Below are 46,749 nucleotides of genomic sequence, written 5' to 3' on the forward strand. Positions count from 1 at the left end.
TCGCGGCTAAAGCCGCTCCCACGTGAGGGCGGTCTGCATCAACATTTAACCGGTACAGAGCCTTTTTGTAGGGGCGGATTTATCCGCGAACAGGGTGGTTTGTCAGCCCAAGACCCTCGGCGATAAATCCGCTTAGAGGTTTATTCAAGTGTCACCCTGGCGAAGTTGTTCGAGCCCATGGGGCTGAGGGTGAAACCCTCGATGCCCTTGCGCAGGGCGCTGAATTGCTTGGGGTGGGCCAGGGGAATCCACGGCGCCTGCTCGTGGAAAATCGCCAGGGCCTGGCGGTATAAGGCCGCGCGCTGGCTCTGCTCGACCCGCTGGCGGGCTTCTCGAATCAGCCCGTCGAATGCCTGGTTGCACCAGCCGGCCTGGTTTTCCCCGCTCTGTGCCGCGGCGCAGGACAGGTTGGGGGTGAGGAAGTTGTCCGGGTCGCCGTTGTCGCCGGCCCAGCCCATGAACACCAGGTCGTGCTCGCCATTCTTCGCCCGCTTGATCAGCTCGCCCCACTCGAACATGCGGATATCCGCCTGAATGCCGATGGCGGCCAGGTCGGCTTGCAGCAGTTGCGTGCCGATACCCGGATTGGGGTTGGTCGGGCCGCCGCCGGGGCGGGTCCAGATCGACAGGCGCAAGCCCTGCGCGTAGCCGGCTTCGGCCAGTAGGCGCTTGGCGCGTGGCACGTCATGTGGCCAGCCGCGCAGGCGTTCGTCATGCCCCCACAGGGTATTCGGGTAAGGCGCCACCGCCGGGCTGGCGCCGCCGTCGCCGTATTGCGCGCGCAGGTAAGTGGCCTTGTCGAAGGCCAGGTTGAGCGCCTGGCGCACACGCACATCGTCGAGCGGCGGATGGCGGGTATTGATGCCGATGTAGGCGGTCAGCAGCGAGTCCAGCTCCAGTACCTGCAACTCGGGATCGGCTTTCAGCGCGGGGATATCCACCGGCCGTGGGTACAGGGCGATCTGGCAGTCGTCGGCCTTGAGCCGCTGCTGACGCACGTTCGGTTCGGGGGTGATGGCGAAGATCAGGCGCTTGAGCGCTGGCGCGCCGTTCCAGTATTCCGGGTTGCCGCGAAAGCGCACCTGCGCATCCTTGGCGTAGCGCTCGAAGACGAACGGCCCGGTGCCCACCGGCAGGCTGTTGAGCTGTTCGGGTTTGCCTTGGGCGAGCAGCTGTTCGGCGTACTCGGCGGAATAGATCGAGGCGAAGCCCATGGCCAGGTTGGCCAGGAAGGGCGCCTCGGGGTGTTTCAGGACGAAGCGTACGCGTTGCTCGTCGAGCTTCTCGATGCGCTCGATCAGCGCTGCCATGGCCATCGCTTCGGCGTAGGGAAAGCCGCGCACGGACAGCGCATGCCAGGGGTGCTGCGGATCGAGCTGGCGCTGGAAGCTCCACAGCACGTCGTCGGCATTCAGCGGGCGGCTGGGTTGGAACCAGGCGGTGCGGTGGAAGGCCACGTTCTGGCGTAATTGAAAGGTGTAGCTCAGGCCATCGGCGGATACCTCCCAGCGCTCGGCCAGGCCGGGAACCAGTGCGCTGCTGCCTGGGGCGAAATGGATCAGGCGCTCGAACACGGTTTCCGCGGACGCGTCGGCGGTAGTCGCCGCGGTGTACTGGACGATATCGAAACCTTCCGGGCTGGCCTCGGTGCACACCACCAGGCTGTCGCTGGCGGCCTGTACCTGGGCGGCGCAAACAAGGGTGCCTGCCAGCAGCAGGCGCAGGAACGGCAGTAGCAGGGGTGCGGGCATCGGTTAATCCCTCATGCGGTTCGGTACGTGCAGGCGGCGGCCGGGTAGGCCGCCGTCGCCCGGCTACCCAGGCGGTGGATAACCGCCCAGGCAACAGTCTGAGGGTTACTGCTCGACGCTGACACCGTAGAAGGAGTTAAGCCCGAATGGGCTGATCTTGAAGTCCTGCACGTTCTTGCGCATCGGTTGATACACGGTCGAGTGGGCGATCGGGGTGATCGGCACTTCGCGCTTGAGGATCACCTGAGCCTGCTTGTACAGCTCGCTGCGTTCAGCGGTGTCGGTCACCCGCTTGGCAGCTTTGACCAGCTTGTCGTAATCGGCGTTGCACCATTTGGAGAAGTTGTTGCCGTCCACCGCGTCGCAGCCGTACAGGGTGCCGAGCCAGTTATCCGGGTCACCGTTGTCGCCGCTCCAGCCAATCAGCATGGCGTCATGCTCGCCGGCCTTGGCGCGCTTGAGGTATTCGCCCCATTCGTAAGTGACGATCTTGGCCTTGATGCCGACCTTGGCCCAGTCGCTTTGCAGTATTTCGGCCATCAGCTTGGCGTTGGGGTTGTACGGGCGCTGCACCGGCATGGCCCACAGGGTGATCTCGGTGCCTTCGGCAACGCCGGCGGCCTTGAGCAATTCCTTGGCTTTCTCCGGGTTGTAGGCGGCGTCCTTGATGTTCTCGTCATACGACCACTGGGTCGGCGGCAGACCGTTGCTGGCCAGTTGGCCGGCGCTTTGGTAGACCGCGTCGATGATCGCCTGCTTGTTCACCGCCATGTCCAGGGCCTGGCGCACTTCCAGCTTATCGAACGGCGGGTGGGTGACGTTGTAGGCGATATAGCCGACGTTGAACCCGGCTTGCTCGGGCATTTGCAGATTTGCATCTTGCTTCAACGACTCGAGATCGGCTGGCCGCGGGAACAGGGTGACCTGGCATTCGCCGGCCTTGAGCTTCTGCATGCGCACCGAGGCGTCGGTGTTGATGGCGAAGATCAGGTTGTCGATCTTCACCTCATCCGGTTGCCAGTATTGCGGGTTGCCCTTGAAGCGGATCACCGCGTCCTTCTGGTAGCGGCTGAACACGAACGGGCCGGTGCCGATGGGCTTCTGGTTGATGTCGGCGGCTTTGCCGGCCTTGAGCAGGCTATCGGCGTATTCGGCGGACTGGATCGAGGCAAAGCTCATCGCCAGGTTCTGGATAAAGGCGGCGTCGACCTCGTTGAGGCTGAACTTGACGGTCAGGTCGTCGAGTTTTTCGATCTTGGCGATATTGGCGTCCATGCCCATATCGGTGAAGTAGGGGAATTCGGAGGGGTAGGCTTTGCGGAACGGATGCTCTTTATCGAGCATGCGCTGGAAGGTGAACAACACGTCGTCGGCGTTGAAGTCGCGGCTCGGGGTGAAGTACTCGGTGGTATGGAACTTCACGTTCGGGCGCAGGTGAAAGGTGTAGCTGAGGCCGTCGTCGGCAATCTCCCACTTCTGCGCCAAGCCTGGAATCACGGCGGTGCCGCCACGCTCGAACTGGCTCAGACGGTTGAACACGGTTTCTGCGGCGGCGTCGAAGTCGGTACCGGTGGTGTACAGGCCCGGGTCGAAACCGGCGGGGCTACCTTCGGAGCAGAACACCAGGTTGCTGGCGGCCTGGGCAAACGGCGCGCTGGCGATCAGCCCAGCAACGGCCATGGCCTGGATGACGGCGTTTTTACGCATAGTGACCTCATGTTTATTGTGGTTGTCATCGTGAGGGGTCTCTTGTGAAGACCTTGGGAGAAACTATGCAGGGCGTATGCCGGAGGCAAGGGGCATGAAGGCTTGAGCGTAGCAACTGTGGGGGAGTTGTAAGTTGCTGTCGCATTTAGGCAATTTTCTGCGAAAAAGCTGGCAAAGCGCCGCTATCGGTCGACAACGGCGCTGCGCGCTTGCGGCGCATGCTTCAGGGCATTTGCACTTCGATCACGCCATCGGCGTTAACCGTCACTTGGCTGGTGCCGGCTTCGATCTCCGGTGTGGCGGCATCCATCATCGCCGCGCCTTTCATCGCCTCCATACGCATCGGCATCGGTGGCTGGAAGCCGCCGCTGTTCAGGCTCAGGCTGACCAGTTTGTAACTACTGCCGCCGAGCGCTGCGCTGACCAACTGTGCGCGCGCCTTGAACGCGGCCACGGCATCCTTGAGCAGGGCGTCTTCGTGGATTTTACGGGTTGGCGATGCGATGCTGAAATCCATGCCGCCCATTTTCAGGTCCTTGAGCATGTTGCCGGTCAGCTTCGACAGCGCGGCGAAGTCGGCGCTTTCCAGACGCAGTTCGCCACGTTCGCGCCATGCGGTGATCTGCTGGCCTTTTTCGTCGTACACCGGGTAGCTGTTGCGGCTGCCGAGGGCGACCGTGACGCCTTTGGTGCCGCGTGCCTGGGCGAGGGCGCTGTTCAGCGTGCGGGTGATGTCAGCAGCCAAGGCCGCTGGGTCGCTGTGCTGCGCTTCGCTGTAGAGGGTGACGTGCATCAGGTCGTGGGCGATTTCCTGGCTGACCTCGGCCCGCAGGCTGATCTGGTTGTACCGCGCCTCTTCGGCCTGCGCCGAGAGGCTGAACAGGGCAACGGCGCTGAGGATGAAGGCGTTGGCAAGACGGGGCAGTGGCAGCATGACGGTTCCTTGCGGGTCAGTGAGCGCGCAGTGGCGCGCAGGTCCTTAACGTAGACGTAGCGATTCGACTGTTCGGGTTAAATCCAGTTCAGCGGCGTTGCCGGCTAAGCGTAGCGGTTCACCTGCGCAGCCGCTCCTAATGGTGTACGGCGTATTGGACCACTGGCCCATTGGCGCGATGGCAGCGCGGCGCAACGCTCCGCGTGCACATCGCGTGGGAGGGGCTTTAGCCGCGAGCCGTGTACGTGCACAGGCATCGCGGTTGCAGCGGCTTGCGTGGCGCTCGCTGGCCTGCGGCGTGTTGCCGCAGCGGGTGCGTCAACGGCTTGGTTATACTCGCCTGGCTCGGCCACCGAGCCTTTCTGGAGAGCCCATGCTCGCACCCGTGCAGTTGTTGTCGGCCAGCCGACAAAACCTCTGGCGTCTGACCTTGATCCGTATTCTGGTGCTGGCCGCGCAGGCCGGTTCGGTGGGGCTTGCCTACAAGTCGGGGTCGTTGCCGCTGCCATGGCTGGAGCTGAGCGTCACCCTCGCGATCTCGTTGGTGCTGTGCCTGCTCACCGCCTTGCGCTTGCGCGGCCCCTGGCCAGTCACCGAGCAGGAATACGCGGTGCAGCTCGGCTGCGACCTGATCATCCACAGCCTGCTGCTGTATTACTCGGGCGGTTCGACCAACCCCTTCGTCTCCTATTACCTGGTGCCACTGACCATTGCCGCGGCGACCTTGCCCTGGCTGTACACCATCACCCTCTCGGGCCTGGCATTGGCCGGCTACACCCTGCTGCTGGTGTGGTCGCACCCGCTGGAGTTGCCACCCGGGCCTCGCGAAAGCTTGTTGGTGTATGGCATGTGGCTGAGCTTTGCCCTGGCCGCGGCGCTGATCACCTTCTTCGTCGCCAAGATGGCCGAGGAGCTGCGCCATCAGGAAGAGCTGCGCGCCGAGCGCCGCGAGGAAGGCCTGCGCGATCAGCAGTTGCTCGCCGTCGCTACTCAGGCTGCCGGCGCCGCCCATGAGTTGGGTACGCCACTGGCGACCATGAGCGTGCTGATCAAGGAATTGCGCCGTGAGCACCAGGACCCGCTGCTGCAAGAAGACCTGGCGGTGCTGCAAGAACAGGTCAAATTGTGCAAGGACACCCTGCAACAGCTGGTGCGCGCGGCCGAGGCGGACCGCCGTCAGGCGGTGATCGAACAGTCCTCGGTGGAGTGGCTGGAAACCACCCTCAACCGCTGGCACCTGATGCGCCCCGAGGCCAGCTATCGCTACCAATGCCTGGGACTTGGCGCGCCGCCGCGGCTGATGCCGCCGGCCGACCTCACGCAGGCGCTACTCAATTTGCTGAACAATGCCGCCGATGCCTGCCCGGACAAGCTGGATATCCGCCTCGACTGGGATCACCAGTGGTTGCGCCTGAGTATCCGCGACTTTGGTGCCGGCGTACCGCTGGCCATTGCCGAGCAATTGGGCCGGCCGTTTTTCACCACCAAAGGCAAAGGGTTCGGTCTGGGGTTGTTCCTCAGCCAGGCCAGCGTCACCCGTGTCGGCGGCACGGTAAAGCTGTATAACCACGAAGAAGGCGGCACGCTCACCGAGCTGAAATTGCCGCGTGCTTATGGCCGGGCTTGAGATCAAAGCCATGGCGCGCAGCGACGGATAAGGGCGCTATGCCCGTTAGGAGAAATTGCAGATGACTGACGAAACGGAAGTCTTATTCGACGGCGAAGAGCAGCCGCACCTGCTGCTGGTCGATGACGACCCAACCTTTACTCGTGTGATGGCGCGGGCCATGAGCCGTCGTGGCTTGCGCGTGTCTACCGCCGGCTCGGCCGAAGAAGGCTTGGCCCTGGCCGAGCAGGATCTGCCGGATTATGCGGTGCTCGATTTAAAGATGGAGGGCGATTCCGGCCTGGTGCTGTTGCCCAAGCTGCTGGAGTTGGACGCGGAGATGCGTGTGGTGATCCTCACTGGCTACTCGAGCATCGCCACGGCCGTGGAGGCGATCAAGCGCGGCGCCTGCAACTACCTGTGCAAGCCGGCGGATGCCGACGATGTGCTGGCCGCCTTGCTCACCCAGCATGCCGACCTGGATACCCTGGTGCCGGAAAACCCGATGTCGGTGGATCGCCTGCAATGGGAGCACATTCAGCGCGTATTGGCTGAACACGAAGGCAATATCTCCGCCACCGCGCGCGCCTTGGGTATGCACCGGCGCACCTTGCAGCGCAAATTGCAGAAGCGCCCGGTACGCCGCTGATCTCACGCGCAGCCCGGAGGCCGGTACAACTGACCCCGGATTGCATCCGGACTACGGTAGCAGGGCACTGGTTAGCCGGCTAACATAGGTTGTCAGACAACTCATCCGGTGCCTTCATGCTCGCCGTCTTCCAGCAAACGCTTGCCATCACCGCGCCGGTGTTCTCCATGTTGTTTCTCGGCGTAGCGCTGAAGCGACTGGGCTGGATCGACACCGCCTTTATCAACACCGCCTCGTCCCTGGTCTTTCGCGGCACCATGCCGACCCTGCTGTTTCTCGGCATCGTCAAAGCGGATTTGAGTACGGCCTTGCAGCCGACCCTGCTGCTGTTCTTCGTCGTCGCCACCCTGGTCTGCTTCGCCCTGGCCTGGGGCTGGGCGAGCTGGCGCATCCCCCGCGAGGATCGCGGTATCTACACCCAAGGCGCCTTTCGCGGTAACAACGGCATCATCGGTCTGGCGCTGGCCACCAGCCTGTACGGCGACTACGGCCTGTCGTTGGGCGCGGTGCTCGGCGGGGTGGTGATCCTCTGCTACAACGTGCTTTCGGCCATCGTCCTGGCCATCTACAGCCCCGGCGCCAAGACCGGAGCGCTGGCCATCGTCAAGAGCATCCTGATCAATCCGCTGATCATCGGCGTGCTGCTGGCGATTCCCTTCGCCTACTGGCGGATCGCGCTGCCGGACTGGCTGCTGACCTCGGCCGAGTACTTCGCGCAGATGACCCTGCCGCTGGCGCTGATCTGCATCGGCGGCACCCTCAGCCTGGCCTCGCTGCGCCGCAGCAGCGGCACGGCGCTCAGCGCGAGCCTGATGAAGATGGTCTGGCTGCCGCTGCTGGCCACCGTTGGTGCTTGGCTGTACGGCTTTCGCGAGGCGGATCTGGCGATCCTCTTCCTTTATTTTGCCAGCCCCACGGCGGCGGCCAGTTTCGTCATGGCCCGCGCCGTGGGTGGCAACCACGAACTGGCGGCGGCGATCATCGTGATCACCACCCTGGCAGCGGTGGTCACCACCAATGTCGGCTTGTTGCTGTTGCAGTGGGGCGGCTGGATCTAGTCGCGCTGGCATCCGCCCGCCCTGTTGGGCTTCGCTGCGCTCGGCGCCAACCTACGCGCTGCCCGCGGGCCGCGGCAAGCCGGTTCCTCGGGGTGTTCAGCCGTTGCGCTGATGCTCGTCGATCACTTCCTGCGCCGCACGGAAGGCGTCGATGGCGGCCGGTACGCCGGCATACACCGCACAGTGCAACAGGGCTTCGCGGATTTCCTCGACCGTGCAGCCGTTGTTCAAGGCGCCGCGCACGTGGCCTTTCAGTTCCTGCGGGCATTTCAGCGCCGTCAGCGCCGCCAGGGTAATCAGGCTGCGGGTCTTGCGGTCCAGGCCTTCGCGCGTCCAGACACTGCCCCAGGCGTGTTCGTTGACGAAGTCCTGTAGCGGCTGGGAGAAGTCACTGGCATTGCCCAGCGCGCGGTCGACGTAGGCATCGCCCATCACCGCGCGGCGCACGTGCAGGCCGTTATCGTGTTTATCGCTCATCAGTTCGCTCCATCAGGCGCCATGCCGCGTTGTTTGTGCCAGGCGCGAGCGGCGATCACCACCAGGGTGACCACGGTCAGCGGCAGGACATAGCCGAGCATGGCTTCGCCGAACGTTTGAGCGAACGGGCGGCCGGTGGCGAACAGCACCAGGTACAGGGTGTAGGCCGCGTAGTAGGCGAGGAACAGCAGGCCTTCCCAGCGGTTGATGCGGTAACCGGCAAAGAAGATCGGCAGGCAGGCGACGGCCACCGCGATCATCACCGGGAAATCGAAGGCCAGGGCATTCGGCGATACCGAGACCGGCAGTGGCGATACCAGCGATGCCAGGCCGAGCACGCAGAGCAGGTTGAAAATGTTGCTGCCGACGATATTGCCCACGGCAATATCACGCTCGCCCCTGAGCGCGGCGAGGATCGAGGTGGCCAGTTCCGGCAGCGAGGTGCCCACCGCGACCACGGTCAGGCCGATCACCAGTTCCGACAGGCCGAGAGCACGGGCCAGGCTGACGGCACCTTCGACCAGGAAGTTGGAGCCGACTACCAGCAACACCAGGCCGACCACGATCAGGATCAGGTTGATCAGCCAGGCATAGGGTTTCGGCGCTTCGTGCAGGCCGAACTCCTTGGTGAATTCATCGTCGTCGCTGGCGCTTTTGTCTTTGCGGCTGCTGATGATCAGGAAGGCGGTGTAGGCGAGGATGCCGGCGAACAGGATGGCGCCGTCGAGCTTGCTCAAGCTGCCGTCCCAGGCCAGGGCATACACCACCAGGCTGGCGCCGATCATGATTGGTACGTCCAGGCGAATCAGTTGGCGCGAGACGATCAGCGGGGCGATCAGTGCGGTCAGGCCAAGAATCAGCAGCACGTTGGCGATGTTGCTGCCGACCACGTTACCGATGGCCAGGTCGCCGCTGCCGTCCAGTGCGGCTTGCACGCTGACGGCGGTTTCCGGCGCGCTGGTGCCGAAAGCCACCACGGTGAGGCCGATGATCAGCGGTGGAATGCCGAATTGCGCGGCCAGCTTGGCGGCGCCGCGTACCAGCACTTCGGCGCCGGCGACCAGCAGCACCAGGCCGGCAATCAGGTAAACGAAGGTCATCAGCGTCATAACAAGGGCTCCATAAAAGTGGCGCTAGTTTAATCATCGGCTTGCGCGGCGCCAGAGGCTGAACAGGGCTGTCTACAGCTTCTTTGTAAACAGCTGTGTTCAGTCGGCCAGTTGTTCCACGCGCACCGGCACTACGCCGTCGCGCAGCATGTCCAGCTGTTCGGCAGCCTTGTGCGAGAGGTCGATAATGCGCTTCTTGGCATAGGGGCCGCGGTCGTTGATGCGTACCACCACGCGCTTGTCGTTACGCAGGTTGGTCACCTGTACCCGACTGCCAAAGGGCAGGCTGCGGTGCGCGGCGGTCAGCGCGTGCTGGTTGAAGCGCTCGCCGCTGGCGGTCTTGTTGCCATGGTGGCGCGCGCCGTAATAGGACGCCTGGCCCTCGGCGCGATAGCCGCGTGGATCGACCTGGCCCTGGCTGGCGCAGGCGCTGAGCAAGAGGACAGTGGCAAGCAGGAAAAGCAGACGCATAGGTGGCTCCGCTGCGTGGGCATATTGATGGGTGTCGCGGCGCTCGACCCATCCTACGAATAACACAACGCCGGGCTGACCCGGCGTTGATAGAGCAAGCCATCCATGGCCGGTCGTTCGCTGGGCCAACGCGTGCGTTGGCATGCTCTTAGAAAAGAAGGGGGCTCACCCTTCGAGCTTTTTCTTTAGCAATTCGTTCACTTGGCCGGGGTTGGCCTTGCCTTTCGAGGCTTTCATGGCCTGGCCGACGAAGAACCCGAACATCTTGCCGCGCTTGGCCTCATCACTGGCGCGGTACTGCTCGACCTGCTCGGCGTTAGCCGCCAGCACCTCGTCGAGCATCGACTCGATGGCGCCGGAGTCGGTGACCTGCTTAAGCCCTTTGGCTTCGATGATGGCGTCAGCAGATTCGCCTTCGCCAGCCGCCAGGGCCTCGAAGACCATCTTGGCGATCTTGCCGCTGATGGTGTTGTCCTTTATGCGCAGGATCATCCCGCCCAGTTGCGCGGCGGAAACCGGTGACTGCTCGATGTCCAGGTTGCCACTGTTGAGCAGGCTGGACAGCTCGCCCATCACCCAGTTGGCGGCCAGTTTGGCATCGCCACACACGGCGTTGACCGCCTCGAAGTAGTCGGCCAGTTCACGGCTGGCGGCCAGTACGTCGGCGTCATAGGCGGACAGGCCGAACTCGCGCTCGAAGCGCTCGCGCTTCTGCACCGGCAGTTCCGGCAGGCTGGCGCGCACTTCGTCGAGGAAACTCTGCTCGATCACCACCGGCAGCAGGTCCGGGCAGGGGAAGTAACGGTAGTCGTTGGCTTCTTCCTTGCTGCGCATGGAGCGCGTCTGATCCTTGTTCGGGTCGTACAGGCGGGTTTCCTGCACCACCTTGCCGCCGTCTTCGATCAGCTCGATCTGCCGTTGCACTTCGTGGTTGATGGCTTTTTCGATAAAGCGGAACGAGTTGACGTTCTTGATCTCGGCGCGGGTGCCGAACTCGGCCTGGCCTTTCGGCCGTACCGAGACGTTGCAGTCGCAGCGCAGCGAGCCTTCGGCCATGTTGCCGTCGCAGATACCCAGGTAGCGCACCAGGGCGTGGATCGCCTTGACGTAGGCCACCGCTTCCTTGGCCGAACGGATATCCGGCTCGGAAACGATCTCCAGCAGCGGCGTGCCGGCACGGTTGAGGTCGATGCCGCTCATGCCGTGGAAGTCTTCGTGCAGGCTCTTGCCGGCGTCTTCTTCCAGGTGCGCGCGGGTAATGCCGATGCGCTTGCTGGTACCGTCTTCCAGGGTGATGTCGAGGAGGCCCTTGCCGACGATGGGGTCATCCATCTGGCTGGTCTGGTAGCCCTTGGGCAGGTCCGGGTAGAAGTAGTTCTTGCGCGCGAAGATGTTGCTTGGCGCGATGTGCGCGTCGATCGCCAGGCCGAACTTGCAGGCCATGCGCACGGCTTCGGCGTTGAGCACCGGCAGGGTGCCGGGCATGCCGAGGTCAACCAGGCTGGCCTGGGTGTTGGGCTCGGCACCGAAGGTGGTGGCGCTGGCCGAGAAGATCTTCGACTTAGTGCTGAGTTGGGCGTGGATTTCCAGGCCGATTACGGTTTCCCATTGCATGTCAGTCGTCCTCAGAATCCAGCCGGAGCTTGTGTGTGCCAGTCAGTGACCTGTTGGTACTGGTGGGCGACGTTGAGCAGGCGGCCTTCCTGGAAGTAAGGGGCGAGCAGTTGCACACCGACCGGCAGGCCATCGACGAAGCCGGCGGGCATCGACAGGCCGGGGATGCCGGCGAGGTTGGCGGTGATGGTGTAGATGTCTTCCAGGTAGGCGGCGACCGGGTCGTTGTTCTTCTCGCCGAGCTTCCAGGCCAGGTTTGGCGTGGTTGGGCCGAGGATCACGTCGACGTCATTGAAGGCAGCGACGAAGTCGTTCTTGATCAGCCGGCGGATCTTCTGCGCCTTCAGGTAGTAGGCGTCGTAGTAGCCGGCGGACAGCGCGTAGGTGCCGACCATGATGCGGCGCTTCACTTCCGCGCCGAAGCCTTCGCCGCGCGAGCGCTTGTACAGGTCTTCGAGGTTGACCGGGTTCTCGCAGCGATAGCCGAAGCGCACGCCGTCGAAGCGCGACAGGTTGGAGCTGGCTTCGGCCGGGGCGATTACGTAGTAGGCGGGAATCGCGTGCTGCATATTCGGCAGGCTGATTTCCTTGACGGTTGCGCCGAGCTTTTTCAGCTCGTCCACCACGGCCATGACCTTCTCACCGATGCGGGCGTCCAGGCCTGCGCCGAAGTATTCCTTCGGCAGGCCGATACGCAGGCCGTTCAACGGTTGGCTCAGGGCCACCAGGTAATCATCGACCGGTTGATCAACGCTGGTGCTGTCCTTGGTGTCGAAACCGGCCATGGCTTGCAGCATCAGGGCGCAGTCTTCGGCGGTGCGTGCCAGCGGGCCACCTTGGTCGAGGCTGGAGGCGTAGGCGATCATGCCCCAGCGCGAGACGCGGCCGTAGGTCGGCTTGATCCCGGTAAGGTTGGTCAGCGCCGCCGGCTGGCGGATCGAGCCGCCGGTGTCGGTGCCGGTGGCGGCCGGCAGTAGGCGTGCGGCCACCGCCGCAGCGGAGCCGCCGGAGGAGCCGCCCGGTACGCAGGTCAGGTCCCAGGGGTTCTTCACCGCGCCGTAGTGGCTGGATTCGTTGGCCGAGCCCATGGCGAATTCATCCATGTTCAGCTTGCCCAGGGTCACGCTGCCGGCGTTGGCGAGTTTCTCGACCACGGTGGCGTTATACGGGGCCTTGAAGCCGCTGAGGATCTTCGAACCGCAGCTGGTCAGCACGTCTTGGGTGCAGAACAGGTCCTTGTGGCCAATCGGTGCGCCGAGCAGGGCGCCGCTCTCGCCACCCGCGCGGCGGGCGTCGGCGGCTTGGGCCTGACTCAGGGCCAGGTCGGCGGTGACGGTAATGAAACTGTTGAGTTGCGGGTCGAGTTGCTGAATGCGCGCCAGCAGGCTGCGCGTCAGTTCTTCGGCGGAAAACTGTTTGGCGGCGAGTCCGCGGGCGATCTCGGCCAGGGTCAATTGATGCATGGCTAGGCTCTTTCCCTTACTCGATGACTTTCGGAACCAGGTACAGGCCGTTTTCCACGGCCGGGGCGATGGCTTGGTAGGCGTCGCGGCGATTTGTTTCGCTGACCAGGTCGGCGCGCAGGCGCTGAGTCGCTTCCAGCGGGTGAGCCAGCGGCTCGATGCCGGTGGTGTCGACGGCCTGCATCTGGTCGATCAGGCCGAGAATGTTGTTGAGGGTCGCAGTGGTTTGCGGAAGATCGTCTTCATTCAGGCCCAGTCGGGCTAGATGTGCGATCTTTTCCACGTCGGAGCGTTCAAGCGCCATCGGAGTCTCCCTATAAAAGGCAGCCAACAGCGGGCGGCCAGTGGAAATGTGAACGAGTCACCGTGCAGAGAAGTGCAGGGAACGGATGTTATGAGCAGGCGGTCAAAGGCCGCGATGATGGGCCGAGGAGCCCGGAAAAACCGGCAATCTAACATATTGGCGCCTTGCTCAAAATCCCTGTCGTTGTTAGAGTTTGCCGCACTTTTTTACCCACGCGTTGCCTAGGGTCCCTATCCCATGTTCAAAAAACTGCGTGGCATGTTTTCCAGCGATCTGTCGATTGACCTGGGCACTGCCAATACCCTGATTTATGTTCGCGAGCGCGGCATTGTGCTGAACGAGCCGTCCGTGGTCGCTATCCGCACCCATGGCAACCAGAAGAGCGTCGTGGCTGTCGGCACCGAAGCCAAGCGCATGCTCGGTCGTACCCCTGGCAATATCGCGGCCATCCGCCCGATGAAGGACGGCGTGATCGCCGATTTCAGCGTCTGCGAAAAAATGCTGCAGTACTTCATCAACAAAGTGCACGAAAACAGCTTTTTGCAGCCATCGCCGCGCGTATTGATCTGCGTACCGTGCAAATCCACTCAGGTCGAGCGCCGCGCCATTCGTGAGTCGGCCCTCGGCGCCGGTGCTCGCGAAGTGTTCCTGATTGAAGAGCCGATGGCCGCTGCCATCGGTGCCGGCCTGCCGGTGGAAGAAGCCCGCGGTTCGATGGTGGTGGATATCGGTGGTGGCACCACGGAAATCGCCCTGATCTCGCTGAACGGTGTGGTTTATGCCGAATCCGTCCGCGTCGGTGGCGACCGTTTCGACGAAGCCATCATCACCTACGTGCGCCGTAACTACGGCAGCCTGATCGGCGAATCCACCGCCGAGCGGATTAAGCAGGAAATCGGCACGGCCTACCCAGGCGGCGAAGTGCGGGAAGTCGACGTACGTGGCCGTAACCTGGCCGAAGGCGTACCGCGCAGCTTCACCCTCAACTCCAATGAAGTGCTTGAAGCGCTGCAAGAGTCCCTGGCGACCATCGTTCAGGCGGTCAAGAGCGCGCTGGAGCAATCGCCGCCGGAGTTGGCCTCGGACATCGCCGAGCGCGGTCTGGTGCTGACCGGTGGTGGCGCGCTGCTGCGCGACCTGGACAAGCTGCTGGCCCAGGAAACCGGCCTGCCGGTGATCGTCGCCGAAGACCCGCTGACCTGCGTCGCCCGCGGTGGCGGCAAGGCCCTGGAAATGATGGATCGCCACACCATGGACCTGCTGTCCTCGGAATAAGCGCGACCGCTCCAAGTCTTGAGCTGCAAGCCGGGTTCTACCCGCTTGCAGCTTTTGTTTTGCTGCCTGACGCTGTGAGGAGCTGCCGATCAAACCGCTATTTGCCAAAGGTCCTTCGCTGGGTGTGCGCCTGTTGGTGTTCGCCGTGCTATCGGCTGCGCTGATGGTGGTGGATGCGCGGTTAACCGTGCTGCAATCGGTACGCAGTCAGCTGGGGCTGATCGTTGAGCCGGTGTATTGGCTCGGGCGCCTGCCCGTCACTCTGTGGGAAGGTGCCACCGAAGAGCTCAGCTCGCGCACCGAACTGGTTGCCGAGAACGAAAAGCTCAAGGCCGAACAGTTGATGATGCAGCGCCGCGTGCAAAAACTGGCGGCCCTGACTGAACAGAACGTGCGCTTGCGCGAGTTGCTCAACTCCGCGGCGCTGGTCGACGACGATGTACTGGCTACCGAGCTGATCGGCATCGACCCCAACCCCTTTACCCACCGCATTCTGATCGACAAGGGCACGAAGGATGGCGTGGTACTGGGCCAGCCGGTGCTGGATGCGCGCGGCCTGATGGGCCAGGTGGTCGAGGTCATGCCCTACACCTCGCGCGTGTTGCTGCTCACCGATACCACCCACAGCATTCCCGTGCAGGTCAATCGCAACGGCTTGCGTGCCATCGCCAGCGGCACCGGCAACCCGGAGCGCCTGGAGCTGCGCCACGTGGCCGATACCGCGGATATCAAGGAAGGCGATCTGTTGGTCAGCTCCGGGCTTGGCCAGCGCTTCCCTTCCGGATATCCGGTGGCCACGGTGACCGAAGTGGTGCACGACTCCGGCCAGCCGTTTGCGATTGTTCGCGCCATGCCGACGGCCAATTTGAACCGCAGCCGCTACATGCTGCTGGTGTTTACCGACCCGCGTTCGCCGGAGCAGCGCGCCACCGAGTCCGCCGAGGCGCAGGAAGCGGCGGATCGTCAGGCGCAAGAGCAGGCGCCGTCGCCGTCCGCCGCACAAGCTGCATCGCCGCCAGCGGCGAGCGACGCGCCCAGCTCTGCCGACGCTGACCAAGAGGCTCGCCAATGATCGCTGTCCGTGCGCGCAATGTCTGGGTGATCTGGCTCAGCCTGGCGTTGGCCCTGCTGCTCAGCGTGGCCACCTTGCCGAAGTTCATGGAAGTTGGCCGGCCGCTGTGGCTGGCCCTGTTCCTGACCTATTGGGTGTTGGCCCTGCCGCACCGTGTGGGCATGACCACCGCGTGGTGCATCGGCCTGCTGGCCGATGTGCTGAACGGCACGCTGCTTGGGCAGAATGCATTGATCCTGACCTTGATCACCTTCCTGGTGCTGACCTTACATCAGCGTCTGCGCATGTTCCCCATGTGGCAGCAAAGCATGGTGTTGCTGGTGGTGTTCGGCCTCGCGCAGTTGGTGCAGCTGTGGCTCAATGCCTTGACCGGCAGCCGCCCGCCGACCTTGGCGTTTGTCTTGCCGGCCTTGGTCAGTGCGCTGCTCTGGCCATGGATCTGCACCATCCTGCGCAGTGTGCATCAGCGCCTCAGCGTTAACTGAACAGGGCTTGGCCCTGTTATACCCGACAGGGAGAAGTCAGCATGGCCACGCTTTACCTGGCTTCGGGGTCGCCGCGTAGACGTGAATTGTTGACGCAAATCGGTGTGCCCTTCATCACGCAAATCGTCCCCATTGATGAAAACTCATTGCCAGATGAGTCGCCTAGCGCCTATGTAGAGCGGCTGGCCCGTGCGAAAGCGCAGGCTGGGCTGGCTGCCTTGGATAATCCGCAGGAGGCCGTGGCGCTCGGCGCCGATACGGCGGTGGTGCTCGATGGGCGCATCCTCGGCAAGCCCGCCGACCGTGCAGAGGCCCTGGCCACCCTGGCGGCGTTGTCCGGTCGGGAGCATCAGGTGCTGACGGCGGTGGCCCTGGCTGCGCCGGGAAAAGTCGCGGCGCGGGTGGTCGTCAGTCAGGTAACCTTCAGGGTATTGAGTCCGCTGGAGATTGCCGCGTACTGGGCCAGTGGCGAGCCGCAGGACAAGGCCGGCAGTTACGGTATCCAGGGCCTGGCGGCGGTATTCGTCAGTCAGTTGCAGGGCAGCTATTCGGCCGTGGTGGGGTTGCCCCTGTGCGAAACCGCCGAGCTGCTCGCAGAGTTCGCTATTCCGTGCTGGCAGTCGCTGCCAGCCCACCGATAAGAGGTTGTGGGTCGCGGGCAAGTGGCCGCCTTCGCTGAAGGCGTCAGTCGCCGAGCTTGCAACGTCAGCTCAGAAGAGATGGCCGCATGAGTGAAGAGATTCTGATCAACATCACGCCGATGGAATCGCGCGTGGCAGTGGTGGAAAACGGCGTTTTGCAGGAAGTGCATGTCGAGCGCACGCAGAAGCGCGGCATCGTCGGCAATATCTACAAAGGCAAGGTGGTGCGCGTGTTGCCGGGCATGCAGGCGGCATTCGTCGACATCGGCCTGGAGCGTGCCGCGTTCATCCATGCCTCGGAAATCTCCAGCCGCGAAGGCCCGGCGGTGGAAAGCATCAGCGCGCTGGTGCATGAAGGCCAGAGCCTGGTGGTGCAGGTGACCAAGGACCCGATTGGCAGCAAGGGCGCGCGCCTGACCACTCAGCTGTCGATTCCCTCGCGCTACCTGGTGTACATGCCGCGTACCAGCCATGTCGGCATTTCCCTGAAGATCGAGGACGAAGCCGAGCGCGAGCGCCTCAAGCAGGTGGTCACCGACTGTATCGCCGCCGAAGGCATCGAAGAAGCTGGCGGCTTTATCCTGCGCACCGCCGCCGATGGCGCCGGCGCCGACGAGATCCTCATCGATATCCGCTACCTGCGCCGGCTGTGGGATCAGATCGCTGCGCAGATGCAGACCGCATCGGCGCCGTCGGTGATCTACGAAGACCTCAGCCTGGCGCTGCGCACCCTGCGCGACCTGGTCAGCCTGCGCACCGAAAAAATCCGCGTCGACTCACGGGAAACCTTCCAGAAGATCACCCAGTTCGTCGACGAACTGATGCCGGAAATCGCCGACCGCCTGGAGCATTACCCCGGTGAGCGGCCGATCTTCGATCTCTATGGCGTCGAGGACGAGATCCAGAAAGCCCTCGAGCGCAAGGTGCCGCTGAAGTCCGGTGGCTACCTGGTGATCGACCCGGCCGAGGCGATGAGCACCATCGACGTCAACACCGGTGCGTTCGTCGGTCACCGCACGCTCGAAGAAACCATCTTCAAGACCAACCTGGAGGCGGCGACCGCGATTGCCCGCCAGCTGCGCCTGCGCAACCTGGGCGGGATCATCATCATCGACTTCATCGACATGGAAGACGAAGAACACCAGCGCCAGGTACTGCGCACCCTGGAAAAACAGCTGGAGCGCGATCACGCCAAGACCAACATCATCGGTATCACCGAGCTGGGCCTGGTGCAGATGACCCGCAAGCGCACCCGCGAGAGTCTCGAGCAGATCCTTTGCGAGCCGTGCAGCTGCTGCCAGGGACGCGGCAAGCTGAAAACCCCGGAGACCACCTGCTACGAAATCTTCCGCGAAATCCTCCGCGAGGCCCGCGCCTATCAGGCCGAGGGTTACCGGGTGCTGGCCAACCAGAAAGTGGTCGACCGGTTGCTGGACGAGGAATCGGGCAATGTCGCCGACCTGGAGGCGTTTATCGGCCGCACGATCAAGTTTCAGGTCGAGAGCATGTACTCCCAGGAGCAATACGATGTGGTCCTGCTGTGACGCGGCCGAGCGCTGGCAGGAGATGAGCTGAATGGCGTATTTGGCGCGTTTGTTCGCCGCCACAGTGCGTTGGGGGTTGGCCTGTTGCGCCCTGGTGCTGGTGCTGGCGGCGCTGTATGTCAGCCTCGGCCGCGAGCTGGTGCCACTGGTTGCCGAGTACCGCCTGGAGGCCGAAGACAAAGCCCGCGCGGCGTTGGGCATGCCGCTGGCGATCGGCAGCCTGGAAGGCCGTTGGCAGGGCTTGGCGCCGCTGCTGATCGCTCACGATGTGCAACTGGGCGATGGCGCCAGCGCGTTGCGTCTGGATCAGGTGCGTCTGGTGCCGGACGTGTTCGCCAGCTTGCTGGCGCGGGCGCCGCGGGTGGCCAAGCTGGAGCTGGATGGTTTGCAGTTCAGCGTGTTGCAAGATGCCCAGGGCGCCTGGACGCTCAAGGGTCTGCCACAACGCAGCGAGCCCGCGCCCGTGGAGGTCGCCGAGGTGTTGCGGCACCTGCAAGCGGTTAGTCGGCTGTCCCTGCTCAACAGTCAGGTCACGCTGGAAGCCCATGCGCAGCCGGCGCTGACCCTGACCTACGTCAACCTGACGCTGCGCAACGGCGCCAGCCGTCAGCGTTTGGATGGTCGTCTGCTCTTGCCGGATGGCCAGCCCGTGGCGCTGCAACTGCGCACGCGGATGCACGCCGAACGCTGGCGCGAGGCGCAAGCCGAGTTGTACCTGAGCGTGCCGCAAAGCGATTGGGCACGCTGGCTGCCGCCGAGCCTGACGCGCGAATGGCGTCTCGAGCAGTTACAGGCTGGCGGCGAAATCTGGCTGACCTGGGCGCGCGGTGCGGTACAGCGCGCGGTCAGTCGTTTGCATGCCCCGCAGCTGGCCGCTGCTTACGCCGAGCGCAAGGCTGTGCAGCTGCAAAACCTCGCACTGAATGCCTATTTCACCCGCACCGAGCAGGGTTTCGAGGTGGTGCTGGACGACCTGGCGCTGAGTCAGGGCGACACCCGCTGGGGCGAAGCGCAGCTCGGTCTTACCCATCAACAGGACAGTGCCAGTGCCGAAGAGCAGTGGCTGCTGAGTGCCGACCGTCTCGACCTGGCGCCGCTGCTGCCGCTGGTCGAAGCCCTGGCGCCGCTGCCGGATAAGCACATCGCGTTAGTGCATAGCCTGCAAGCGCACGGCGCGGTGAGTAACCTGCACCTGGATTACCGCCCGCGCACCGAAGGTGCTAAGCGTCTGCAGTTTGCCGCCAATCTCGACGGCATAGGCTTTGCCGCTTATCAGGCCGCGCCGGCCGCCGAGAATATCAGCGGCAGCGTGAGCGGTGATCTGGAACAGGGCGAGCTGCGCCTGGCCAGCGAGAATTTCTCGCTGCACCTGGACACCTTGTTTCCACAGCCATGGCGTTATCGCCAAGCCAATGCGCGCTTGACCTGGCAGCTGGACGAGCAGGCCTTCACCCTGCGCAGCCCCTATCTGCAGGTGGTGGGCGAAGAGGGGGCGATTGCCGGCGACTTCCTGATTCGCCTGATGCGCGATGCCGAGGCGGAGGACTACATGGACCTGCGCGTCGGTCTGCGCGATGGCGACGCGCGCTTTACCGAAAAATACCTGCCGACCCGCGCGCCGGGCTTGAGTACGCAATTGGCCGACTGGCTGAAAGCCGCGATTCGCGGCGGCGCGGTGGACGAGGGTTTCTTCCAGTACCAGGGCTCGTTGAATAAGGGCGCGGAAAACAGCGCGCGCAGCCTCAGCCTGTTCTTTGCCGTGCATGACGCCGAGCTGGCCTTCCAGCCCGGTTGGCCGGCGCTACGTGAGGCACGTGGCGAGGTATTTATCGAAGACAGTGGCGTGCGCGTGCAGGTCAGCCAGGGCCGCCTGCTGAATAGCCAGGTGAACAACCTACGGGCCGATATTCCCACGGCCGCCGCTGGACAGGCGCCGCGCCTGCAACTGGACGGCCAGCTGCAAAGCAACGTTGTCGATGCCCTGAAGATTCTCCAGGAAACGCCGTTGGGCACCGCCGAGACCTTTGCCGGCTGGCAGGGCGACGGCCCGTTGAGCGGACGCCTCAAGCTCGATCTGCCGTTGCGCCAAGGCCTGCCGCCCGAGGTGGTGGTGGACTTCGCCACCGAAGGCGCGCGACTCAAACTGAGCAACCCCACGCTGGAACTCGACCAGTTGCAAGGTGCCTTTCGCTACAACACCGCCAGTGGCTTGAGCGCCGCGGATATTCGCGCCCAGGTGCTCGGCCATGCGGTGCGCGGCAAAGCGGTTGCCGAAGGCGTACGCGGACATGCACGCAGTCGCATCGAGGCGCATGGCCTGGTGCCGCTGAATAACCTGAGTAGCTGGCTCGGGGTGACCCAGCCGCTCCCCCTGAGCGGCACCCTGCCTTATCGCCTGCGCTTGACCCTGGACGGCGACGACAGCCAGTTGCGCGTGGACTCCAACCTCAAGGGCTTGGCCATCGCCTTGCCGGCGCCATTCGGCAAGGCTGCCGCCACCGAACGCTATGCCGATTGGCGCATGAGCTTGGGCGGGCGTGAGCGCCGTTATTGGCTGGATTACGCCGAGTTGGCCAGCCTGTCGTTCGCCGCACCGCCCGGGCAGCTTGGCCAGGGGCGCGGTGAGCTGCGTCTGGGCGATGGTCCGGCGACGCTGCCGGCGGGCATAGGCGTGCGTGTGCGCGGTCAGGTCAGCGAGCTGGACTGGGCCGCCTGGCAGGCCGCGCTGAAACCATACGCCAGTGTGCCGCGCGACGATGCCCAGCAATTGTTCAAGGACGCCAATCTGAAAATCCGGCGTTTCAGCGGGTTTGGCGGCACCCTCGACAACCTCGCCGTGCAACTCAAGCGCGCCCCGACCGCCTGGGCGTTGACGCTGGACAGCCAATTGCTCAAAGGCCAGGTCGACTTGCCGGATGCCAGCGCGGCAGCGATTGCGGTCAACCTGGACTACCTGCGTTTACCGGCGGCCGAGCCGAAAGCGCCGGTGCCGGTAGACAAGCCTGACCCGTTGGCCGATGTCGATCCACGGCAGATTCCGGCCCTCGACGTGCGCATTGCCCAGGTGTCGCAAGGCACTCAGGTGTTGGGCGCGTGGTCGTTGAAAGCGCGGCCGAATACCAATGGCGTGCAGTTCAACGACCTCAGCCTCGATCTGAAAGGCTTGCTGGTGAGCGGCAGTGCGGGCTGGCAGGGCACGCCCGGTGCCAGCCGCAGTTGGTACAAAGGTCGCTTGCAGGGTGACAACCTGGCCGATGTGCTGCAGGCCTGGGGCTTTGCGCCCACCGCCAGCAGCGAAAGCTTTCGCCTGGATGTCGATGGCAACTGGCCGGGTTCGCCGGCCTGGGTCAGCCTGAAGCGTTTTTCCGGCAGCATGGACGCGGCCCTGCGTAAGGGGCAGTTCTCCGAGGTACAGGGCTCGGCGTCGGCGCTGCGGGTATTTGGCCTGCTCAATTTCAACTCGATTGGCCGCCGCCTGCGCCTGGACTTCTCCGACCTGTTCGGCAAAGGCCTGAGCTATGACCGGGTCAAAGGCTTGCTGGCGGCCAATGACGGGGTGTTCGTTACGCGCACGCCGATCACCTTGACCGGTCCATCGAGTAACCTGGAGTTGGATGGCACCCTGGATATGGCCGATCAGTTGATCAACGCCAAGCTCCTGGTGACGTTGCCGGTAACCAACAACTTGCCGCTGGCGGCGTTGATCGTCGGGGCACCGGCGATTGGCGGCGCGTTATTCGTGGTGGACAAGTTGTTGGGCGACCGCGTGGCGCGCTTTGCCAGTGTGCAGTATGACGTCAAGGGACCCTTGCAAGAGCCGCAAATCACCTTCGACAAACCGTTTGAAAAGCCGCAATAAGGGGGCTGCCGCGCCGCCGCAGTCGCGTAAGCTGGCAGCTCAAGCAGCCGTGGATGTGGAGCGCGCATGAATCTCGCAGTGATTCAACTGGTCAGCCAGGACGATGTGCTGGCCAATCTGGTGCAGGCGCGGCGCCTGCTGGAGCAGGCCGCTGCGGGGGGCGCGCGTCTGGCATTGCTGCCGGAAAATTTTGCCGCCATGGGTCGTCGCGACCTGGCCGCGCTGGGGCGTAGCGAGGCCTTGGGCGAAGGGCCGATTCTGCCGTGGTTGAAACAGACGGCCCGCGACCTCAGGTTATGGATAGTGGCGGGCACCATCCCCTTGCCGCCCGACGGGCAGCCGGAGGCCAAGGCACACGCCTGCTCCCTGTTGTTCGACGAGTATGGCGAGCGGGTGGCACGCTACGACAAGTTGCACCTGTTCGACGTGGATGTCGCCGACAGCCGGGGGCGTTATCGCGAGTCGGACGACTACGCCCACGGCGGCCAACTCGTGGTGGCCGACACGCCCGTTGGGCGCCTGGGTTTGACGGTGTGTTACGACCTGCGCTTCCCTGAGCTGTATGGTGCCTTGCGTGAGGCCGGCGCGGAGCTGATCAGCGCGCCGTCGGCGTTTACCGCGGTGACCGGTGCCGCGCATTGGCAGGTATTGATCCGTGCCCGCGCCATCGAGACCCAGTGTTATCTGCTGGCTGCCGGGCAGGGTGGTGTGCACCCGGGCGGGCGCGAGACCTTTGGTCATTCCGCCATCGTCGACCCCTGGGGCCGGGTGCTGGCCGAGCAGGCACAGGGCGAGGCGCTGTTGCTGGCCACGCGCGACAGTGCCGAGCAAGCGGCGATCCGCCAGCGCATGCCGGTGGCCCGTCATAAACGATTTTTTGCAGCGGCCGAACCTAGGGTCTGTTGACGTTTCGTTCGCGGCCGCGCCGGAGCCGGTTTTTACGCGAGGCAAGGCACGAGACGCGAAGTTTGGTGTTCCAAATGAGTGTCGAGAAACGCAGCATCGCGTAAAAACCGGCCCGGCCCTTCGGGTTGCGCGTAAAATCTCGCCATGCGTCGTTGTGGGGCTTGGCAAGGGAATAACCATTCCCTGCGCCCCACGCCTAGCCTGGCGAGATTTTTCGCGGCAACGCGGCCCGCGACGAAACGTCAACAGACCCTTAACTGCCAGGTTTGGAATAGTCATGAACGAGATTAAACAATGAGCGAGATGCTGTTGTCCGTCAGTGAGCACCTCTTGGGCCCAGGTGGTTTGACCCTCGAGCATTTGCCCGGCGTGCTGGGTGAGTTGGCCGGGCCTGGGATCGATGCCGCCGACCTGTACTTCCAGAGCCAGGTCTCGGAAACCTGGGTGCTGGAAGACGGTATCGTCAAAGAGGGCAGTTTCAACCTCGATCAGGGCGTTGGTGTGCGCGCCCAGTCCGGCGAAAAAACCGGCTTCGCCTACAGCAACGCGATTAGCGCTGAGGCCTTGAGCCAGGCCGCGCGCGCCGCCCGCTCGATTGCCCGCGCCGGCCAGCACGGCCGTGTGCAGGCGTTCAGCAGCCCGCTGGTGACGGCCTTGTATGCCCCGGACAACCCCTTGGATGTGATCGACCGCGCGCAAAAGGTCGAGTTGCTCAAGCAGGTCGATCAGGCCACCCGTGCGCTTGATCCGCGGATCAAGCAAGTCACCGTGAGCCTCGCCGGCGTCTGGGATCGCGTACTGGTCGCGGCCAACGACGGCGGTCTGGGCGCGGACATCCGGCCGTTGGTGCGCTTCAATGTCAGCGTCATCGTCGAGCAGAACGGCCGCCGCGAGCGCGGTGGCCACGGCGGCGGCGGGCGCACCGACTACCGCTACTTTATGAGCGAAGATCGCGCCATGGGCTATGCCCGCGAAGCATTGCGTCAGGCGTTGGTCAACCTCGAGGCGATTGCTGCGCCAGCCGGCAGCATGCCGGTGGTGATGGGCGCCGGCTGGTCGGGCGTGCTGTTGCACGAAGCGGTCGGTCATGGCCTGGAAGGCGACTTCAACCGCAAGGGCAGTTCCGCCTACAGCGGGCGCATGGGTGAAATGGTTGCCTCCAGCCTGTGCACCATCGTCGACGATGGCACCTTGGCCGGCCGCCGTGGTTCGCTGAGCGTGGATGACGAAGGTACACCGACCGAGTGCACCACGCTGATCGAGAATGGCGTGCTCAAAGGCTATATGCAGGACAAACTGAATGCCCGCCTGATGGGCGTGGCGCGCACCGGCAACGGCCGCCGCGAGTCCTACGCGCACCTGCCGATGCCGCGCATGACCAACACCTACATGCTGGCGGGCGAGAGCGACCCGGAAGAAATCATCCGCTCGGTGAAGAAGGGCATCTACTGCGCCAATCTGGGCGGCGGTCAGGTGGATATCACCAGCGGCAAGTTCGTGTTTTCCACCAGCGAGGCCTACCTGATCGAAGACGGCAAGATCACCGCGCCGGTCAAGGGTGCAACCCTGATCGGCAATGGTCCGGAAGCGATGAGTCGGGTGTCGATGGTCGGCAACGACCTGGCCCTGGACAGCGGCGTCGGCACCTGTGGCAAGGACGGGCAGTCGGTGCCGGTCGGCGTGGGCCAGCCGACGCTGAAGATCGATGCAATTACCGTGGGCGGAACCGGCGGCTGACAGCTATTGCATGGGCGTAGGGTGGGTTAGCCGAAGGCATAACCCACCATCGCGACAGAATCAGCGCAGGCCGCGCTGGGTTTCGTCCAGTTCGCGGATATATTTGAAAATCTTCCGTGAAGCGGCAGGCGCTTTGTTCTGCGCCAGTTCGTGCTGGCCCTGGCGGATCAGCTGGCGCAGGTGTTGGCGGTCGGCCTCGGGGTATTCGACGACAAAGGCTTCGAGCACCTCGTCGTTACCGTTGAGCAAACGGTCGCGCCAACGCTCTAGATTGTGAAAGCGTTCGTTGTACTGGCGGGTAGAGGCGTCGAGTTGATCGAGCAGCGTGAGGATCGCCTCGATGTCCTGGTCGCGCATTAGCCGGCCGATAAACTGGACGTGGCGTTTTTTCGCGGCATTGGCCGTGTGCTTCGGCGCCTCTGCAAGTGCGCGGCGCAGTTCGTCGGTCAACGGCAGTTTGTTCAGCAGGTCGGGCTTCAGGGTGGTCAGGCGTTGACCCAGATCTTGCAGGGCATGCAGCTCGCGTTTGACCTGGGTTTTACTCTTCTCGCCGGAGAAGTCGTCAAGGTATTCAGACATGAGGGTGGTCCAGTGGAAAACGCCGTCATGATAGCAGCAAGTTTCTGGCTGCAAGCGTTCGACCCCGCTGTCGTGTAGCTTGTCGCATATTGCTTAGGAGTGTTTATGAGTGCAGTAGAAGTCGTCGGCCCTGCGGCCGTGCCGCAATTGCAGGCGCAGGTCGAGCAGATCATCGCCGAGGCGAAGAAACAGGGCGCTAGCGCGTGCGAGGTGGCGGTATCGGTGGAGCAGGGCTTGTCCACCACGGTGCGTCAGGGTGACGTGGAAACGGTCGAATTCAACCGCGATCAGGGCTTTGGCATTACCTTGTACGTCGGGCAGCGCAAGGGCTCGGCGAGCACCTCGGCCAGCGGCGACGCGGCGATTCGTGAAACCGTGGCCGCCGCTTTGGCGATCGCCAAGCATGCATCGGAGGACGAAGCCGCCGGGCTCGCCGACGCCGCCTTGATGGCCCGTGAACTGCCATCGTTGGATCTTTACCACGCCTGGGCGATCAGCCCGGAGCAGGCCGTCGAGCAGGCCTTGAGCTGTGAAGCGGCGGCCTTTGCCGCCGATAAGCGGATCAAGAATGCCGATGGAACCACCCTCAATACCCATCAGGGTTGCCGTGTGTATGGCAACAGCCATGGTTTCATCGGCGGTTACGCCAGTACCCGGCACAGCCTGAGCTGCGTGATGATCGCCGAAGAGGGCGGGCAGATGCAGCGCGATTACTGGTATGACGTCAATCGTCAGGGCGAGTTGTTGGCCGATGCCGCCGGTATCGGTCAGCGCGCGGCGCAGCGGGCGGTCAGCCGTTTGGGCGCGCGCCCGGTGCCAACCTGCGAAGTGCCGGTGCTGTTTGCCGCGGAGCTGGCTACCGGGCTGTTCGGCAGCTTCCTGGCGGCGATCTCCGGCGGCAACCTGTACCGCAAGTCGTCGTTTCTCGAAGGCAGTTTGGGGCAGCAGTTGTTCCCCGAGTGGTTGAGCCTCGATGAGCGTCCGCACATTCCGCGGGCGCTGGGCAGTGCTGCGTTCGATGGCGATGGTCTGGCGACCTATGCCAAATCCTTCGTCGAGCGTGGCGAGTTGCTGTCCTATGTCCTCGGCACCTATTCCGGGCGCAAGCTCGGGATGCCCAGCACGGCCAACGCCGGCGGCGTGCACAACCTGTTCGTCAGCCACGGCAGCGAAGACCAGCAGGCGCTGCTCAAACGCATGGGGCGTGGCTTGCTGGTTACCGAACTGATGGGGCAGGGGCTGAATATGGTTACCGGCGACTACTCGCGTGGCGCGGGCGGTTACTGGGTGGAGAACGGCGAGATCCAGTTCCCCGTGCAGGAAGTCACTATCGCCGGCAATCTGCGCGACATGTTCAAGCAGATCGTCGCGGTCGGAAACGACTTGGAGTTGCGCAGCAATATCCGCACGGGCTCGGTCTTGATCGAACGCATGACCGTCGCGGGTAGCTGAGCCCACTGACTAAAAAGGGCTGTCCGAGTGATCGGACAGCCCTTTTTTGGCCCGCTACGCGCTTAGCACCTACTCGCCTTCATCGAAGCGGTTGTTGATCAACTCGATCAGTGCATTCAAGGCATCGTCGTCCTGCTCGCCTTCGGTGTGCAGGTGAATCGGTGTGCCTTTGCCTGCGGCCAGCATCATCACCGCCATGATGCTTTTGCCGTCGACCAGGCTTTCCGCGGCGCGACCGACCCTGACCTGGCATGGAAAGCGTCCGGCGACGCCGACAAACTTGGCCGCCGCACGCGCGTGCAGGCCCAGCTTGTTGATGATGAGGATTTCACAGGCAGGCATCGCGGCAATTCCTTAACTGAGGTCGCGGTGGCGAACCTGGACATTCTTCAGGGTCGGTTTCAGGGCTTCGCCCAGGCGTTTGGCCAGGTACACCGAGCGGTGATGGCCGCCGGTGCAGCCAATCGCCACGGTCACGTAGGCGCGGTTGCTGGCGGCGAAGCGCGGTAGCCATTTCTTCAGATAGGCGAGGATGTCCTGGTACATCTCTTCGACGTCGGCCTGGGCTGCCAGGTACTCGACCACCGGTTGGTCGAGGCCGGAATAGTCGCGCAGGTCGGGTTTCCAATAGGGATTGGGCAGGCAGCGCACGTCGAAGACCAGGTCGGCATCCACCGGCATACCGCGCTTGAAACCGAAAGACTCGACCAAAAACGCCGTGCCCGGCTCAGGCTGGTTGAGCAGGCGCAGCTTTAGGCTGTCGCGCAGCTGGTACAGGTTGAGGTGGGTGGTGTCGATTTTCAGGTCGGCCAGGTCGATGATTGGCCCGAGTAACAGGCTCTCATCGGCAATCGCTTCGGCCAGCGAGCGGTTCTCGTTGGTCAATGGGTGGCGGCGGCGGGTTTCGGAGAAACGCTTGAGCAGGGTTTCTTCATCGGCGTCCAGATACAGCACATCGCAGCGGATATGCCGGGCGCGCACTTCGTCGAGCAACTCGGGGAAGCGTTTGAGCTGACTGGGCAGGTTGCGTGCATCGATCGACACGGCCACCTGCGGGTGCAACAGCTCGGTGTGCAGCAGGGCGCGCTCAGCCAGCTCGGGGAGCAGGCCGGCCGGCAGGTTATCGATGCAATAGAAGCCGTTATCCTCGAGGACATCGAGGGCGGTGCTTTTGCCGGAGCCGGAGCGACCGCTGACGATGATCAAGCGCATGGGCGTATGTCCTAGTGACCGCTTTGTACGTCCACTACTACCTGATACAGGATGTCGTTGCTCTGTGCCTGGCGCAGGCGCTCGCGCACCTCGCTGCGGTCGAGCATGCTGGCGATCTGCCGGAGCAACTCCAAGTGTTCATCGGTGGCGGCTTCCGGCACCAAGAGCACGAACAACAGGTCGACAGGGGCGCCATCGATGGCATCGAAGTCCACCGCTGCATCCAGTCTCAGCAGGGCACTGATCGGCGCGCTACAGCCTGGCAAGCGACAGTGCGGAATGGCAATGCCATTACCGAAACCGGTCGAACCGAGTTTTTCACGCGCAACCAGGCTTTCGAAAATGTCTTGGCCATCCAGGTCAGGCAGCTCGCGCGCCACCAGGTTGGCAATCTGTTCGAGAACACGTTTTTTACTGCCGCCCGGCACGTTCACCAAGGAACGGCCGGGGGTCAGGATATTTTCAAGTCGGATCATAGGAGGTAGGCGATATCAACGGGCCATTGCGCCCTGTTGACGGTCGAGCTGCTTTTCCTTGTGCTTGATGAGTTGTCGGTCGAGTTTGTCAGTCAGTAAATCGATTGCTGCATACATGTCTTCGTGTTCGGCATTGGCGACGACTTCGCCGCCGGCTATGTGCAGAGTCGCTTCGATTTTCTGTTTGAGCTTCTCGACCTCCATAGTGACTTGCACATTAGTGATTTTGTCGAAGTGGCGCTCCAATCGACTGAGTTTCTCGTCGATGTAGTCGCGTAGGGCGTCGGTCACATCCAGCTGGTGTCCACTGATGTTGACTTGCATACCGCTTTCTCCTTGTTGCCGTGTGTAAGAGACAGGCTGTCGGGCCTGCCACCGGAACACTTTGGCGTGGAAGACTCTGGCAAAACGAGCCTGGCACTATCGCTCTTCGGTCTTGGCAGTATGGCCGCTTGCAAACGAGAGCGAGGCCTGGGGTGTTTGTGCCGTGTCGATTCGTCTTCCGTTGCGTGCCGCCTTACATCAATCGCTTGCGCTCACTGGATGGCGCTATTCCGAGGGATTCACGGTATTTGGCGACGGTGCGGCGGGCTACTTGAATGCCCTGTGCTTCCAGTAAACCAGCGATCTTGCTGTCACTCAACGGCTTTTTTGCATTTTCCGCGGCGACCAGTTTTTTCAGGATGGCGCGAATCGCAGTCGACGAGCATTCGCCGCCCTCGGCGGTGCTGACGTGGCTGGAGAAGAAGTATTTCAGCTCGTAAATACCGCGCGGGGTGTGCATGAATTTTTGCGTGGTAACCCGCGAGATGGTCGACTCGTGCATGCCCACCGCTTCGGCGATATCGTGCAGAACCAGGGGCTTCATCGCCTCGTCGCCGTAGTCGAGGAAGCCGCGCTGGTGTTCGACGATCTGCGTGGCGACCTTCATCAGGGTTTCGTTGCGGCTCTGCAGGCTCTTGATGAACCAGCGCGCTTCCTGCAACTGGTTGCGCATGAAGGTGTTATCGGCGCTGGAGTCGGTGCGTTTCACAAAGCCGGCATATTGCGCATTCACGCGCAGGCGCGGCATGGCTTCCTGGTTCAGCTCGACCAGCCAGCGCTCGTTGTGTTTGCGCACGATCACGTCGGGCACCACGTATTCCGGCTCGCTCGACTCGATTTGCGAGCCTGGTCGTGGATTCAGGCTCTGGATCAGTTCGATGACCTGGCGCAGCTCGTCTTCCTTGAGCTTCATGCGGCGCATCAGTTGGCTGTAGTCGCGGCTGCCAAGCAGGTCGAGGTAGTCATTCGCCAAGCGCTGGGCTTCGCTCAGCCAGGGGGTTTTCGCCGAGAGCTGACGCAGTTGCAGGAGCAGGCATTCGCGCAGGTCGCGGGCAGCGATGCCGGCGGGCTCGAATTGCTGGATGCGGTGCAGCACGGCTTCGACTTCGTCCAGTTCGATATCCAGCTCTGGGTCGAAGGCTTCCACCACTTCCTCGAGGGTTTCCTCCAGGTAGCCTTGGTTGTTGATGCAGTCGATCAGGGTGACCGCGATCAAGCGATCCTTGTCGGACATCGGCGCCAGGTTGAGTTGCCAGAGCAGATGGCTTTGCAGGCTTTCGCCGGCCGAGGTGCGGGTGGTGAAGTCCCACTCGTCGTCGTCATTGCTCGGCAGGCTGCTGGCGCTGGTCTGGTAAACATCTTCCCAGGCGGTGTCGACCGGCAGCTCGTTGGGGATGCGTTCGTTCCACTCACCCTCTTCTAGGTTGTCCACGGTTTGCGTGGTTTCCTGGTAGTTGGCGTCTTGGTAGGGTTCTTCTTGTTGCTGGGCAGCGGGGGCTGGGCTTTCGACACCGTCGGCCATAGGGTCCGAGTTATCGAAATCTTCGCCGTCTTCCTGGCGTTCGAGCATCGGATTGGACTCCAATGCCTCCTGGATCTCCTGTTGCAGATCCAGAGTAGACAGTTGGAGTAGGCGGATGGCCTGTTGCAGCTGCGGAGTCATCGTCAGCTGCTGGCCCATCTTCAGGACTAGCGATGGTTTCATTGCAGACCTTATTTACCGGCGTCTGTGCGCAATCCACTACAGGGCGTTTGAGCGCCACTAGGAAGCAAATTATATGCCTGACCTTGAGTGGTTTGCCTAGCTCTAGCTGCTATTCGGTCGAGAAAAACCGTTATTTACAGGCGGAACTCGTGCCCCAGGTAAACTTCTTTGACCATCTGGTTGGCCAGGATCGACTCGGCATCGCCCTCGGCGATCAGTTGGCCGTCGTTGACGATATAGGCGGTTTCGCAGATATCCAGGGTTTCGCGGACGTTGTGATCGGTGATCAGCACGCCGATACCCTTGGCTTTGAGGTGGTGGATGATCTGCTTGATGTCGCCGACCGAGATCGGGTCGACGCCGGCAAAGGGTTCGTCGAGCAAGATGAATTTTGGCGCAGTGGCCAGGGCACGGGCAATTTCCACGCGGCGCCGTTCGCCGCCGGACAGGCTCATGCCGAGGTTGTCGCGGATGTGGCTGATGTGGAATTCCTGCAGCAGGTTTTCCAGTTCCTTGCGCCGCGCCGTACGGTCCAGTTCCTTGCGGGTCTCGAGAATGGCCATGATGTTGTCGGCCACGCTGAGTTTGCGGAAGATCGAGGCTTCTTGCGGCAGGTAACCAATGCCCGCGCGAGCGCGGCCGTGCATCGGTTGATGGCTGACGTCGTGGTCGTCGATCAGCACGCGGCCCTGATCGGCCTGCACCAGGCCGACGATCATGTAGAAGCACGTGGTCTTGCCGGCGCCGTTGGGGCCGAGCAGGCCGACAATCTGCCCGCTGTCGATACTCAAGCTGACGTCGCGAACGACTTGGCGGCCTTTGTAGCTTTTGGCCAAGTGCTGGGCTTTCAATGTGGCCATTACTACTGTGCCTGCTGTTCGGCTGGTTTGTTCTTCGGCTGGATCACCATGTCGATACGTGGGCGCGGCGTGGTGACGTTATTGCCAGTGGCGCGCCCGGCGTTGACGATCTGGCGCTGGGTGTCATAGACGATTTTCTCGCCCTCGAAGGTATTGCCTTCCTGGATCACTTTGGCCTGGTCGATCAAGACGATGCGCTCATTGGCGGCAAAATACTGAATGGTCAGGCCGTAGGCCTTAACGATCTGCTTGTCGGCGGAGGGCTTTTGCTCGTAGTAGGCGGGCTTGCCGACCGAGGTGAAGACTTCGATATCGCCCTGGGCGGTTTGCGTGATAGTCACGGTGTCGCCTGTGATCTTCAAGGTGCCTTGGGTAATGATCACGTCGCCGCGATAGACCGCGACGCCTTGTTTGTCATCGAGTTCGGCGCTGTCGGCCTGGACGCGAATCGGCTGCTCACGATCAGTGGGCAGCGCCCAAGCGCTGGCGCTTCCGAGCGCGGCGCTCAAGCTGAGCAGAAGGGGGAAGGTTTTAACGAACCTCATGCTGGCCTCTTACGTTGGACTGCAGGAGCATCCTGCCGTCATTCAAGTACGCTTTCATTCCTTGTGCCGTGGTCACCCCATTGGCCGCGTCGATTCTAACGGCTTGCTGGGTCTGCGCATATTCCTTCTCGGGGAATACAGTCAGGCGGCTGGTGGTGAGAATGGTCGGGCGGCCTTTGGCGTCGGTGCGTTCGACGCGCACTTTGTCGATCAGCTCGACTTGTGTGCCTTCGGGCGCCACTTCGCCGCGCTCGCTGCGCACCTTCCAGGGCAGTTCGGTGCCTCGGTACAGGCTCATGTTCGGGCTGGTCAGCAAGGTGATGTCCGTCGTTTTGACGTGCTCCAGCTTGTCGGCAGTCATCTCGTAGTGCAGTTTGCCGTCGGCCTGGTATTGCACGGTGTTGGCGTTGACCACGTAAAAGTCGATGGCGTTGTCGGTGCCGGTTTGTGCGGGCCTCTCGGAAAAGCTGTCCGGGTTGATGTTCCAGTAGCCGACCGCAGCCAGTAGCGCGGCGGCACAGGCAAACAGGACGGGATTGAGTAATTTACGCAGCATAGTGGGCTCTACAGATAAGCGGCATGGGCGGCATCGAGGCTGCCTTGGGCGCGCATGATCAGCTCGCAGAATTCGCGCGCGGCGCCTTCGCCGCCGCGTGCCTGGGTGACGCCATGGGCATGCTGACGAACGAAACCATCGGCACTGGCGACTGCCATGCCCAGGCCGACTCGGCGAATCACCGGCAAGTCGGGCAGGTCGTCGCCCAGGTAGGCGACTTGCTCATAGCTTAGGCCGAGTTTGCCGAGAAGCTCATCCAAGACCACAAGCTTGTCTTCACGACCTTGGTAAAGATGTTGAATGCCGAGGTTCTGCGCGCGGCGTTCGACTACCGGCGTTGTGCGGCCGCTGATGATCGCCGTGCGTACGCCGGAGGCAATCAGCATCTTGATGCCCTGGCCGTCGAGGGTGTTGAAGGTCTTGAATTCGCTGCCATCGACCAGGAAGTACAGTTTGCCGTCGGTGAGTACGCCGTCGACATCGAAGATCGCCAGTTTGACCGCTTGGGCGCGTTGCAGCAGTTCGGCGTGCATCACATGACCCCCGCGCGCAACAGGTCGCCCAGGTTGAATGCGCCGATGGGGCGGTCGTGTTGATCGACCACCACCAGGGCGCCGATCTTGTGATCTTCCATGATTTTCAGTGCTTCGGCTGCCAGCATGTCGGGCCGCGCGGTCTTGCCGTGTGGGGTCATGGCCTCGTCGATGGTGGCCTGGCGGATGTCCAGGCCGCGATCCAGGGTGCGGCGCAGGTCGCCGTCGGTAAAGACCCCGGCGAGCCGGCCATCCGCTTCGAGCACGGCGGTCATGCCCAGGCCTTTGCGGGTCATTTCCATCAGGGCGTCGCGCAGCAGGGTACCGCGTTGCACCTTGGGCAGTTCTTCGCCGGCGTGCATCACGTTTTCGACCTTGAGCAGCAGGCGTCGACCCAGTGCGCCGCCCGGGTGGGAAAAGGCGAAGTCTTCGGCGGTGAAGCCTCGGGCTTCCAGTAGGGCAATGGCGAGGGCGTCGCCGAGTACCAGGGAAACCGTGGTGGACGAGGTCGGCGCCAGGTTCAGTGGGCAGGCTTCCTGAGTCACGCGGGCATCCAGGTTGACCTCTGCGGCCTTGGCCAGTGGCGAATCCGGGTTGCCGGTCATGCTGATCAAGGTGATGCCGAGGCGCTTGATCAACGGCAGCAAGGTGACGATTTCCGCGGTCGAGCCGGAATTGGACAGCGCCAGTACCACGTCGTCACGGGTAATCATGCCCATGTCGCCGTGGCTGGCCTCGGCGGGGTGGACGAAGAACGCGGTGGTGCCGGTGCTGGCCAGGGTGGCGGCAATTTTGTTGCCGACATGCCCGGATTTGCCCATGCCGACCACTACCACCCGGCCCTTGCTGGCCAGGATGAGTTCGCAGGCACGGACGAAATCGCCGTCGATCCGTTGCAACAGGTCGGTGACCGCTTCAAGTTCGAGGCGAATGGTGCGTTGTGCGGACTTGATCAATTCGTTGGGCTGGCTCATAGCGTCAAAATAGGCATGCCGAGTGAAAAGGCGGCGATTATAGCGGGAAAGCCCGGTGCGCTCACCTTTGAATCGTGTCGGCAACTGGCGAGGCAGTTGGAGCGCGCTCTGTAAGCAAATGTTCAATTTTGGGCAGGCTATTTCAGCAATGTTATAGTGCGCGGCCATTTTCGGCCCATCTGCTAGGCGCAGTGTCCTTGTTGCGAGACAGGGCGTCTGTCAGGAAGGCTGTTCGCAAGGAGTCCAGATGAGCGCCGAGAAGCAGTATGCGGTCGAGCTGAAAGGCGTGAGTTTTCAGCGGGGCGACCGGGATATTTTCAAGAATGTCGACATTCGCATTCCGCGTGGCAAAGTCACCGGGATCATGGGCCCTTCCGGCTGTGGCAAAACCACGCTGTTGCGCCTGATCGCCGCTGAACTCAAGCCGAGCAAGGGCGAGGTGTGGGTCAACGGGCAGAATTTGCCAACGCTGTCGCGTAGCGAACTGTTCGATATGCGCAAGCAGATGGGCGTGCTGTTTCAAAGCGGGGCGCTGTTCACCGATCTCAATGTCTTCGAGAACGTTGCATTTCCGCTGCGGGTGCACACCCAACTGCCGGAAGAAATGATTCGCGACATCGTGCTGCTGAAATTGCAGGCCGTTGGGTTGCGTGGCGCGCTGGATTTGATGCCCGATGAGCTGTCCGGTGGCATGAAGCGTCGTGTGGCGCTGGCCCGTGCGATCGCCCTCGACCCGCAAATTCTGCTGTATGACGAACCCTTCGTGGGTCAGGACCCAATCGCCATGGGCGTGCTGGTGCGCTTGATTCGCCTGCTCAACGATGCACTCGGCATTACCAGTATCGTGGTGTCGCACGACTTGGCGGAGACCGCCAGCATCGCCGACTACATCTATGTGGTCGGCGATACCCAGGTACTGGGCCAGGGCACGCCGGACGAGCTGATGCATTCGGAAAACCCACGCGTTCGCCAATTCATGCAAGGCACGCCCGATGGGCCCGTGCCATTTCACTTTCCGGCGCCGGATTACCGCGACGATTTATTGGGGGGGCGCTGATGCGCAGGAGATCTACGCTCGAACGGATTCGCCTGTTTGGTCGTGCCGGTATCGATGTGGTCGCCACGCTTGGGCGTTCGACCGTGTTTTTGCTGCGCGCGTTGTTCGGGCGCGGCAGTGTCGGTAATCCGCTGCAGTTGCTGATCAAGCAGCTTTACTCGGTGGGCGTCATGTCCCTGGCGATCATCGTGGTGTCCGGCATCTTTATCGGCATGGTGCTGTCGCTGCAAGGGTTCAGCATCCTGGCCAAGTATGGTTCGGAGCAGGCGGTTGGGCAGATGGTCGCGTTGACCTTGCTGCGTGAGCTGGGGCCGGTGGTCACCGCGTTGCTGTTCGCCGGTCGTGCCGGCTCGGCGCTGACCGCAGAAATCGGCAATATGAAATCCACCGAGCAGTTGTCGAGCCTGGAGATGATCGGCGTCGATCCGCTCAAATACATCGTCGCGCCGCGCTTGTGGGCGGGTTTTATTTCGATGCCGCTGCTGGCCGTGATTTTCAGCGTGGTCGGTATCTGGGGCGGGGCGATGGTGGCCATCGACTGGCTCGGCGTTTACGAGGGCTCGTTCTGGGCCAATATGCAAAACAGTGTTTCGTTCCGCGAAGACGTACTCAACGGGGTTATCAAAAGCCTGGTTTTCGCCTTTGTTGTCACCTGGATCGCCGTGTTCCAGGGCTATGACTGTGAGCCGACCTCGGAAGGCATCAGTCGTGCCACTACAAGAACAGTGGTCTATGCCTCGCTGGCCGTGTTGGGGCTGGACTTTATTCTGACCGCTTTGATGTTTGGAGACTTCTGATGCAAAACCGCACACTGGAGATTGGTGTCGGCCTGTTCCTGTTGGCCGGGTTGTTGGCCTTGTTGCTGTTGGCGTTGCGCGTCAGTGGGTTGACGGTGGGCAGCAGCGACAATACCTACAAGGTCTATGCGCACTTTGACAATATTGCCGGTCTAACCGTACGGGCCAAGGTGACCATGGCGGGAGTGACCATCGGTAAAGTGACCGCCATCGACCTGGATCGCGACAGCTACACCGGCCGCGTGAGCATGGAGTTGGACAAGAATGTCGACAACCTGCCGTTGGATTCGACCGCTTCGATCCTGACCGCGGGCTTGCTCGGTGAGAAATACATCGGCATCAGCGTGGGCGGCGAAGAAGAACTGCTCACCGATGGCAGCACCATCCACGACACCCAGTCGTCGCTGGTGCTGGAGGACCTGATCGGTAAGTTCCTGCTCAATTCGGTTAACAAAGACGAAGCCAATTAACGAGGGTTGCCAAAGATGATCAAGACACTGCGGAACAGTCTTTTCGTACTGCTGAGCGCTCTGCCGCTGCTGGCCGTGGCTGCGCCGACTGCCCACGAAGTGGTGCAGCAGACCACCACGACCCTGTTGGCCGATCTGAAGGCCAATAAAGAGCAGTACCGGAGCAACCCGGATGCGTTCTACACCTCGCTGAACAATATTCTCGGCCCGGTGGTGGATGTCGACGGGATTTCCCGTGGCGTGATGACCGTGCGCTATTCGCGCCAGGCTACGCCAGAGCAAATGAGCCGTTTTCAGGAAAATTTCAAACGCAGCCTGATGCAGTTCTATGGCAATGCCCTGCTTGAGTACAACAACCAGGACATTCGCGTACTGCCGGTCAGTGGCAAGCAGGACCCGCAGCGCACTGCGGTGAACATGGAGATCAAGGACGGTAAGGGCGTGGTTTACCCGCTGTCCTACACCATGGTCAGCCAGGGTGACAGCTGGAAGATGCGTAACGTGATTATCAACGGCATCAACGTCGGCAAGCTGTTCCGCGATCAGTTCGCTCAGTCCATGCAGAACAACGGTAATGACTTGAACAAGGTCATCGACACCTGGTCCGATACCGTGGCCAAGGCCCGTCAGGGCCAGGGCGAGTCGTGAGTCAGGCGAGTATCGCCGAGCAGGCGCCGGGGGTGTTTCAGCTCTCCGGCGTGCTCGATTACCTCAGCGCTCCCGCCTTGCGCGAGCAGGGCGCGCGCCTGATCGGCGCCAGCTCGGCCGCGGCCTGCGTGATCGATTGTACGACGGTGGAGAAATCCAGCAGCGTGGGTTTGGCGCTGCTCTTGGCGTTTCTGCGCGATGCCGCGGCGGCGGGCAAGCCCCTCACGCTGCGCGGCCTGCCGGCGGACATGCGGCAAATCGCCGAGGTTTCCGAGTTGCTTGAGCTCTTGCCGCTGGAGGCCTGAGTCATTGCCCGGCGGGCCCTGGTCGACGCGGGGTTCGCAGGCGAGGGGCTTTTTTGTATGATGCGCGACCCGCGAGCCTTGGCTCAGCTGTGGTTAATCAATGCGTCGAGCGAGGTTGAGCATGCAGGCTTTAGAAGTGAAGAGCCTCCTGGAGGCTAAATTGCCGAACACCCAGGTGGAAGTTGAAGGCGAAGGCTGTAACTTCCAGCTGAATCTGATTAGTGATGAATTGGCTGGCCTGAGCCCGGTCAAGCGTCAACAACAGATCTACGCTCACCTGAATCCCTGGATTGCCGATGGCAGTATCCATGCGGTGAGTATGAAATTCTTCAGCCGTGCCGATTGGGCCGCGCGTTCCTAAGCCTGCGGGCGACGAGATAGCTATGGATAAACTGATTATTACCGGCGGTGTGCGCCTTGATGGCGAAATCCGCATTTCCGGGGCGAAGAACTCTGCCCTGCCGATTCTCGCCGCCACCCTGCTGGGCGATGCGCCTGTCACCATCTGCAACCTGCCGCACCTGCACGACATCACCACCATGATCGAGCTGTTCGGGCGCATGGGTATCGAGCCGATCATCGACGAGAAGCTCAGCGTGGAAGTCGACGCGCGGGCGATCAAGACCCTGGTCGCGCCCTATGAGCTGGTGAAAACCATGCGCGCCTCGATCCTCGTGCTCGGCCCGATGGTCGCGCGCTTCGGAGAAGCCGAAGTGGCGCTGCCAGGCGGTTGCGCGATTGGCTCGCGGCCGGTCGACCTGCATATCCGCGGCCTCGAAGCCATGGGCGCGATCATCGACGTGGAAGGCGGCTACATTAAGGCCAAGGCGCCGGAAGGCGGCCTGCGTGGCGCGCACTTCTTCTTCGATACGGTCAGCGTGACCGGTACCGAAAACATCATGATGGCCGCCACCCTGGCTAAAGGCCGTAGCGTGCTGGAAAACGCCGCGCGTGAGCCGGAAGTGGTCGACCTGGCCAACTGCCTGATCGCCATGGGCGCAAAAATTTCCGGCGCCGGCACCGACACCATCACTATCGATGGCGTCGAGCGCCTGCATGGTGCGCGCTTCAGTGTGATGCCCGACCGTATTGAAACTGGCACCTACCTGGTGGCGGCTGCTGCCACCGGCGGTCGGGTCAAGGTCAAGGATACCGATCCGACTACTCTGGAGGCGGTGCTGTCCAAGCTCCAGGAAGCCGGTGCGCAAATCACCTGTGGTGCCGACTGGATCGAGTTGGACATGCAAGGCAAGCGGCCGAAAGCCGTCAACCTGCGTACCGCACCGTACCCGGCCTTCCCGACCGACATGCAGGCGCAGTTCATCGCCCTCAATGCGATCGCCGAAGGCACCGGCACGGTGATCGAGACCGTGTTCGAAAACCGCTTTATGCACGTTTACGAAATGACCCGCATGGGCGCGCAAATTCTGGTCGAGGGCAACACCGCCATCGTCACCGGCACCGCGCGTCTCAAGGGCGCACCGGTCATGGCCACCGACCTGCGGGCCTCGGCCAGCCTGGTGATTGCCGCACTGGTCGCCGACGGCGACACCCTGATCGATCGCATCTACCACATCGACCGTGGTTACGAGTGCATCGAGGAAAAACTACAGTTGCTGGGCGCCAAGATTCGTCGCGTTCCGGGCTAGGTTTGCAATCTGGGCGGCGGGAGCCGCTTTGCGGCTCTTGTTGGGCCTCGCTTCGCTCAGCGCCAACCTACGCACGTTTTGAAGGACTTTTTCATGCTCACCATCGCCCTGTCCAAAGGCCGCATCCTCGACGACACCCTGCCGCTGCTGGCGGCGGCGGGGATTGAGCCGACCGAGAATCCGGATAAAAGCCGCAAGCTGATCATCCCCACCACCCTGGACGATGTGCGCCTGTTGATCGTGCGTGCCACCGACGTGCCGACCTATGTCGAACACGGCGCGGCAGACCTCGGTGTGGCCGGCAAGGACGTGCTGATGGAGTACGGCGGCCAGGGCCTGTATGAGCCGCTGGACCTGCGTATTGCCCAATGCAAGTTGATGACCGCCGGTGCCGTGGGTGCGCCGGAGCCGAAAGGCCGGCTGCGCGTGGCCACCAAGTTCGTCAACGTAGCCAAGCGTTACTACGCCGAGCAAGGCCGCCAGGTCGATATCATCAAGCTGTATGGCTCGATGGAACTGGCCCCGCTGGTGGGGCTGGCTGACAAGATCATCGACGTGGTCGACACCGGCAACACCCTGCGCGCCAACGGTCTGGAAGCCCAGGAACTGATCGCCACGATCAGCTCGCGGCTGATCGTCAACAAGGCGTCGATGAAGATGCAGCATGGCCGCATCCAGGCGCTGATCGATACCCTGCGCGAAGCGGTCGAAGCGCGACATCCACGCTGAGTCTGATGGCCGCCCCTGTGCGGTCTAGCCTATCCGCGTTATAGCCAAAATTCTCAGGTGCCCGCGCGGAGTGGTTGTTACGCTACGGGCGCTTGAGCATTTGCCAATTTAAGAGGCCCGCTATGACCGCTCCTATCGCTATCCGCCGACTCAATGCCTCTGACCAGGATTTTGCCCAGCATCTGGATCATCTGCTGAGCTGGGAAAGTGTCTCGGATGATGCGGTCAACCAGCGCGTGCTGGAGATCATCAAGGCCGTGCGTGAGCGTGGCGATGCGGCGCTGGTCGAATTCACCAAGCAGTTCGATGGCCTGGATGTGGCCTCGATGGCCGACCTGATCCTGCCACGCGAGCGTCTGGAGCTGGCCTTGACCCGCATCACCCCTGAGCAGCGTCAGGCCCTAGAAGTGGCCGCCGAGCGCGTGCGCAGCTACCACGAACGGCAGAAACAGGATTCCTGGAGCTACACCGAAGCCGATGGCACGGTGCTCGGGCAGAAAGTCACCCCGCTGGACCGCGCCGGCTTGTATGTACCGGGCGGCAAGGCGTCGTACCCGTCGTCGGTGCTGATGAACGCCATCCCGGCCAAGGTCGCCGGCGTGCCAGAAGTGGTGATGGTGGTGCCGACCCCGCGTGGTGAAATCAACGAGATCGTCCTGGCCGCCGCCTGCATTGCCGGCGTCGACCGCGTGTTTACCATCGGTGGCGCCCAGGCCGTGGCTGCGCTGGCCTATGGCACCGAAAGCGTGCCGCCGGTAGACAAGATCGTCGGCCCCGGCAATATCTATGTGGCTACCGCCAAGCGCCACGTATTCGGCAAGGTCGGCATCGACATGATCGCCGGCCCTTCGGAAATTCTTGTGGTCTGTGATGGTCAGACCGATCCGGACTGGATCGCCATGGACCTGTTCTCCCAGGCCGAGCACGACGAAGATGCCCAGTCGATCCTGGTCAGCCCGGATGCCGCCTTCCTCGATCGCGTCGCCGAAAGCATCGCCAAGCTGCTGCCGACCCTGGAGCGCGAGACGATTGCCCGCACCTCACTGGAAGGTCGCGGCGCACTGATCCTGGTCGCCGATATGGTCCAGGCCATCGAAGTGGCCAACCGCATCGCGCCGGAGCACCTGGAGCTGTCGGTGGAAAACCCAGAACGGTACCTGCCGCAGATTCGCCATGCCGGCGCGATTTTTATGGGCCGTTACACCGCCGAGGCCTTGGGCGACTACTGCGCCGGTCCCAATCACGTGCTGCCGACTTCTGGCACCGCGCGCTACTCCTCGCCGCTGGGGGTGTACGACTTCCAGAAGCGCTCGTCGATCATCCATTGCTCGGCTGAGGGCGCGTCGGAACTGGGCAAGGTTGCCTCCGTGCTGGCCCGCGGCGAGTCGCTGACCGCCCACGCCCGTAGCGCCGAGTACCGCATCAAACCGTAGGATGGGTTAGTCGCAGGCGTAACCCATCGCAAACGCAACGAATTCGAGGAGAGAAGGGCAGATGAGCAAATTCTGGAGCCCCTTCGTCAAAGACCTGGTGCCCTATGTGCCGGGTGAGCAGCCGAAATTGGCCAAGCTGGTCAAGCTCAACACCAACGAAAACCCCTATGGCCCGTCGCCCAAGGCGCTGGCCGCCATGCAGGCCGAGCTGAACGACAACCTGCGCTTGTACCCGGACCCCAATAGCGACCGCCTCAAGCAAGCGGTGGCCGATTATTACGGCGTGCAAACCGCCCAGGTATTTGTCGGTAATGGCTCCGACGAGGTATTGGCGCACGCCTTCCACGGTTTGTTCCAGCACGGCCAGCCGCTGCTGTTCCCGGACGTGACCTACAGCTTCTACCCGGTGTACTGCGGTCTGTACGGCATTCCCTTCGAGGCAATCGAGCTGGATCAGCAGTTCCAGATTCGTGTCGAGGATTACGCGCGGCCCAACGGCGGCATCATCTTCCCCAACCCGAACGCGCCGACCGGTTGCGCCCTGGGTCTGGCGGCCATCGAGCGCCTGCTCACGGCCAACCCGGATACCGTGGTGCTGGTCGACGAGGCCTATATCGATTTCGGCGGCGAGACGGCAATCAGCCTGGTGGATAAATACCCCAATCTGCTGGTGACCCAGACCCTGTCCAAGTCGCGTTCGCTGGCGGGGCTGCGGGTGGGTATCGCGGTCGGTCACCCGGACCTGATCGAAGCGCTGGAACGGATCAAGAACAGCTTCAACTCTTACCCGCTGGACCGCATGGCGATTGCCGGCGCGGCGGCGGCGTTCGAGGACAAGGCTTATTTCGAGCAAACCTGCCAACGGGTGATCGACAGCCGTGAGGCCGTGGTGGCCGGGCTAGAAACGCTGGGTTTTGCGGTGCTGCCCTCGGCGGCGAACTTCGTCTTCGCCCGTCATCCGGGCAAGGACGCGGCGACCCTGGCGGCCGGCCTGCGTGAGCAGGGCGTGATCGTGCGCCACTTCAAGCAGCAGCGCATTGCCCAGTTCCTGCGCATCACCATCGGCACGCCGGAGCAGAATCAGGTGCTGCTGGATGCGCTGCAAAGCCTGTAACTGGCAGGCAGTAAAAAGCCGGAGCAGTGCTCCGGCTTTTTCTTATCTGCGAGTCGGGTTGAGGCCTTATTCGCGGTGCGCTTCGCCGAGGAAGGTCAGCGAGGTGAACAGGCCGCGCGTCTCGATATCCTTGTCACCCTCGACCGGCAGGCTGATGGACGCGCTGATGATATTCAGCCCCTCGTTGCGTACCACAACCTGGGCGCGGCCGTCGGCGTCGGTGGTGGCGCTGATCTGGTGCGGCGCGCCACGGTAGTCACCCACCAGCTCGACTCCCGCAACCGGCTTGCCGTCGACCAGCACGCGCACCGGCAGCGGTTTGCCCGGGCCGACCAGCAGCGGGTCGACCTCCGGCACGATGACCATCTTCAGTTGGTTCAGCGGTGGCAGCTTGGCGCCTTGCTGATAGATCGCCAGGCTGTATTTAAAGGTGTGCAGCGACTCGGTCGAGTTCGGCACCTGGCTGCGGCCCTGGTTGATCCACTGCTTATCCGGGGTCAGCGACCAGGGGCCATTGTCCAGCGCCACGCCCAGCACGGCAGGGGCTTTCAGCGGTTGCAGGCGGGCGTGGTCATCCAGGCGCTGAACACTTACCGGGATCATTTTGCCGTGTGCGTCGTAGGCCCAGGCACCGCTGATTTTCTCGGCTTTGAAGGCATTGTCCTCGGCGCCATGGCCGTAGACGGTTTCGATCTGGCCGCGGCGTTGCTCGGTCCACAGGCCGTGGGCGCTGGCATCGGCGATAAACCATGCAGCGGCGGCGACAGCGAAAAAGGGTAGAGTGTTTTTCATGAGATTTCCTTGGTTCACAGGTCGAGGGTCAGGCTGAGACTGAGGTTGCGTGGGTCGCCCGGCATGACCCACACGTTGTTGAACGAGCGCTCGTAGTACTTGCGGTCGAACAGGTTGTTGAGGTTCAGCCCCAGACGCAGGTCGTCGCTGGCCTGGTAGTGGGCGAGCAGGTCGAGGGTGCTGTAGGCCGGCAACTCGAAGTCGCTGCCGGCCTGGCCGGAGCGCTCGCCGACATAGTTGAAGGCGGCGCCGACGTCCGAGCCGCGCAGCCGACCATCCTGGAATTGATAGACCGTCAGTAGGCTACCGCTGTGGCGTGGGATGCCGAGCAGCTTGCTGCCCACCGGCAGGCGGTTGTCTTCGGTCACCTCGGCATCGATATAGGCATAGGCCCCGATGATGCGTACGGCGTCGCTGAGCTGGCCGCTGAACTGCAGGTCGAGCCCCTGGCTGCGCGCCTTACCGGCTGCGATGTTGTCGCCGGGACTGTTCGGGTCGGCGGTCAGCACGTTTTCCTTGTCGATATGAAACAGCGCGACGGTGGCGCCCAGGCGGCTGTCGAACAGGTCGAGTTTGAGCCCGGTCTCGTAGCCGAGGCCTTGCTCCGGTTTGAACACCGTGCCCTGGCTGCCGATGCCGTTGGGCTTGAAGGAACTGGAGGCGTTGGCGAAGACCCCGACCTGCGGCGTCAGTTGATAGAGCAGGCCCGTGCGTGCGGTGGCGACATCCTTGCTCTGCTCATGGCTCACCCGCGTGCTGCGGTTCAGCGCGGTCTGCTCGAAACGCTCTAGGCGTACGCCTAGCAGCCCGCTCAGACGCTCGCTGAAGGCGATCTGATCTTGCAGATTGAGGGCATAGCTCTCGACGTGCTCGAAGAAGTCGTTGGGGTTGACGATGGCCGGCTTGGCCTGGCCGTACACCGGCTGGTAGATATCCAGGCCATAGCCCAGGGAAGTCGCGCTCTGTGGGTACTTCTGGCTGTTGCGATAGTTCTCGTACTCCAGACCGATCAGCGGCTGGTGCTGCCAACTGCCGATGGCGAAGTTACCGCGCAGTTCCGCCTGGCTGATGCTGTCGTTCCATTCGAAGTTGCGCTCACGGTAGAAGCGACTGACGCTGTCGCCGATCAGCCGCGAGGGCTCGGAGCTGTTGCCTTGCAGGGTGCCTTGGGCGTAGTGGTTGGCCAGACGCAGCGTCCAGGCATCGTTGAGGTAGTGCTCCAGGCTGAGCTGGAGCATCTGGTTGTTGTTGTGAATTTCGCCGTCGCTGGGTTCACCGAGAAAGGTCGAGCGCTGCACCGAACCAAGCTGGTTATTCGGCGCCGGGATACCGCGGTCGAATACCGACTCGGTGCGGGAAAACTCGCTGTCGAGCTGCAGGCGGGTGTCCGGGCTGAGCTGCCAGCTCAGCGAGGGGCTGACGATCTGCCGCGCACTGCCGACGTGGTCGCGGAAGCTTTGGTTGTCTTCTACCGCCAGGTTGACCCGCGACAACAGGGTGCCCTCGTCATTCAGCGGGGCGTTGACGTCGAGGCTGCTGCGGTAGCGGTCCCAGCTGCCGGCACTGGCCTTGAGCTGAGTGAAAGCCTCGGCCTGCGGTTTCTTGCTGACGATATTGATCATGCCGCCGGGGTCGCCGCGTCCGTAGAGGCTGGCGGCCGGGCCTTTGAGCACCTCGATGCGTTCGATGCCGGAGGCGTCGGGGGCGCTGTAGCTGCCGCGGTTGATCGCAAAACCATTCTTGTATAGCTCGCCGGTGGTGAAGCCGCGCACGCTGTAGTTGAGGAAGGTCAGGCCACCGAAGTTGTTCTGCCGGGAGACGCCGCCGGCGAAATCCAGGGCGCGGTCGATGCGGGTGGTGCCCAGGTCGTCCAGCACCTGGGCGGGTACCACGCTGATGGTCTGGGGGATTTCGCTTAGCGCGGTGTCGGTCTTGGTTGCGCTGGCGGAGCGTGTGGCGCGGTAGCCATGCACCGGCCCATCGGCCTGCTCGCGGTCGGCGGTGACGATGCTGTCGTTCAGTTGCAGTGCAGTGGAGGGCTCGGCGGCGAACGCGTTCGGTGCGAGCAGGCCGGCGAGTAGGGCGTAGGCGGGGCGCAAGAGGATCATCCTATTCTCGATATTTAATGTAATAACATAACATTAAATATCGAGAAAGGTTATCAACTCGGGTTGTGCGGTGTTTTTTAGCTGCCGTTGACCGGTGGGCGCACGCCGATTTCGGCGGTCAGTTGCATTTCCTTGCCGTTGCGCATGATCTCGATGCGAATCTTCTCGCCAGGCTTGGCGCGCGCCACCTGGTTCATTGAGCGGCGGCCATCGCCGGCGGTTTCGCCGTCGATGTTGAGGATCAGATCGCCAGGCTGCAGGCCGGCTTTCTGCGCTGGGCCGTCGCGATAAATTCCCGCGACAACGATGCCGGGACGGCCTTCCAGGCCGAAGGATTCGGCCAGTTCCGGGGTCAGCGGTTGCACCTCGATACCCAGCCAGCCACGGATTACCTGACCGTGCTCGATGATCGCCTGCATCACTTCCAGGGCCAGCTTGACCGGGATGGCGAAGCCGATACCTTGCGAGCCACCGGACTTGGAGAAGATCGCGGTGTTGATGCCGACCAGGTTGCCGTAGGCATCCACCAGTGCGCCGCCGGAGTTGCCCGGGTTGATCGCCGCATCGGTCTGGATGAAGTCTTCGTAGGTGTTGAGGCCCAATTGGTTGCGCCCGGTGGCGCTGATGATGCCCATGGTCACGGTCTGGCCGACGCCAAACGGGTTGCCGATGGCCAGGGTCACGTCGCCGATCTTGATGTTGTCCGAGCGGCCGAGGGTAATCGAGGGCAGCTCTGCGATATCGATCTTCAACACCGCCAGGTCGGTTTCCGGGTCGCTGCCGATTACCCTGGCCAGGGTTTCGCGGCCGTCGCGCAAGGCCACCACGATTTGATCGGCATCGGCGACCACATGGTTGTTGGTCAGCAGATAGCCTTCCGGGCTCATGATCACCGCCGATCCCAGGCTCGACTCCATGCGCCGCTGCTTAGGCAGGTTGTCGCCGAAGAACTTGCGGAACTGCGGGTCCTCGAACAGCGGGTGCGCCGGCTTGTTGACGAACTTGGTGGTGTACAGGTTGGCCACCGCCGGCGAGGCCGTGCTGACCGCCTCGGCGTAGGACACCGGGCCTTCCTGCACGCGGTTGTAAATCGGCGCTTGACGCAGTTGCACATCCTGATTGGGCAGGCCGACCCATTGCGGGTAGTGCTGGATGATCAGCAGCGCCAAGAGCACGCCGACCAGCAGAGGCCAACCGAGAAAACGCAGCGCCTTGAGCATCAATCAAATCCTGAGGGTTGCGAGGGCCTGGGGAGCCCCTTAAGGTGCGCCATTATAGAGGGGCGTTCGGCAATAAAGCAGCGTCCCCGCAACAGCTGGTGAGGAAACAGTATGGCCATCGCCCTGACGACCTTGGTGGAAGAAGCGCAGCGCTATTTGAATGCGCCGCGCATCAGTGACTACTGCCCGAACGGTTTGCAAGTCGAGGGGCGGCCCCAGGTGTTGCGCATCGTCAGTGGCGTGACCGCCAGCCAGGCGCTGGTCGATGCGGCGGTCGAGGCCGAAGCCGATGTGCTGCTGGTCCATCACGGTTATTTCTGGAAAGGCGAGGACCCCTGCATCACCGGAATGAAGCAACGCCGCCTGAAAACCCTGCTGGCCAATGACATCAGCCTGCTCGCCTACCATTTGCCGCTCGACCTGCACCCGGAGGTCGGCAACAACGTGCAGCTGGCCCGTCAGTTGGGCATCACCGTGGAGGGGCCGCTGGAGCCGGATAACCCGCGCACTGTCGGGCTGATCGGCTCGCTGGCCGAGCCGCTGAGCCCG

Annotated in this window: 45 protein-coding genes and 1 pseudogene; 23 read left to right on the plus strand and 23 right to left on the minus strand. The window is 62.7% G+C overall.

What is annotated here, in order from left to right; genetic code table 11:
• Positions 1 to 140 precede the first annotated feature (140 nt).
• From B3M58_RS21825 to B3M58_RS21835, 3 genes are all read right to left on the minus strand, one after another.
• The gene (locus tag B3M58_RS21825; protein ID WP_296222438.1) at positions 141 to 1,751 is read right to left on the minus strand and encodes an ABC transporter substrate-binding protein; all 1,611 of its coding nucleotides are present in this window, start codon (positions 1,749 to 1,751) and stop codon (positions 141 to 143) included.
• 105 nt (positions 1,752 to 1,856) lie between these two features.
• Positions 1,857 to 3,458, minus strand: coding sequence for an ABC transporter substrate-binding protein (locus tag B3M58_RS21830; RefSeq protein ID WP_296222440.1), 1,602 nt, complete (start codon positions 3,456 to 3,458; stop codon positions 1,857 to 1,859).
• Positions 3,459 to 3,681: 223 nt separating this feature from the next.
• A complete protein-coding gene (locus tag B3M58_RS21835) occupies positions 3,682 to 4,392 on the minus strand; it encodes an SIMPL domain-containing protein (protein ID WP_296222441.1) in 711 nt (236 codons plus the stop codon).
• 373 nt (positions 4,393 to 4,765) lie between these two features.
• Between B3M58_RS21835 and B3M58_RS21840 the strand changes: the two genes are divergently transcribed.
• From B3M58_RS21840 to B3M58_RS21850, 3 genes are all read left to right on the plus strand, one after another.
• Complete coding sequence (locus B3M58_RS21840; protein ID WP_296222443.1) at positions 4,766 to 6,019, plus strand: ATP-binding protein; 1,254 nt, start codon at positions 4,766 to 4,768, stop codon at positions 6,017 to 6,019.
• 61 nt (positions 6,020 to 6,080) lie between these two features.
• The gene (locus tag B3M58_RS21845; RefSeq protein WP_296222444.1) at positions 6,081 to 6,647 is read left to right on the plus strand and encodes a response regulator transcription factor; all 567 of its coding nucleotides are present in this window, start codon (positions 6,081 to 6,083) and stop codon (positions 6,645 to 6,647) included.
• A 116-nt stretch (positions 6,648 to 6,763) separates the two neighbouring features.
• Complete coding sequence (locus B3M58_RS21850; protein WP_296222445.1) at positions 6,764 to 7,705, plus strand: AEC family transporter; 942 nt, start codon at positions 6,764 to 6,766, stop codon at positions 7,703 to 7,705.
• A 96-nt stretch (positions 7,706 to 7,801) separates the two neighbouring features.
• On the opposite strand, the gene pcaC is transcribed toward B3M58_RS21850, so the two are convergent.
• The 6 genes from pcaC to gatC form a co-directional block, all read right to left on the minus strand.
• Positions 7,802 to 8,182 (minus strand): 4-carboxymuconolactone decarboxylase, encoded by a 381-nt coding sequence (gene pcaC, locus B3M58_RS21855; RefSeq protein WP_296222447.1) that lies wholly within the window; start codon positions 8,180 to 8,182, stop codon positions 7,802 to 7,804.
• A complete protein-coding gene (locus B3M58_RS21860; protein WP_296222449.1) occupies positions 8,182 to 9,291 on the minus strand; it encodes a calcium/sodium antiporter in 1,110 nt (369 codons plus the stop codon). The genes pcaC and B3M58_RS21860 overlap by 1 nt, the downstream gene beginning before the upstream one ends.
• 99 nt (positions 9,292 to 9,390) lie before the next feature.
• Positions 9,391 to 9,762, minus strand: a complete 372-nt coding sequence (locus tag B3M58_RS21865; RefSeq protein ID WP_296222450.1) for a septal ring lytic transglycosylase RlpA family protein — start codon at positions 9,760 to 9,762, stop codon at positions 9,391 to 9,393.
• Positions 9,763 to 9,927: 165 nt separating this feature from the next.
• Entirely contained in the window at positions 9,928 to 11,376 is a 1,449-nt protein-coding gene (gene gatB / locus B3M58_RS21870) for an Asp-tRNA(Asn)/Glu-tRNA(Gln) amidotransferase subunit GatB (protein ID WP_296222452.1), read from the minus strand.
• A gap of 11 nt (positions 11,377 to 11,387) precedes the next feature.
• A complete protein-coding gene (gene gatA / locus B3M58_RS21875; RefSeq protein ID WP_296222455.1) occupies positions 11,388 to 12,839 on the minus strand; it encodes an Asp-tRNA(Asn)/Glu-tRNA(Gln) amidotransferase subunit GatA in 1,452 nt (483 codons plus the stop codon).
• A 16-nt stretch (positions 12,840 to 12,855) separates the two neighbouring features.
• The gene (gene gatC, locus B3M58_RS21880; RefSeq protein WP_296222457.1) at positions 12,856 to 13,143 is read right to left on the minus strand and encodes an Asp-tRNA(Asn)/Glu-tRNA(Gln) amidotransferase subunit GatC; all 288 of its coding nucleotides are present in this window, start codon (positions 13,141 to 13,143) and stop codon (positions 12,856 to 12,858) included.
• Positions 13,144 to 13,380: 237 nt separating this feature from the next.
• On the opposite strand from gatC, the gene mreB reads away from it, so the two are divergent.
• The 8 genes from mreB (at position 13,381) to tldD (ending at position 24,662) form a co-directional block, all read left to right on the plus strand.
• Complete coding sequence (gene mreB, locus B3M58_RS21885) at positions 13,381 to 14,418, plus strand: rod shape-determining protein MreB (protein WP_296222461.1); 1,038 nt, start codon at positions 13,381 to 13,383, stop codon at positions 14,416 to 14,418.
• A 136-nt stretch (positions 14,419 to 14,554) separates the two neighbouring features.
• Positions 14,555 to 15,490 (plus strand): rod shape-determining protein MreC, encoded by a 936-nt coding sequence (mreC, locus tag B3M58_RS21890; protein WP_414704125.1) that lies wholly within the window; start codon positions 14,555 to 14,557, stop codon positions 15,488 to 15,490.
• The gene (gene mreD, locus B3M58_RS21895) at positions 15,487 to 15,975 is read left to right on the plus strand and encodes a rod shape-determining protein MreD (protein WP_296222463.1); all 489 of its coding nucleotides are present in this window, start codon (positions 15,487 to 15,489) and stop codon (positions 15,973 to 15,975) included. The genes mreC and mreD overlap by 4 nt, the downstream gene beginning before the upstream one ends.
• A gap of 41 nt (positions 15,976 to 16,016) precedes the next feature.
• Positions 16,017 to 16,616 (plus strand): Maf family protein, encoded by a 600-nt coding sequence (locus B3M58_RS21900; protein WP_296222465.1) that lies wholly within the window; start codon positions 16,017 to 16,019, stop codon positions 16,614 to 16,616.
• 86 nt (positions 16,617 to 16,702) lie between these two features.
• Positions 16,703 to 18,160, plus strand: a complete 1,458-nt coding sequence (gene rng, locus B3M58_RS21905; RefSeq protein WP_296222467.1) for a ribonuclease G — start codon at positions 16,703 to 16,705, stop codon at positions 18,158 to 18,160.
• A gap of 31 nt (positions 18,161 to 18,191) precedes the next feature.
• Complete coding sequence (locus tag B3M58_RS21910) at positions 18,192 to 22,019, plus strand: YhdP family protein (RefSeq protein ID WP_296222470.1); 3,828 nt, start codon at positions 18,192 to 18,194, stop codon at positions 22,017 to 22,019.
• A 66-nt stretch (positions 22,020 to 22,085) separates the two neighbouring features.
• Entirely contained in the window at positions 22,086 to 22,925 is an 840-nt protein-coding gene (locus B3M58_RS21915; protein ID WP_296222472.1) for a carbon-nitrogen hydrolase family protein, read from the plus strand.
• A gap of 294 nt (positions 22,926 to 23,219) precedes the next feature.
• Positions 23,220 to 24,662 (plus strand): metalloprotease TldD, encoded by a 1,443-nt coding sequence (gene tldD, locus B3M58_RS21920; RefSeq protein WP_296222474.1) that lies wholly within the window; start codon positions 23,220 to 23,222, stop codon positions 24,660 to 24,662.
• A 60-nt stretch (positions 24,663 to 24,722) separates the two neighbouring features.
• On the opposite strand, the gene yjgA is transcribed toward tldD, so the two are convergent.
• Positions 24,723 to 25,241: a ribosome biogenesis factor YjgA gene (yjgA, locus tag B3M58_RS21925; protein WP_296222475.1), complete on the minus strand. Its 519-nt coding sequence runs from the start codon at positions 25,239 to 25,241 to the stop codon at positions 24,723 to 24,725.
• Between the two features lie 105 nt (positions 25,242 to 25,346).
• Between yjgA and pmbA the strand changes: the two genes are divergently transcribed.
• The gene (pmbA, locus tag B3M58_RS21930; protein WP_296222477.1) at positions 25,347 to 26,693 is read left to right on the plus strand and encodes a metalloprotease PmbA; all 1,347 of its coding nucleotides are present in this window, start codon (positions 25,347 to 25,349) and stop codon (positions 26,691 to 26,693) included.
• A 69-nt stretch (positions 26,694 to 26,762) separates the two neighbouring features.
• Here the strand turns inward: pmbA and B3M58_RS21935 are convergent, their stop codons facing one another.
• From B3M58_RS21935 to B3M58_RS21980, 10 genes are all read right to left on the minus strand, one after another.
• On the minus strand, positions 26,763 to 27,035 hold the full coding sequence (locus B3M58_RS21935; protein ID WP_296222479.1) for an HPr family phosphocarrier protein: 273 nt from the start codon (positions 27,033 to 27,035) through the stop codon (positions 26,763 to 26,765).
• A gap of 12 nt (positions 27,036 to 27,047) precedes the next feature.
• On the minus strand, positions 27,048 to 27,905 hold the full coding sequence (rapZ, locus tag B3M58_RS21940) for an RNase adapter RapZ (RefSeq protein ID WP_296222480.1): 858 nt from the start codon (positions 27,903 to 27,905) through the stop codon (positions 27,048 to 27,050).
• Between the two features lie 11 nt (positions 27,906 to 27,916).
• Positions 27,917 to 28,381 (minus strand): PTS IIA-like nitrogen regulatory protein PtsN, encoded by a 465-nt coding sequence (ptsN, locus tag B3M58_RS21945; RefSeq protein ID WP_296222481.1) that lies wholly within the window; start codon positions 28,379 to 28,381, stop codon positions 27,917 to 27,919.
• Positions 28,382 to 28,396: 15 nt separating this feature from the next.
• A complete protein-coding gene (hpf, locus tag B3M58_RS21950) occupies positions 28,397 to 28,705 on the minus strand; it encodes a ribosome hibernation-promoting factor, HPF/YfiA family (RefSeq protein WP_296222482.1) in 309 nt (102 codons plus the stop codon).
• A 193-nt stretch (positions 28,706 to 28,898) separates the two neighbouring features.
• Positions 28,899 to 30,410 carry an RNA polymerase factor sigma-54 gene (locus B3M58_RS21955; protein ID WP_296222484.1) on the minus strand — a complete coding sequence of 504 codons (1,512 nt, stop codon included), beginning with the start codon at positions 30,408 to 30,410 and terminating at the stop codon, positions 28,899 to 28,901.
• 134 nt (positions 30,411 to 30,544) lie between these two features.
• A complete protein-coding gene (gene lptB / locus B3M58_RS21960) occupies positions 30,545 to 31,270 on the minus strand; it encodes an LPS export ABC transporter ATP-binding protein (protein WP_296222485.1) in 726 nt (241 codons plus the stop codon).
• 2 nt (positions 31,271 to 31,272) lie between these two features.
• Positions 31,273 to 31,815 (minus strand): lipopolysaccharide transport periplasmic protein LptA, encoded by a 543-nt coding sequence (gene lptA / locus B3M58_RS21965; RefSeq protein WP_296222486.1) that lies wholly within the window; start codon positions 31,813 to 31,815, stop codon positions 31,273 to 31,275.
• Positions 31,802 to 32,371, minus strand: a complete 570-nt coding sequence (gene lptC, locus B3M58_RS21970) for an LPS export ABC transporter periplasmic protein LptC (protein WP_296222488.1) — start codon at positions 32,369 to 32,371, stop codon at positions 31,802 to 31,804. Before lptC ends, lptA begins: the two co-directional genes overlap by 14 nt.
• 8 nt (positions 32,372 to 32,379) lie before the next feature.
• Complete coding sequence (locus B3M58_RS21975) at positions 32,380 to 32,904, minus strand: KdsC family phosphatase (protein ID WP_296222489.1); 525 nt, start codon at positions 32,902 to 32,904, stop codon at positions 32,380 to 32,382.
• The gene (locus B3M58_RS21980) at positions 32,904 to 33,878 is read right to left on the minus strand and encodes a KpsF/GutQ family sugar-phosphate isomerase (RefSeq protein ID WP_296222490.1); all 975 of its coding nucleotides are present in this window, start codon (positions 33,876 to 33,878) and stop codon (positions 32,904 to 32,906) included. Before B3M58_RS21980 ends, B3M58_RS21975 begins: the two co-directional genes overlap by 1 nt.
• A gap of 247 nt (positions 33,879 to 34,125) precedes the next feature.
• Between B3M58_RS21980 and B3M58_RS21985 the strand changes: the two genes are divergently transcribed.
• From B3M58_RS21985 to hisC, 10 genes are all read left to right on the plus strand, one after another.
• Positions 34,126 to 34,935: an ATP-binding cassette domain-containing protein gene (locus B3M58_RS21985; protein ID WP_296222493.1), complete on the plus strand. Its 810-nt coding sequence runs from the start codon at positions 34,126 to 34,128 to the stop codon at positions 34,933 to 34,935.
• Positions 34,935 to 35,732: a lipid asymmetry maintenance ABC transporter permease subunit MlaE gene (mlaE, locus tag B3M58_RS21990; RefSeq protein WP_296222495.1), complete on the plus strand. Its 798-nt coding sequence runs from the start codon at positions 34,935 to 34,937 to the stop codon at positions 35,730 to 35,732. Before B3M58_RS21985 ends, mlaE begins: the two co-directional genes overlap by 1 nt.
• Positions 35,732 to 36,202 (plus strand): outer membrane lipid asymmetry maintenance protein MlaD, encoded by a 471-nt coding sequence (gene mlaD / locus B3M58_RS21995; protein WP_296222496.1) that lies wholly within the window; start codon positions 35,732 to 35,734, stop codon positions 36,200 to 36,202. Before mlaE ends, mlaD begins: the two co-directional genes overlap by 1 nt.
• A 15-nt stretch (positions 36,203 to 36,217) precedes the next feature.
• A complete protein-coding gene (locus tag B3M58_RS22000; protein ID WP_296222497.1) occupies positions 36,218 to 36,850 on the plus strand; it encodes an MlaC/ttg2D family ABC transporter substrate-binding protein in 633 nt (210 codons plus the stop codon).
• A complete protein-coding gene (locus B3M58_RS22005; protein WP_296222498.1) occupies positions 36,847 to 37,155 on the plus strand; it encodes an STAS domain-containing protein in 309 nt (102 codons plus the stop codon). Before B3M58_RS22000 ends, B3M58_RS22005 begins: the two co-directional genes overlap by 4 nt.
• Positions 37,156 to 37,276: 121 nt before the next feature.
• Positions 37,277 to 37,516, plus strand: coding sequence for a BolA family protein (locus tag B3M58_RS22010; protein WP_090448000.1), 240 nt, complete (start codon positions 37,277 to 37,279; stop codon positions 37,514 to 37,516).
• A gap of 22 nt (positions 37,517 to 37,538) precedes the next feature.
• Positions 37,539 to 38,804, plus strand: a complete 1,266-nt coding sequence (gene murA / locus B3M58_RS22015) for a UDP-N-acetylglucosamine 1-carboxyvinyltransferase (protein WP_296222500.1) — start codon at positions 37,539 to 37,541, stop codon at positions 38,802 to 38,804.
• Between the two features lie 93 nt (positions 38,805 to 38,897).
• The gene (hisG, locus tag B3M58_RS22020; protein ID WP_296222502.1) at positions 38,898 to 39,533 is read left to right on the plus strand and encodes an ATP phosphoribosyltransferase; all 636 of its coding nucleotides are present in this window, start codon (positions 38,898 to 38,900) and stop codon (positions 39,531 to 39,533) included.
• A gap of 122 nt (positions 39,534 to 39,655) precedes the next feature.
• Positions 39,656 to 40,966, plus strand: coding sequence for a histidinol dehydrogenase (gene hisD, locus B3M58_RS22025; protein WP_296222504.1), 1,311 nt, complete (start codon positions 39,656 to 39,658; stop codon positions 40,964 to 40,966).
• 61 nt (positions 40,967 to 41,027) lie between these two features.
• Positions 41,028 to 42,080 (plus strand): histidinol-phosphate transaminase, encoded by a 1,053-nt coding sequence (gene hisC, locus B3M58_RS22030; RefSeq protein ID WP_296222506.1) that lies wholly within the window; start codon positions 41,028 to 41,030, stop codon positions 42,078 to 42,080.
• Positions 42,081 to 42,146: 66 nt separating this feature from the next.
• Here hisC and B3M58_RS22035 read toward each other — a convergent pair whose 3' ends face one another.
• The 3 genes from B3M58_RS22035 to algW form a co-directional block, all read right to left on the minus strand.
• Positions 42,147 to 42,872 (minus strand): DUF4198 domain-containing protein, encoded by a 726-nt coding sequence (locus B3M58_RS22035; protein ID WP_296222508.1) that lies wholly within the window; start codon positions 42,870 to 42,872, stop codon positions 42,147 to 42,149.
• A gap of 14 nt (positions 42,873 to 42,886) precedes the next feature.
• Complete coding sequence (locus tag B3M58_RS22040) at positions 42,887 to 44,980, minus strand: TonB-dependent siderophore receptor (RefSeq protein ID WP_296222510.1); 2,094 nt, start codon at positions 44,978 to 44,980, stop codon at positions 42,887 to 42,889.
• Positions 44,981 to 45,057: 77 nt separating this feature from the next.
• Positions 45,058 to 46,200 (minus strand): Do family serine endopeptidase AlgW, encoded by a 1,143-nt coding sequence (gene algW, locus B3M58_RS22045; protein WP_296222512.1) that lies wholly within the window; start codon positions 46,198 to 46,200, stop codon positions 45,058 to 45,060.
• Between the two features lie 111 nt (positions 46,201 to 46,311).
• On the opposite strand from algW, the pseudogene B3M58_RS22050 reads away from it, so the two are divergent.
• A pseudogene (locus B3M58_RS22050) lies at positions 46,312 to 46,749 on the plus strand (Nif3-like dinuclear metal center hexameric protein); the annotation flags it as partial.

The sequence above is a fragment of the Pseudomonas sp. UBA2684 genome, from assembly GCA_002354655.1.
Taxonomy (GTDB): domain Bacteria; phylum Pseudomonadota; class Gammaproteobacteria; order Pseudomonadales; family Pseudomonadaceae; genus Aquipseudomonas.

What these genes read in the sequence shown, in the direction of transcription:
- gatC (WP_296222457.1), bottom strand. Translation starts at nt 13,143, where the DNA reads ATGGCGCTTGAACGCTCCGACGTGGAAAAGATCGCACATCTAGCCCGA.
- B3M58_RS21900 (WP_296222465.1), top strand. Translation starts at nt 16,017, where the DNA reads ATGGCCACGCTTTACCTGGCTTCGGGGTCGCCGCGTAGACGTGAATTG.
- lptA (WP_296222486.1), bottom strand. Translation starts at nt 31,815, where the DNA reads ATGAGGTTCGTTAAAACCTTCCCCCTTCTGCTCAGCTTGAGCGCCGCG.
- mlaD (WP_296222496.1), top strand. Translation starts at nt 35,732, where the DNA reads ATGCAAAACCGCACACTGGAGATTGGTGTCGGCCTGTTCCTGTTGGCC.
- pmbA (WP_296222477.1), top strand. Translation starts at nt 25,347, where the DNA reads ATGAGTGCAGTAGAAGTCGTCGGCCCTGCGGCCGTGCCGCAATTGCAG.
- B3M58_RS21955 (WP_296222484.1), bottom strand. Translation starts at nt 30,410, where the DNA reads ATGAAACCATCGCTAGTCCTGAAGATGGGCCAGCAGCTGACGATGACT.
- B3M58_RS21865 (WP_296222450.1), bottom strand. Translation starts at nt 9,762, where the DNA reads ATGCGTCTGCTTTTCCTGCTTGCCACTGTCCTCTTGCTCAGCGCCTGC.
- B3M58_RS21975 (WP_296222489.1), bottom strand. Translation starts at nt 32,904, where the DNA reads ATGCACGCCGAACTGCTGCAACGCGCCCAAGCGGTCAAACTGGCGATC.
- B3M58_RS21985 (WP_296222493.1), top strand. Translation starts at nt 34,126, where the DNA reads ATGAGCGCCGAGAAGCAGTATGCGGTCGAGCTGAAAGGCGTGAGTTTT.
- B3M58_RS22010 (WP_090448000.1), top strand. Translation starts at nt 37,277, where the DNA reads ATGCAGGCTTTAGAAGTGAAGAGCCTCCTGGAGGCTAAATTGCCGAAC.
- yjgA (WP_296222475.1), bottom strand. Translation starts at nt 25,241, where the DNA reads ATGTCTGAATACCTTGACGACTTCTCCGGCGAGAAGAGTAAAACCCAG.
- tldD (WP_296222474.1), top strand. Translation starts at nt 23,220, where the DNA reads ATGAGCGAGATGCTGTTGTCCGTCAGTGAGCACCTCTTGGGCCCAGGT.
- ptsN (WP_296222481.1), bottom strand. Translation starts at nt 28,381, where the DNA reads ATGATCCGACTTGAAAATATCCTGACCCCCGGCCGTTCCTTGGTGAAC.
- B3M58_RS21835 (WP_296222441.1), bottom strand. Translation starts at nt 4,392, where the DNA reads ATGCTGCCACTGCCCCGTCTTGCCAACGCCTTCATCCTCAGCGCCGTT.
- mreD (WP_296222463.1), top strand. Translation starts at nt 15,487, where the DNA reads ATGATCGCTGTCCGTGCGCGCAATGTCTGGGTGATCTGGCTCAGCCTG.
- rapZ (WP_296222480.1), bottom strand. Translation starts at nt 27,905, where the DNA reads ATGCGCTTGATCATCGTCAGCGGTCGCTCCGGCTCCGGCAAAAGCACC.
- pcaC (WP_296222447.1), bottom strand. Translation starts at nt 8,182, where the DNA reads ATGAGCGATAAACACGATAACGGCCTGCACGTGCGCCGCGCGGTGATG.
- murA (WP_296222500.1), top strand. Translation starts at nt 37,539, where the DNA reads ATGGATAAACTGATTATTACCGGCGGTGTGCGCCTTGATGGCGAAATC.
- B3M58_RS21850 (WP_296222445.1), top strand. Translation starts at nt 6,764, where the DNA reads ATGCTCGCCGTCTTCCAGCAAACGCTTGCCATCACCGCGCCGGTGTTC.
- B3M58_RS21915 (WP_296222472.1), top strand. Translation starts at nt 22,086, where the DNA reads ATGAATCTCGCAGTGATTCAACTGGTCAGCCAGGACGATGTGCTGGCC.
- hisC (WP_296222506.1), top strand. Translation starts at nt 41,028, where the DNA reads ATGAGCAAATTCTGGAGCCCCTTCGTCAAAGACCTGGTGCCCTATGTG.
- algW (WP_296222512.1), bottom strand. Translation starts at nt 46,200, where the DNA reads ATGCTCAAGGCGCTGCGTTTTCTCGGTTGGCCTCTGCTGGTCGGCGTG.
- lptB (WP_296222485.1), bottom strand. Translation starts at nt 31,270, where the DNA reads ATGGCCACATTGAAAGCCCAGCACTTGGCCAAAAGCTACAAAGGCCGC.
- B3M58_RS21845 (WP_296222444.1), top strand. Translation starts at nt 6,081, where the DNA reads ATGACTGACGAAACGGAAGTCTTATTCGACGGCGAAGAGCAGCCGCAC.
- B3M58_RS21910 (WP_296222470.1), top strand. Translation starts at nt 18,192, where the DNA reads ATGGCGTATTTGGCGCGTTTGTTCGCCGCCACAGTGCGTTGGGGGTTG.
- B3M58_RS21860 (WP_296222449.1), bottom strand. Translation starts at nt 9,291, where the DNA reads ATGACGCTGATGACCTTCGTTTACCTGATTGCCGGCCTGGTGCTGCTG.
- B3M58_RS21980 (WP_296222490.1), bottom strand. Translation starts at nt 33,878, where the DNA reads ATGAGCCAGCCCAACGAATTGATCAAGTCCGCACAACGCACCATTCGC.
- hpf (WP_296222482.1), bottom strand. Translation starts at nt 28,705, where the DNA reads ATGCAAGTCAACATCAGTGGACACCAGCTGGATGTGACCGACGCCCTA.
- mlaE (WP_296222495.1), top strand. Translation starts at nt 34,935, where the DNA reads ATGCGCAGGAGATCTACGCTCGAACGGATTCGCCTGTTTGGTCGTGCC.
- mreB (WP_296222461.1), top strand. Translation starts at nt 13,381, where the DNA reads ATGTTCAAAAAACTGCGTGGCATGTTTTCCAGCGATCTGTCGATTGAC.
- hisD (WP_296222504.1), top strand. Translation starts at nt 39,656, where the DNA reads ATGACCGCTCCTATCGCTATCCGCCGACTCAATGCCTCTGACCAGGAT.
- B3M58_RS21825 (WP_296222438.1), bottom strand. Translation starts at nt 1,751, where the DNA reads ATGCCCGCACCCCTGCTACTGCCGTTCCTGCGCCTGCTGCTGGCAGGC.
- B3M58_RS22035 (WP_296222508.1), bottom strand. Translation starts at nt 42,872, where the DNA reads ATGAAAAACACTCTACCCTTTTTCGCTGTCGCCGCCGCTGCATGGTTT.
- rng (WP_296222467.1), top strand. Translation starts at nt 16,703, where the DNA reads ATGAGTGAAGAGATTCTGATCAACATCACGCCGATGGAATCGCGCGTG.
- gatB (WP_296222452.1), bottom strand. Translation starts at nt 11,376, where the DNA reads ATGCAATGGGAAACCGTAATCGGCCTGGAAATCCACGCCCAACTCAGC.
- hisG (WP_296222502.1), top strand. Translation starts at nt 38,898, where the DNA reads ATGCTCACCATCGCCCTGTCCAAAGGCCGCATCCTCGACGACACCCTG.
- B3M58_RS21935 (WP_296222479.1), bottom strand. Translation starts at nt 27,035, where the DNA reads ATGCCTGCCTGTGAAATCCTCATCATCAACAAGCTGGGCCTGCACGCG.
- lptC (WP_296222488.1), bottom strand. Translation starts at nt 32,371, where the DNA reads ATGCTGCGTAAATTACTCAATCCCGTCCTGTTTGCCTGTGCCGCCGCG.
- B3M58_RS22000 (WP_296222497.1), top strand. Translation starts at nt 36,218, where the DNA reads ATGATCAAGACACTGCGGAACAGTCTTTTCGTACTGCTGAGCGCTCTG.
- B3M58_RS21830 (WP_296222440.1), bottom strand. Translation starts at nt 3,458, where the DNA reads ATGCGTAAAAACGCCGTCATCCAGGCCATGGCCGTTGCTGGGCTGATC.
- B3M58_RS21840 (WP_296222443.1), top strand. Translation starts at nt 4,766, where the DNA reads ATGCTCGCACCCGTGCAGTTGTTGTCGGCCAGCCGACAAAACCTCTGG.
- B3M58_RS22040 (WP_296222510.1), bottom strand. Translation starts at nt 44,980, where the DNA reads ATGATCCTCTTGCGCCCCGCCTACGCCCTACTCGCCGGCCTGCTCGCA.
- gatA (WP_296222455.1), bottom strand. Translation starts at nt 12,839, where the DNA reads ATGCATCAATTGACCCTGGCCGAGATCGCCCGCGGACTCGCCGCCAAA.